The sequence below is a fragment of the Nostoc sp. LEGE 06077 genome, from assembly GCF_015207705.1.
Taxonomy (GTDB): Bacteria; Cyanobacteriota; Cyanobacteriia; order Cyanobacteriales; family Nostocaceae; genus Nostoc_B.
Map to the genome: position 1 here is coordinate 1 of NZ_JADEWI010000044.1, position 57,671 is coordinate 57,671.

50 protein-coding genes, 1 tRNA gene, 1 other RNA gene and 5 pseudogenes (1 of these 57 running past the window's edge) are annotated in these 57,671 nt (G+C 40.7%); 20 read left to right on the forward strand and 37 right to left on the reverse strand.

The window, feature by feature from the left end; all coding sequences use genetic code 11:
• Positions 1-127: 127 nt before the first annotated feature.
• Positions 128-604 (reverse strand): annotated as a pseudogene (locus IQ244_RS22870) (cation:proton antiporter); the annotation flags it as partial.
• Between the two features lie 163 nt (positions 605-767).
• Positions 768-2,558, reverse strand: a complete 1,791-nt coding sequence (locus tag IQ244_RS22875; protein WP_193898277.1) for a hypothetical protein — start codon at positions 2,556-2,558, stop codon at positions 768-770.
• A gap of 908 nt (positions 2,559-3,466) precedes the next feature.
• Here IQ244_RS22875 and IQ244_RS22880 point away from each other — a divergent pair.
• From IQ244_RS22880 to IQ244_RS22900, 5 genes are all read left to right on the forward strand, one after another.
• Positions 3,467-4,693, forward strand: coding sequence for a succinate--CoA ligase subunit beta (locus IQ244_RS22880; protein WP_193898278.1), 1,227 nt, complete (start codon positions 3,467-3,469; stop codon positions 4,691-4,693).
• Positions 4,694-4,835: 142 nt separating this feature from the next.
• A complete protein-coding gene (locus IQ244_RS22885; RefSeq protein ID WP_193898279.1) occupies positions 4,836-5,732 on the forward strand; it encodes a succinate--CoA ligase subunit alpha in 897 nt (298 codons plus the stop codon).
• 424 nt (positions 5,733-6,156) lie between these two features.
• The gene (locus tag IQ244_RS22890; RefSeq protein WP_193898280.1) at positions 6,157-6,897 is read left to right on the forward strand and encodes a cytochrome c biogenesis protein CcdA; all 741 of its coding nucleotides are present in this window, start codon (positions 6,157-6,159) and stop codon (positions 6,895-6,897) included.
• A gap of 3 nt (positions 6,898-6,900) precedes the next feature.
• On the forward strand, positions 6,901-8,280 hold the full coding sequence (locus tag IQ244_RS22895) for a cytochrome c biogenesis protein (protein WP_193898282.1): 1,380 nt from the start codon (positions 6,901-6,903) through the stop codon (positions 8,278-8,280).
• A 1,006-nt stretch (positions 8,281-9,286) separates the two neighbouring features.
• The gene (locus IQ244_RS22900; RefSeq protein WP_228059086.1) at positions 9,287-10,792 is read left to right on the forward strand and encodes a DUF4114 domain-containing protein; all 1,506 of its coding nucleotides are present in this window, start codon (positions 9,287-9,289) and stop codon (positions 10,790-10,792) included.
• Between the two features lie 164 nt (positions 10,793-10,956).
• On the opposite strand, the gene queF is transcribed toward IQ244_RS22900, so the two are convergent.
• The 8 genes from queF to fni form a co-directional block, all read right to left on the reverse strand.
• Positions 10,957-11,355: a preQ(1) synthase gene (gene queF / locus IQ244_RS22905; RefSeq protein ID WP_193898286.1), complete on the reverse strand. Its 399-nt coding sequence runs from the start codon at positions 11,353-11,355 to the stop codon at positions 10,957-10,959.
• A 115-nt stretch (positions 11,356-11,470) separates the two neighbouring features.
• Positions 11,471-11,866 carry a hypothetical protein gene (locus IQ244_RS22910; protein WP_193898288.1) on the reverse strand — a complete coding sequence of 132 codons (396 nt, stop codon included), beginning with the start codon at positions 11,864-11,866 and terminating at the stop codon, positions 11,471-11,473.
• A 158-nt stretch (positions 11,867-12,024) separates the two neighbouring features.
• On the reverse strand, positions 12,025-12,408 hold the full coding sequence (locus tag IQ244_RS22915; protein WP_193898290.1) for a phasin family protein: 384 nt from the start codon (positions 12,406-12,408) through the stop codon (positions 12,025-12,027).
• A gap of 26 nt (positions 12,409-12,434) precedes the next feature.
• Positions 12,435-12,531, reverse strand: an RNA gene (gene ffs, locus IQ244_RS22920) — signal recognition particle sRNA small type.
• Between the two features lie 271 nt (positions 12,532-12,802).
• Positions 12,803-13,069 (reverse strand): YciI family protein, encoded by a 267-nt coding sequence (locus IQ244_RS22925; protein ID WP_193898292.1) that lies wholly within the window; start codon positions 13,067-13,069, stop codon positions 12,803-12,805.
• Positions 13,070-13,158: 89 nt separating this feature from the next.
• Positions 13,159-13,767: a PEP-CTERM sorting domain-containing protein gene (locus IQ244_RS22930; protein ID WP_193898294.1), complete on the reverse strand. Its 609-nt coding sequence runs from the start codon at positions 13,765-13,767 to the stop codon at positions 13,159-13,161.
• Between the two features lie 226 nt (positions 13,768-13,993).
• Positions 13,994-15,823 carry a signal peptide peptidase SppA gene (gene sppA / locus IQ244_RS22935; protein WP_193898296.1) on the reverse strand — a complete coding sequence of 610 codons (1,830 nt, stop codon included), beginning with the start codon at positions 15,821-15,823 and terminating at the stop codon, positions 13,994-13,996.
• A gap of 196 nt (positions 15,824-16,019) precedes the next feature.
• Entirely contained in the window at positions 16,020-17,069 is a 1,050-nt protein-coding gene (gene fni, locus IQ244_RS22940; protein ID WP_193898298.1) for a type 2 isopentenyl-diphosphate Delta-isomerase, read from the reverse strand.
• A gap of 323 nt (positions 17,070-17,392) precedes the next feature.
• Here fni and IQ244_RS22945 point away from each other — a divergent pair, with 323 nt between their 5' ends.
• Positions 17,393-18,451: a HEAT repeat domain-containing protein gene (locus IQ244_RS22945; protein WP_193898300.1), complete on the forward strand. Its 1,059-nt coding sequence runs from the start codon at positions 17,393-17,395 to the stop codon at positions 18,449-18,451.
• Positions 18,452-18,746: 295 nt separating this feature from the next.
• Here the strand turns inward: IQ244_RS22945 and IQ244_RS22950 are convergent, their stop codons facing one another.
• From IQ244_RS22950 to IQ244_RS22985, 8 genes are all read right to left on the reverse strand, one after another.
• On the reverse strand, positions 18,747-19,340 hold the full coding sequence (locus IQ244_RS22950) for an HMA2 domain-containing protein (protein WP_193898302.1): 594 nt from the start codon (positions 19,338-19,340) through the stop codon (positions 18,747-18,749).
• Positions 19,341-19,526: 186 nt separating this feature from the next.
• Positions 19,527-19,832 carry a DUF5132 domain-containing protein gene (locus IQ244_RS22955; RefSeq protein WP_193898304.1) on the reverse strand — a complete coding sequence of 102 codons (306 nt, stop codon included), beginning with the start codon at positions 19,830-19,832 and terminating at the stop codon, positions 19,527-19,529.
• Between the two features lie 71 nt (positions 19,833-19,903).
• Positions 19,904-22,252: a heavy metal translocating P-type ATPase gene (locus tag IQ244_RS22960; RefSeq protein ID WP_193898306.1), complete on the reverse strand. Its 2,349-nt coding sequence runs from the start codon at positions 22,250-22,252 to the stop codon at positions 19,904-19,906.
• An 87-nt stretch (positions 22,253-22,339) separates the two neighbouring features.
• Entirely contained in the window at positions 22,340-22,549 is a 210-nt protein-coding gene (locus IQ244_RS22965) for a hypothetical protein (protein ID WP_193898308.1), read from the reverse strand.
• Between the two features lie 57 nt (positions 22,550-22,606).
• Positions 22,607-22,912 carry a hypothetical protein gene (locus IQ244_RS22970; protein WP_193898310.1) on the reverse strand — a complete coding sequence of 102 codons (306 nt, stop codon included), beginning with the start codon at positions 22,910-22,912 and terminating at the stop codon, positions 22,607-22,609.
• A 32-nt stretch (positions 22,913-22,944) separates the two neighbouring features.
• Entirely contained in the window at positions 22,945-24,063 is a 1,119-nt protein-coding gene (locus IQ244_RS22975) for an HMA2 domain-containing protein (protein WP_193898312.1), read from the reverse strand.
• Between the two features lie 96 nt (positions 24,064-24,159).
• The gene (gene def, locus IQ244_RS22980) at positions 24,160-24,693 is read right to left on the reverse strand and encodes a peptide deformylase (RefSeq protein WP_193898314.1); all 534 of its coding nucleotides are present in this window, start codon (positions 24,691-24,693) and stop codon (positions 24,160-24,162) included.
• Between the two features lie 183 nt (positions 24,694-24,876).
• Complete coding sequence (locus IQ244_RS22985; RefSeq protein ID WP_193898316.1) at positions 24,877-26,121, reverse strand: HhoA/HhoB/HtrA family serine endopeptidase; 1,245 nt, start codon at positions 26,119-26,121, stop codon at positions 24,877-24,879.
• Positions 26,122-26,288: 167 nt separating this feature from the next.
• On the opposite strand from IQ244_RS22985, the gene dnaA reads away from it, so the two are divergent.
• The gene (gene dnaA, locus IQ244_RS22990; protein ID WP_193898318.1) at positions 26,289-27,677 is read left to right on the forward strand and encodes a chromosomal replication initiator protein DnaA; all 1,389 of its coding nucleotides are present in this window, start codon (positions 26,289-26,291) and stop codon (positions 27,675-27,677) included.
• A 279-nt stretch (positions 27,678-27,956) separates the two neighbouring features.
• Positions 27,957-29,111 carry a DNA polymerase III subunit beta gene (gene dnaN / locus IQ244_RS22995; protein WP_193898320.1) on the forward strand — a complete coding sequence of 385 codons (1,155 nt, stop codon included), beginning with the start codon at positions 27,957-27,959 and terminating at the stop codon, positions 29,109-29,111.
• On the opposite strand, the gene IQ244_RS23000 is transcribed toward dnaN, so the two are convergent.
• Positions 29,108-29,848, reverse strand: coding sequence for an amino acid ABC transporter ATP-binding protein (locus tag IQ244_RS23000; protein WP_193898371.1), 741 nt, complete (start codon positions 29,846-29,848; stop codon positions 29,108-29,110). The two genes, dnaN and IQ244_RS23000, sit on opposite strands and share 4 nt — an antisense overlap.
• 137 nt (positions 29,849-29,985) lie before the next feature.
• Between IQ244_RS23000 and IQ244_RS23005 the strand changes: the two are divergent.
• Positions 29,986-30,863, forward strand: a pseudogene (locus IQ244_RS23005) (Rpn family recombination-promoting nuclease/putative transposase).
• On the opposite strand, the pseudogene IQ244_RS23010 reads toward IQ244_RS23005, so the two are convergent.
• Together IQ244_RS23010 and IQ244_RS23015 are read right to left on the reverse strand one after the other, a co-directional pair.
• Positions 30,864-31,622, reverse strand: a pseudogene (locus IQ244_RS23010) (amino acid ABC transporter permease); the annotation flags it as partial.
• Positions 31,623-31,642: 20 nt separating this feature from the next.
• Positions 31,643-31,924 (reverse strand): annotated as a pseudogene (locus IQ244_RS23015) (amino acid ABC transporter substrate-binding protein); the annotation flags it as partial.
• Positions 31,925-32,524: 600 nt separating this feature from the next.
• Here IQ244_RS23015 and IQ244_RS23020 point away from each other — a divergent pair.
• Positions 32,525-33,082 carry a hypothetical protein gene (locus tag IQ244_RS23020; RefSeq protein WP_193898322.1) on the forward strand — a complete coding sequence of 186 codons (558 nt, stop codon included), beginning with the start codon at positions 32,525-32,527 and terminating at the stop codon, positions 33,080-33,082.
• Between the two features lie 77 nt (positions 33,083-33,159).
• The gene (locus tag IQ244_RS23025) at positions 33,160-33,804 is read left to right on the forward strand and encodes a DUF3318 domain-containing protein (protein ID WP_193898324.1); all 645 of its coding nucleotides are present in this window, start codon (positions 33,160-33,162) and stop codon (positions 33,802-33,804) included.
• Between the two features lie 50 nt (positions 33,805-33,854).
• On the opposite strand, the gene IQ244_RS23030 is transcribed toward IQ244_RS23025, so the two are convergent.
• Together IQ244_RS23030 and IQ244_RS23035 are read right to left on the reverse strand one after the other, a co-directional pair.
• The gene (locus IQ244_RS23030) at positions 33,855-35,342 is read right to left on the reverse strand and encodes an esterase-like activity of phytase family protein (RefSeq protein WP_193898327.1); all 1,488 of its coding nucleotides are present in this window, start codon (positions 35,340-35,342) and stop codon (positions 33,855-33,857) included.
• Between the two features lie 140 nt (positions 35,343-35,482).
• Positions 35,483-36,283 carry a 7-carboxy-7-deazaguanine synthase QueE gene (locus tag IQ244_RS23035; RefSeq protein ID WP_193898329.1) on the reverse strand — a complete coding sequence of 267 codons (801 nt, stop codon included), beginning with the start codon at positions 36,281-36,283 and terminating at the stop codon, positions 35,483-35,485.
• Positions 36,284-36,477: 194 nt separating this feature from the next.
• On the opposite strand from IQ244_RS23035, the gene IQ244_RS23040 reads away from it, so the two are divergent.
• A complete protein-coding gene (locus tag IQ244_RS23040; RefSeq protein ID WP_193898331.1) occupies positions 36,478-37,527 on the forward strand; it encodes an anti-sigma factor antagonist in 1,050 nt (349 codons plus the stop codon).
• Positions 37,528-37,628: 101 nt separating this feature from the next.
• On the opposite strand, the gene IQ244_RS23045 is transcribed toward IQ244_RS23040, so the two are convergent.
• From IQ244_RS23045 to IQ244_RS23070, 6 genes are all read right to left on the reverse strand, one after another.
• Entirely contained in the window at positions 37,629-37,880 is a 252-nt protein-coding gene (locus IQ244_RS23045; protein ID WP_193898333.1) for a hypothetical protein, read from the reverse strand.
• Positions 37,881-37,915: 35 nt separating this feature from the next.
• Entirely contained in the window at positions 37,916-38,161 is a 246-nt protein-coding gene (locus IQ244_RS23050) for an HNH endonuclease (RefSeq protein ID WP_193898335.1), read from the reverse strand.
• Entirely contained in the window at positions 38,158-38,547 is a 390-nt protein-coding gene (locus tag IQ244_RS23055) for a KGK domain-containing protein (RefSeq protein WP_193898337.1), read from the reverse strand. Before IQ244_RS23055 ends, IQ244_RS23050 begins: the two co-directional genes overlap by 4 nt.
• A 128-nt stretch (positions 38,548-38,675) precedes the next feature.
• Positions 38,676-39,065 carry a KGK domain-containing protein gene (locus tag IQ244_RS23060; protein ID WP_228059088.1) on the reverse strand — a complete coding sequence of 130 codons (390 nt, stop codon included), beginning with the start codon at positions 39,063-39,065 and terminating at the stop codon, positions 38,676-38,678.
• A 146-nt stretch (positions 39,066-39,211) separates the two neighbouring features.
• Positions 39,212-41,671, reverse strand: coding sequence for a dynamin-like GTPase family protein (locus IQ244_RS23065; RefSeq protein WP_193898339.1), 2,460 nt, complete (start codon positions 41,669-41,671; stop codon positions 39,212-39,214).
• Positions 41,672-42,172: 501 nt separating this feature from the next.
• Positions 42,173-42,245, reverse strand: a tRNA-Arg gene (locus IQ244_RS23070).
• Positions 42,246-42,581: 336 nt separating this feature from the next.
• On the opposite strand from IQ244_RS23070, the gene IQ244_RS23075 reads away from it, so the two are divergent.
• From IQ244_RS23075 to IQ244_RS23085, 3 genes are all read left to right on the forward strand, one after another.
• Positions 42,582-43,241 (forward strand): Npun_F0813 family protein, encoded by a 660-nt coding sequence (locus IQ244_RS23075; protein WP_193898341.1) that lies wholly within the window; start codon positions 42,582-42,584, stop codon positions 43,239-43,241.
• A gap of 122 nt (positions 43,242-43,363) precedes the next feature.
• Positions 43,364-44,218: a hypothetical protein gene (locus tag IQ244_RS23080; RefSeq protein ID WP_193898343.1), complete on the forward strand. Its 855-nt coding sequence runs from the start codon at positions 43,364-43,366 to the stop codon at positions 44,216-44,218.
• Positions 44,219-44,232: 14 nt separating this feature from the next.
• Entirely contained in the window at positions 44,233-45,231 is a 999-nt protein-coding gene (locus IQ244_RS23085; RefSeq protein ID WP_193898345.1) for a transposase, read from the forward strand.
• Positions 45,232-45,308: 77 nt separating this feature from the next.
• Here IQ244_RS23085 and IQ244_RS23090 read toward each other — a convergent pair whose 3' ends face one another.
• Complete coding sequence (locus tag IQ244_RS23090; protein ID WP_193898347.1) at positions 45,309-46,256, reverse strand: ADP-ribosylglycohydrolase family protein; 948 nt, start codon at positions 46,254-46,256, stop codon at positions 45,309-45,311.
• 435 nt (positions 46,257-46,691) lie between these two features.
• Here IQ244_RS23090 and IQ244_RS23095 point away from each other — a divergent pair, with 435 nt between their 5' ends.
• On the forward strand, positions 46,692-47,228 hold the full coding sequence (locus tag IQ244_RS23095; protein ID WP_193898350.1) for a hypothetical protein: 537 nt from the start codon (positions 46,692-46,694) through the stop codon (positions 47,226-47,228).
• A gap of 448 nt (positions 47,229-47,676) precedes the next feature.
• Positions 47,677-49,644 carry a sulfite reductase, ferredoxin dependent gene (gene sir / locus IQ244_RS23100; protein WP_193898352.1) on the forward strand — a complete coding sequence of 656 codons (1,968 nt, stop codon included), beginning with the start codon at positions 47,677-47,679 and terminating at the stop codon, positions 49,642-49,644.
• 156 nt (positions 49,645-49,800) lie between these two features.
• Here the strand turns inward: sir and IQ244_RS23105 are convergent, their stop codons facing one another.
• The gene (locus IQ244_RS23105; protein WP_193898354.1) at positions 49,801-50,598 is read right to left on the reverse strand and encodes a hypothetical protein; all 798 of its coding nucleotides are present in this window, start codon (positions 50,596-50,598) and stop codon (positions 49,801-49,803) included.
• A gap of 507 nt (positions 50,599-51,105) precedes the next feature.
• Here IQ244_RS23105 and IQ244_RS23110 point away from each other — a divergent pair.
• Positions 51,106-51,288, forward strand: a complete 183-nt coding sequence (locus tag IQ244_RS23110; protein WP_193898356.1) for a CsbD family protein — start codon at positions 51,106-51,108, stop codon at positions 51,286-51,288.
• Positions 51,289-51,442: 154 nt separating this feature from the next.
• Here the strand turns inward: IQ244_RS23110 and IQ244_RS23115 are convergent, their stop codons facing one another.
• Positions 51,443-51,715 (reverse strand): GlsB/YeaQ/YmgE family stress response membrane protein, encoded by a 273-nt coding sequence (locus IQ244_RS23115; protein ID WP_193898358.1) that lies wholly within the window; start codon positions 51,713-51,715, stop codon positions 51,443-51,445.
• Between the two features lie 109 nt (positions 51,716-51,824).
• Positions 51,825-52,439 (reverse strand): hypothetical protein, encoded by a 615-nt coding sequence (locus IQ244_RS23120; protein ID WP_193898359.1) that lies wholly within the window; start codon positions 52,437-52,439, stop codon positions 51,825-51,827.
• Positions 52,440-52,794: 355 nt separating this feature from the next.
• Between IQ244_RS23120 and IQ244_RS23125 the strand changes: the two genes are divergently transcribed.
• Complete coding sequence (locus IQ244_RS23125) at positions 52,795-53,649, forward strand: SDR family NAD(P)-dependent oxidoreductase (protein WP_193898361.1); 855 nt, start codon at positions 52,795-52,797, stop codon at positions 53,647-53,649.
• Positions 53,650-53,746: 97 nt separating this feature from the next.
• Here IQ244_RS23125 and arsH read toward each other — a convergent pair whose 3' ends face one another.
• The 4 genes and pseudogenes from arsH to IQ244_RS23145 form a co-directional block, all read right to left on the reverse strand.
• Positions 53,747-54,400: an arsenical resistance protein ArsH gene (gene arsH / locus IQ244_RS23130; protein ID WP_193898363.1), complete on the reverse strand. Its 654-nt coding sequence runs from the start codon at positions 54,398-54,400 to the stop codon at positions 53,747-53,749.
• 18 nt (positions 54,401-54,418) lie between these two features.
• Positions 54,419-54,817, reverse strand: a complete 399-nt coding sequence (gene arsC, locus IQ244_RS23135) for an arsenate reductase, glutathione/glutaredoxin type (protein WP_193898366.1) — start codon at positions 54,815-54,817, stop codon at positions 54,419-54,421.
• Positions 54,818-54,851: 34 nt separating this feature from the next.
• A pseudogene (gene arsB, locus IQ244_RS23140) lies at positions 54,852-56,001 on the reverse strand (ACR3 family arsenite efflux transporter).
• Between the two features lie 29 nt (positions 56,002-56,030).
• Positions 56,031-57,092: a PstS family phosphate ABC transporter substrate-binding protein gene (locus IQ244_RS23145; RefSeq protein ID WP_193898367.1), complete on the reverse strand. Its 1,062-nt coding sequence runs from the start codon at positions 57,090-57,092 to the stop codon at positions 56,031-56,033.
• A gap of 312 nt (positions 57,093-57,404) precedes the next feature.
• Between IQ244_RS23145 and IQ244_RS23150 the strand changes: the two genes are divergently transcribed.
• A protein-coding gene (locus tag IQ244_RS23150) for a biotin carboxylase (protein ID WP_193898368.1) crosses the window boundary here: on the forward strand, positions 57,405-57,671 show its 5' portion. 171 nt of this gene lie beyond the right edge of the window; 267 of the gene's 438 nt are visible here — the first part of the coding sequence; it begins with the start codon at positions 57,405-57,407; its stop codon lies beyond the right edge, outside the window.

Below are 57,671 nucleotides of genomic sequence, written 5' to 3' on the forward strand. Positions count from 1 at the left end.
TTTTTAGGTAAAGATTCTCCAGCAATAGTTAATATTAGAAACTTTGTAAATTGTGGCTATTTTAACTTCTCTAACCTAAAAGAAAATAACCCTTCATTATACCAGAAAATATTTATGCAAGAGTTCTTAAGGCAGCTGCATCATTGAACAGGGTTTCTCCTTCAACAATGGTAGAAAGCCGAGAGGGTACTGGTATTTCTTTAAAGACAGCAATCATTGAAACCGTATCAGTGTTTGCTAAAATCACTGCTACAAATAAAGCAGGTATCCAAGTTAGTCCCAGCACAAATTTTAAGAGAATGGCAATAATCGCACTGGAAAGCACAGCTCCTGGCCCAGCCAACAGGGCAATTGGTTTAAACGTGCTGCGTAGGCGACTAACATCTGTATTGATGCCAGCTTCAAAGATGAGAATTGGCAGGAAAAGATTCAAAACTAGGGATGGGTCTAAACCAATGCGACGAGACAATAACTCAGTGATGGGTAGACCAGCCAACACTAAACCTGTGACATAAGGGACTCGTAACCGACGTGATAGTAGCGCTACACCAGTGGCAACAAGCAGGAGAATAATTGAAATATTGACTAATTCGGTAACATTCACTCAAACACTGAAAATATTAAACGACATTAATCATGATAAGCCGCGATCGCGCCAGGAAGTTGCTCAACATTATTGGCTACTGAAGGCCTAGTTCTAAACGATTAACAGACTTTACCAAATCGTGTTTATTTGCTAATTTTATTCCTTGGCAAAAGTAACTCAATCAACCACCAGAGGTGCGGACATAAATTTCTTGACCTTGGGAATTATAGATCACTATGGGTAAGTTAGCATTCTCACTAATGACGGTGAGAGCTTCTTGCAAAACTTGCCAGTGACTATTTGTATTAGTTGTAGAATCTGGATTTTCCGGATTAGCTGTTGACAACTCACCTTGAATCGCTTGTTCATATTCAGGTGTAGTTTTAACAATAATTCCGGTGTAATTTAAAGTAAAAGTGCAAATGCGAATTTCCGCATTACAAGTTTTATTTAAATCAACGCGGGTTTGTTGCCAAGTATTCATCAATTCGACTTTGGCTTGCGCTTGCTTAAGTCCTTCAGAATAAGGTGTAATTAAACTTTGGGCTTGGGTGTAATACAAGCTATCTTGGGAAACATTTTTAGCTGTTTGTACAGCTTGTTCCCAATATGCGGCGGCGGCTTGCCATTGGTTGAGTTTTTCGTAGTCTTTGGCTTGTTTAGCAATGCTAAGTGCTTGTAAGTAGCTTTTCGCCGCTAATTGTTCTAGGGTAGCGCGATCGCGTGACCTAGCTAATTGTGGTCTATATTCAATTAACAGCTTTTGTGCTTGGGGATAAGCGGGACTAGTCTGAGGAATTATACTCAAAGCGCTGACTGCAACTTGCCAAGTAGACTGTACCTTTTGCAATTCTCTTAAGGATTTAGCAGAAGTTTGCCACTTCATCGCTACACTAGCTACCCCCTTAGCGGCTGTCAGTTTTTTCAGCCATTGTTCTTGAGCAAGTAACTGCTTATTAACAGTTTGCAAATTAATTCGATACTTCAGTAATTTGGGCTGGATGAAATTATAAAGTTCGCTATTGGGATTGACTGTCTCTAATGGAACGATAGCTTGTCGCCATAGGTGTTGTCTCGCTTGTAATTCCTCTAAACTACTTGTGGTTGTTTGGTCTTTTTGTTCAGCCGCCGCACCTGCTTGCAAAGCTGTCACCACTTGGTTAATTTTGTCTGACTGTGTAGCCAAGCTAGTTTTGAGTTCTTCGGCTTGTTGGTGACGAGGAGACCAATGAGGAATAACATTCAATGCAGCGCTAGTCGTCTCTAGTTGTTGTTTGACTCTGACTAATTCATTTTCTGACTTAGCACGATTCATCATTTGTCTCGATTCCGTTTTGAGTTGCTCCGCAGTTTCTATCTCTTTGCACTCAAACATCACACAAGGCCGAGTTAGTAAATAACCACCTACCCCAAAAACAATCATCACTAGCAAACCTGCACCCAGCCACAGCGGCGAGACGACTAACAAACGTTTGCGATGAGTTGTACTTAAATCTGGTGCATCCTCTAGGGGATCATAAGGTGTTTCGGCTTCTGGCTCTTCTAAAATTTCTGCAATAAATGCCGAATTGATATTTGTAGCCCCAGAAAATGAGTCCCTGGCTGGAAATGAAGCAGAATCACCAAAGTCTTCTGTATTCCCAATTTCCCAAATCCCCAAGTCTTCTTCTTTTTGCTTAATAGTGATTAAACGCTTGGCATAGGGAAGTTTTTCACTGGTCAGTCTGAGAAAACATTGTATCCGTTGCTCCCTGTAGGTTGGTAGGGACTGGAGTGTATCCTCAAGCACTGCAAATACTTGTTCGATGTCAACTATCATACCGGCTGGATGTTGAATCAGAATCATCAACTCGTCTTTGTTGACAGCACACCTAATTTGGAAGACTTTACCCGATGGAACTTGTGTCAGAAGTTGTTCTTGCAAAGTTCTGGCTAACAGCTGTAAATCTTCCTGCTGGACTGCTACTTTCATAGAGCGTTCCCGCTGATTATCTATAATTGTTTTTTTATCTTTGAACGAAATAAATGAGTCGCTTGGGTTTTTTGAATCCAGATGCACAATTTAACCAACCACAACCAAAAATAAAATAGACCAACGTTCTAACATAGATTTTGACTGTTCTGGCGAAATCTAATATCAGTGATTATTCGTATTTTTATGAATATCTGTTTTTACCTGCGCGAATTTACGAATTCGGCTTGGAATCAAAATCTAGCAGTCAGAATTTACCAATCAGAATTAATTAGTAGGTAATTTATCCCTGCGACTAATTTTAGACCAATAAATTGGCAATTTAGCAAGGTCTTTCACTTTGTATTCATTCCCTATTAGTACAGAATTTATACTTAATTTTGTATCTTGACTTCTAAATTATCTTGAGAACAGAAGTAATTAAAAATCAAAAAATGGGAATAATAAAATTTTCCCCTTTAAATATAGTTTTTTGTGCCAAATAAATACTGTGTGCTTAATGTTTAACACACTCTTCAATTATTTGTTAACAGCCTCAAGTATCAGGAACCAGCAACAGCGATCGCCCTATTAGTGCCGTCGGTTGATAAGTCAAGTCTGAATGTTGTATTGGTTACAAAAATAGCTCAATTTATGAAAAAATACTCAGCCAGTGTTTTTGACACAACGCCTAATTTTGTTATATGCTGTCAATTTCACTGAGCAGATTGATCACATTATATAAATTTAGTTCTATAGGTTGATGCTAGAGATTCATTTGCGGCATTTGCTGAATTCGATAGAATTGATCCATCAAAAATAAATGTATACAGATGAACTAGACTTAATTCTGCAATTATGCTGCTGTAAAAAATAAACAACGGTACCACAAAAATACTTTTGGTAGTGGCAAAACAAGGTGCATAACAATGGATTTATTAGAATATCAAGTTAAAGAATGGTTTGGGAATATAGGTATTCCTGTCTTGCCTTCTCAAAGGATAGATCATCCGACAGATCTCAAACGCTTAAAAATTCGCTATCCAATTGTCCTCAAATCTCAAGTGTATGCAGGCGAGAGGATTCACGCTGGTGGAGTCAGGATTGTTGAAACAACTATTGATGCGATCGCCGCAGCCCAAACTATTTTTAATTTGCCAATTTGGGGCGAGTTACCAGAAGTTTTATTGGCAGAAACTAGATATGATAGCAAACAAGAATTTTATTTAGCAGTAGTTTTAGATACCGCTGTTTGCCGACCAGTACTTTTAGGTTGTACAGAAGCAAATATTGATTGGGAATCAGCCGGAGAGAAATTACAGTATGTGGTGGTGGAACAAGAATTTTCTCCTTTTTATGCGCGGCGACTAGCTTTAAAAATGGGTCTGCAAGGTGCGCTGATGCAGTCGGTCAGCAATGTTGTGGAAAAGATGTATGAGTTATTTATCCAAAAAGATTTAGATTTAATAGAAATTAATCCCCTCGCAGTCAATGCAGTGGATGAAGTAATGGCACTCAATGGTAAAGTCAGCATTAACGAACGAGCCATTGGTCGTCATCCAGAATTGGCCGAATTAGCCGCAAAAATTAGCACCCGTCACAGCAACAATAAACATAACAACAGGTTGAAAGACGGGAATGCTGGAGAAAGCCAAGGGAAAATCGGAATTTTAGGTAATGGTGCAGGTTCGATTATGGCGACCTTTGATTTAGTCGCCAGTCTTGGTGGTAAACCAAGCCATCCGCTGAATCTGCGACATGGTTTGTTGACGGATACTTTACCTACAAGTTTTGGCGATCGCCTCACTAAAGGTCTGAATCTCCTTGCTGCTGATAAAAGCATTCAAGTTATTCTGATTAACCTCCTCGGTAGTATTCCCCAAGCCGAAGCCGTCGCCCAAGTCATTGCCAAATTTATTCAAGATCATCATAGTGAGCCTGAACGCACTCATAGCAGCCGCAGTCGTCGGGAGTTGTCTGTGCCTCATTTGGTTGTCCGATTGGCTGGTGCGGAATTTAATGTGGCTAAAGATTTATTAGCCACCTTAGAAAACCAAGGTGAACTTGTATTGGTAGAAGATTTAGATGTAGCGGTAGCGCAAGCTGTTCGTCTAGCCAAACCAGCCACTTATCAATCTGTCAAGGTTAAAGGCTAGGACTGAAAATGATGAAGTGTGAATTCTGTTCGCTCTCGGCGTTCCCGTAGGGTAGGCTGAAATTTAATTTTCATACTTCATACTAGTCTGCGGCAAGCCGCTACGCGTCTAGATATTTCAAATTTCATACTTCACACTTTTTATGAACTTAACACCAGAGAGTAAAGTTATTATCCAAGGCTTCAGTGAATTTATCTCAGCAACTAATATTGTGCAAATGAAAGCTTATGGGACAAATTTAGTTGCTGGTGTGAATCCTGGTTGCGGTGGACAAACACAATACGATTTACCAGTCTTCGATTTAGTTGAAGAAGTGGTGGCGCAGTTTGGCACAATTGACACAACAATTATTTGTGTTCACCCTTACCAAGTATTAGATGCGGCTTTAGAAGCGATCGCCTCTAACATCCGCCAAATTATCATTATCTCGGCAGGAATGCCACCATTAGATATGGTGCAACTACTCCGCAAAGCCGAAGCTTGTGAAACCTTGATAGTCGGGCCGAACAGTCCAGGGATTATCGTCCCCGGAAAAATTCTGTTAGGCACTCAGCCCAGCGAATTTTATACCCCTGGTTCAGTAGGAATTGTCAGCCGCAGCAGCACCTTGACCTACGAAGTCGCCAGGGAATTAACCAAAGCTGGTTTGGGACAATCAATTAGTGTCAGTATTGGTAGCGATGCAATTGTCGGTTCATCGTTTTTACAATGGCTGCAAATTCTTGATGAAGATGAAAATACAGAAGCGATTGTGTTAGTTGGTCAACCCGGTGGTGGTAGCGAAGAAGCCGCAGCGCGATATATTACGGAGGCGATCGATAAACCAGTAATTGCTTACATTGCAGGTAGACAAGTCCCACCAGTCAAAAATTGGCAACAAACTGGCACTTTAGCCGCAGTTATTGGCCGTGATCCTAATTTTGGTACAGCCCAAAGTAAATTAGCAGCATTAAAAGAAGCAGAAGTTCCTGTAGCCGACCGTCCTTCCCTAATTCCTGAGTTGGTCAGAAATGAGTTAAAAGTCCTTACTGTTGGATGATATGCCAGGAGGCAGAAGGCAGAAGGCAGGAAAAAAGTCTGATTATTCCTGGCATTCAAGCTTTCAAATTGTCCTCACATATCTGACGACTGCTATAGCGATCGCACCACTCACTCAGTCGGCAAAACTTTAATTGATCTTAAATCTCCAAAACAGTCAGCTTCATTTCAGGAAAAATAGGAAATGATTAAGTATGGAGTTGTAGTGTTATAGATCCCATTTACTTTTAAATACCCGTAATTATGATGATGTAGCCAAAAATTACTTTCTGACTTTGACTACAAAATTTTAATTAAACATAGAGATAGGCAAGGTAAAAATACCACAGTAAGTTTTCTTGCCGCTGCTCCTTTGCCTTTTCTTCTATCTAGGGAAGTAAGCTAAAATTCAAGCATATCAAGCATTTCCCCATTAAAAATATCTTATGTTGGAGACTTTACAAACTCAAATTTACACACTCGAACAATTTGCCAACAACCTAGTTGCTAACCAACTCACACACCTGAGTTTGTTGAGTGTCGGCATTATTTTTCTGGCTGGCTTACTCACTAGCCTGACTCCCTGTATGTTGTCGATGCTACCCATTACTATTGGCTATATCGGCGGCTATGAAGCGAAAAGTCGCCTGCAAGCAGCAGCCCAGTCAACTTGGTTTGCCTTGGGATTAGCAACTACCCTGGCTGGTATGGGCATCATAGCTGGTTTAGTCGGCAAAGTCTACGGACAAATCGGAGTGGGTTTGCCAATTATTGTGAGTATCATCGCCATTATTATGGGGTTGAACCTACTCGAAGCATTGCCCATACAATTTCCTTCTTTGGGCGAGACTAATTGGATTTCTTCAGATTTACCGCCGGGAGTACGTTCTTATTCTATCGGCTTAACTTTTGGCTTAGTGGCTTCTCCTTGTAGCACACCTGTTTTAGCCAGTTTATTAACTTGGGTTGCCAGCACACAAGACTTAATTTTAGGCGCTGTTTTGTTAATTTCTTATACAGCGGGATATGTTGCACCATTAATTTTGGCGGGTACTTTTACCGCTGCGATCAAAAAACTGCTGGAATTGCGTCGTTGGTCTGGTTGGATTAACCCAGTCAGCGGGGCGCTTTTGGTAGGATTTGGTGTCTTTTCATTAATTTCTCGCATTCCTTTTGGCAGTTTGTAACTCATGACTTTAGATAATTCAGCGTCCACAGAATCAAGTTGGTTGTCAGCACCTTGGCGCTTTATGCGTCAGGAGGTTTTACCTGTACTGACAAACTTAAAATTGGCGATCGCCTTATTCTTAATCATTGCTCTGTTCAGTGTTAGTGGTACTGTAATCGAACAAGATCAGCCAGTAAGTTTTTATCGCACTAACTACCCAGAACACCCGGCTTTGTTTGGTTTTCTGACTTGGAAGGTCATCTTAATCATTGGGTTAAACCGTGTATATCATACTTGGTGGTTTAACGCATTACTCATCTTGTTTGGTAGTAGTCTGACTGCTTGTACTTTCACTCGTCAATTACCAGCCTTAAAAGCTGCTCAACGTTGGAAATATTACGAAGAACCCAGACAATTCCAAAAATTAGCTTTAAGTGCAGAATTAGATACAACTTCTTTAAATTCGCTCACGCCATTATTGCAAAACCGTCGTTATAAAATTTTTCAAGACAAAGATAATGTCCTCTATGCCCGGAAAGGAATAGTTGGACGGATTGGCCCAATAATCGTGCATATTGGCATTGTCACGATTCTTTTGGGGGGGATTTGGGGGTCAATGACGGGATTTACCGCCCAAGAAAGGATTGCTAGTGGCGATACATTTCAGGTACAAAATATCCTGAATGCTGGCCCTTGGGCAAATACTAAACACTTAAAAGATTGGTCGGTGCGTGTTAATCGTTTTTGGATTGACTATACGCCCTCTGGTAGTATTGACCAATTTTATTCAGATATGTCTGTTTTAGATAATGACGGGAAAGAAGTTGACCGCAAGACAATTTTTGTTAACCAACCTCTGCGTTATCGTGGCGTAACTTTCTATCAAGCCGATTGGGGAATCTCTGGTGTCCGGTTCCAATTTAATAATAGTCCTGTATTCCAACTGCCAATGGCGACGTTGAATACTAGTCCTCAACAAGGAAGGCTTTGGGGAACTTGGCTCCCGACTAAACCAGATTTGAGTGAGGGTGTGTCTTTAATCGCCAAAGACCTGCAAGGCATGATGTTAATTTATGACTCCAAAGGTCAGCTAATTACTACGGTGCGTTCTGGTATGGCAACCGAAGTCAACGGTACAAACTTAAAAATATTAGAAATTATTGGTGCCACAGGCTTACAAATCAAACGCGACCCAGGCATCCCAATTGTTTATGGCGGGTTCGCCATTTTGATGGCAGGTGTTGTGATGAGTTACTTCTCCCACTCGCAAATTTGGGCATTGCAAAAAGGCGATCGCTTGTATGTAGGTGGTAAAACTAATCGCGCTCAAGTTGCTTTTGAAAAAGAAGTGTTGGAAATTTTGGATGGGCTGAATTCACCGTCAACAGCAACAGTGGGGTAGAGGTTAACTTGTTATTGTCTTAACTAAAGACTTCTCCACTTAATAAACAAGCACATTAAGTTTAAAGGCTGAATAAATATAGTGATTTTCTCTGTATTTTCACTGTAATTATTCAGTTTTTATGTTTTTTTGTCATGAAGAGCCATATTTAAAATCCTTAAAACTCCAGCCAATACTTGTTTCTCAGGCTTTCATCTAGACAAACTTATAGATATTTCTCTTATTTTCTAACCCAATACATATAAACCAGGCCTCAATTAAGTGAAGTACCTAATTTAGTTCTCAAATCTAGGCAGAGAGATGATCTTATATCTTGCACCATTCTCAATAACCATAGGTTGGGCAATATCCACAATGTAGAAATCATGTTTTAAGCGACTTTTCAGCATTGCCTACCTGATTTTAATTGTCATAAATTAGCTGGTTCAGGATAGAACCTAATTCTGAATTCTGAATGCCAGTTGCTCTACTGGGAGAAACCATAAAACCTCACAAACTTTTCCTAACTCCTAAATTTTGATGTATTTACTCTAGTATTTTTTTCACAATTCCTTTTTTCAGGGGCTAGAGTAAGCTTTTATTTGATATCTACTTTATAAAAAATCTTCTGGTATCAGAGGTATAGACTTTTATTTACTGTTGTTTTGATTAATTAATATGATAATTTCATTACTACTGAGATGAAAATTATTTTCTCAAGGCCGCCAGCTAAGATTATATGTATTTCCACTAGATATGGATAAAAAACACCTATTTAAAATTACATTTAGCGTCAATTTATGTTATTTATGAACTCTTATAACATTCGTTTATAAAGAGTTAACAAAAACACATTTTAACTATAGACGTTATAAATATTCTTGGGGTACAAATGACTTACCCGAAAAAAAGTAGCTCCACTACAACCAGTGTTTTCCAATGTTTATCAAGTTAATGATTGAGATTCCATTACTTGATGGACAGAAATCAAAACTTAGTTAATTGCGTATCAATATTTAGGACAGACATGAATAAAATTCACTTTGGGCTGATTGCTGCTGCTACTTTAACTTGCACATTTTCCGGTATGGCTTCAGCAAGTGCAACAACTACCAATACTACATCTACAAAAGTCACTACTATCCAAGAAGCCATTAAAGAAGCGCCATTGGCTGCTAAAAAAGCGAAAGAAAGCGTAGATGCACTCAAAAAAGCAGAAGATACACTGACAAAAACTACGCAATCTGCTACAAAATTAAAACAAGATTCTATCAAAGTATTAAATTCTGCTGAACAGACATTTCAAAAAGCAGATGCAGATTATATAGCATCAAAAGCAGCCTATGATGCGGCTAACAAGACTTTAACTGATACAAAAACAGTCTATGATGCGGCTAACAAGACTTTAACTGATACAAAAACAGTCTATGATGCGGCTAACAAGGCTTTAACTGATGCAAAAGCTACCCTAGCAGCGGCTAAGACTCAGGCGCAAAAAAATTTAGCACAACAAGCTGTTAATAACGCTACTACAAGTTTTAATACTGCGAATACCAAGTGGAGTGAAGCAAAAACTCAGTTTACGACTGCTACTACCAAACTGAATGATGCCACAGGCAAGTGTAACTCTGCAAATAGTAAGCTAAATGACGCTACAACTAAGCGCACTACAGCTGAACAAGCCAGAAATAAAGCCAGTGAACAAGCAAAAACTACCACTGAAAATGCCGATAATTTGGTTAAAGATGCACAAGATTCGAGAAATCAAGCTAAATTAACTGCGGACAATGCAGCCAAGTATTCTGTACAGGCGCAAGAAGCAGCTAACAAAGCGAGTGACTGGAGTACAATGAAGCGACTCACTGTCAAAGATAGATCAGAGGATACAAATTTTCTATCTATACTTCCCCAGTTCCAAGCTTTAGTGCAGAAAGAACGTGTAGCTATCTCCGCAGATAAAGTTCAGGCACAAAAAGTAGACTTTACTCAACTATTTCTGACACAAAAACACAACGTGCGTGTTTGGTTCCTCAATGAAGGCGCTACCTACAAAAACCAATTAGCGTACGAAGCCATTAGAGGTGAGAAATACGATAAAGGTGTGGCTTTTGAAAATATCTCTTGTAACAGCACTAGAAATAAGTGCGAAATAGGAGAGAAAGATGGTGTATTGGATAGCGGTGATTTTGTAGATTTGGGTAGTTTCAAAGCTGGTACACAGCTGAATTTCTTACTCAAAGCTGACGGCTATAGCCAAACACCGAAAAATGGCGATATTTATGGTGCCGATGCGTCTTTAAACCCTGATGGTTTACAACACTTAATGGCATGGAAAATTGGTAATTACTTGATGATGGGTTTTGAAGATTTACGCAACGGTGGCGATAAAGACTATAACGATGCGATGTTTGTTGTTGACTTTGGTAAAGACAATTTCAAAACAGCGGCTGTACCAGAACCTTCCGCTACACTGCCAATTTTAGGTTTAGGTGCATTAGGAATGCTGAAGTTACGCCGCCGTCGTCGTCGTTAATAGCTGATAAATTTCTTGAATCTTCTTGGCAATATCTCAATTATCTGTAAGGGTGCAAGTTATTGCACCCTTACATTCTGTATTTGTCACATTCTGGTTTAAAACAAAACTACTATGATGGCTTGATATAAATACAGAAGCGTTGTTATTTATCTGTCAGGGGTTTAATTTGCTGGTGCTTTTTGGTGCCGTACTTCAATAACTGTATGCACGTTTCCACGGGGAGCAAAATCTGCTTTAACGGTAATTTCTAGCGGATCACAAGCTGCAACCATATCATCTAAAATTTGATTGGCAGATTCTTCGTGGGAGATATAGCGATCGCGGTAACTGTTAATGTAAAGCTTGAGGGCTTTTAATTCTACTACCCGTTCATTTGGTATGTAGGTAATATGAATTGTGGCAAAGTCAGGATAGCCGGAAAACGGACACTTACAGGTAAATTCTGGCAGAGTTATGTTGATATCATATCGTCTGCCCACTCGCGGATTAGGAAAGGTAATTAAATTACCTTCTGCAATATTGCGTTCACCATACTTTACTTCTGATGTATCATGCGTCATTAGTCCTTAGTCCTTTGTCATTAGTCATTTGTTACCTCAACCATAGTACAGCGCCGCTTAAATCTAGTTACCATCTAAAAATAGGCTAAAAGCTGATCAAACTTTGCCTTGTGTACTACTCTTGTTCCCAGTCAGGACAGTTATGATCATCCCAACCGTGGGGATGCATGGCACAGACTAATAAATTACCACTATAAACTTGACCGTGGTAGTTTGTACAACCTATGCAAGCCGAATTTTGGTCGGGTGTAGGTTCTACTGAATAAGGAAAACCAGGATCTGTATCTGCAACTATATCTTCTAGTTCCCAATACATTTCTAAGAAGGGTGCAGATATCTCTTCTAAGTATTGTTCTACTTCAGCGGCGATGTTATTTTGTACTTGTTCCGTCAATTCTTCTGTAAGGTCAAAAAAGCTATCAACCATGTCATTCATTCCTTGAAAGAAGTTTTCTACTTCCTCAGCCACTATTTCCACGATTCCCATTAAATCTTTTTGCCATTCTTCCATAAATTTGACGCTCTTACTGGCTATAAAATTAGGATGCTAAGAACCACCAAAATTGCAGTACATTAATCCATTCTAGGCAATGTATGTGATCAATTTCTTGGGTTTTGCAGTAACTCCTATGTACTATTTACGCTGGGTGGGAAGGTTAAACCTGCTGTTTATGAATCGCGTTGCAGTTTTTTTAACTCTTCTTGCAGTTTTAGTACTTGGTCACGCAAGCCATCCACATTTTCAGTTGCTGTCTCTTTTACAGTTGGCGCTTCATCTTCCTCTAGGATTTCGATGCGACGAGGTTCAGAAGGTGTTGTTTTTTCTGCGGTGTCAGCAGGACTTGGCGGCTGTTGCGCTTGCGTCATCATATCTTCGACGAAGCGGCGGGCTTCTTCTGTGTTCATTTCGCCCCGCGCTACCATTTCATCTGCCAGTTTTTGGACTTGCGATCGCAGTTCGGCTAATTTCCCTCCTGCTTTCTCACCTGCGTAAGAAGCCAAGCCAACACCGAGGTAAAAAGCTTTTTGTACAATATCTCCAAAACCAGGCATCGCTGCTGATCGCTCCTACAAAATAGGGCGACCCGGAGACTACGCCTACTACAAGCATCCCGTGTTGCTGCCACCTTCCGGTTCTGACAAGGTTTAGGCGTTGCAGTCGCATAGATCCAGGTCTAATAAAATAGTAACACGAAAAGTCAGTAAGTGTGATCTATTCAAATACTATTCTCTATTCGCCAGGTTAGTATTTGATAAAGTCGGATATCCAAAACCAGGGGTTGCTAATATTAATGGTTTCTATCTAAAAAATAGGGTGACCCGGAGACTACGCCTACCACAAGCATTCTGTATTGCTGCCACCTTCCGGTTCTGACAAGATTTAGGTGTTGCATCTGCATAGATCCAGGTCTAATTAAATCTTACAGTAAAAACCGGTAAGTTTTTCCTACTCGACAATAATTTTCCATTCGTAAAGCTGGTAGTTGACACAACCGTTTTGTACTAAGGGGTCAAGGGCTATTATGGCTTGGGCTTCCTCCAGAGAAGCGGCTTCAAACAATAACATCCCGCCGCCCATTTTTGCCCAATAGCCTGTTTTAGCTTGATGCCCTTTGGCAATTAAATCTTGCACGAAGGCTTTGTGGGCGGGTACGTATTGATCAAAAATGGTTTTATCGACTTGACCAGACTCTATCTTGACAAACCACGGCATTTTGCTACGAACCTCATAGGAGCAAGAACTAGCTTCCATCAGCATAAAGCTTTTGAGAGACGTGGCATAGCAACGTCTCTATTTCGATATTACGAAGCTTTTGCGTGTTTCTGTTTAGTCAATTGTAGTGATTGCTGGCGTTTAAGTGCTGATACTACGCCGAAAGTGCCGACAGCAAGTAAGCTCAAAATAGATGTAGGTTCGGGAATAGAGATAATTCTGGCTGAAAAAACAACGGCTAATTCACTATCTTCTGTTCCCAAATTTCCAGACCCTGACACAAATGGCGGTGCTGAAAAAACCTCTAAATAACTCGGTGTGGGCAAAAAACTAGCAAAAAACGGACTAGCATAATTTCCTGATGATGTGGAATAACCAAAACCGTCACCTGTTAACTGCTGGCTATTCAAACTAATTAAATTGTCCACGTTAAAAGGTTCGTTGCCAGGAATTGGAGTCCCCGTAGGTTGCAAACCAGTAATTGTTTGATTATTACGTGTGCCACTGATTTTCCAAATCTCGTAAAAACCAGAATTGTCAGGAGTGTCATGAGTAATGAAATTACCGCTTGCTGTTATACCAGAACCAAAATAACTCCATTCCCAATTTAAAGTGGCAGCAGAGACAGCTTGCATGGTTCCGAAAACCAATCCCGAAACAGTCAAGGCTGTAGTAGATAGTAGAGCTAGATTTTTCATAAAAATAGTTGGGGGTAGATGCGTAGCTGTAAAGCCTGGCTGCGAAGGGATGAATCGTTCCCTGGCTAATGCTGAAGCTTTTTGTATAGCTTCGCTGAGAATGACGCAGATATTTCACCCGAAAGGCTTATGGCTAGACATCAAAAACTTTGTAGGTTAATTGATATTGGAATCTTCAACCAATGGCAGTTTAACATCAAAGATACTTGGTTTATCCGTATAGTAATTACTCGATTTTTAAATTAAACGGTAAACGAGCATAAATTCCGTTAGGATCATTCATGCTTTGAAATACTTCCAATTCTTGTTGCAGTTTTTGGAATTCTGCTGTCAGAGGGTTAGCGGCTTTGACTTGTTGTCCCGGAATCTTTAAAGCTGTACTGGCTTCTTCAGCTTTGCCAAACAAAATTTCGTTTAAACTGCTTTCTTTGGGATATTCTTGTAACTGCCAATCGTTACCTAAATTTGCTTGCTTGGCAGCGTATTTGACAGCAGCATTGAGTCCACCGATTTCGTCTACTAAACCAATTTGTTTAGCTGCTACACCAGACCAAACCCGTCCTTGGGCAATTTCTGCGACTTTTTGTTCTGGTAATTTCCGACCTTGGGAAACTTTATTGAGAAACATATTGTAAATACGGTTCACACTGCGCTGATAAAGTGCTAGTTCTTGGGGCGATTTGGCACGAGAGACAGTTTGAGTATCAGCATAGCTGGCTGTTTTGACGACATCCCAAGTGATGCCGTTATCATTGGCTAGTTTTTGACCGTTGAAGAGGATGCCAAATACACCTATGGAACCAGTAATTGTATTCGGTTCGGCAAAAATGCGGCTAGAATCACTGGCAATCCAGTAACCTCCAGAGGCAGCCACATCACCCATAGATACTACTACAGGTTTTACCTGATGGGTTAAGCGGATTTCTCGCTGCATGACTTCGGCGGCTGTCGCACTACCACCAGGACTATTAATTCTTAAGACAACGGCTTTGATATTTTTATCTTGCCGGATTTTGTTGAAGATTTTGGCAAAGCGATCGCCTCCTACTTGTTCATCATCACCGTTACCATCGACAATTTCACCTTCGGCATAAACTACGGCGATTTTTTTGCTGGAGTCCTGTTCAGCACTCAGGGATTTTTTGATGAATTGGGCGTATTCTAGAAGATTAATTTGGCGGAAGGTTTTATCGTTTTGATCGCTATCTGTGAGTTTTTTTAAATCGGCAACTACTTGATCATGGTATGCCACTTGATCTACTAGACCATTAGTTTTGGCTGCGGGTGCTTCTAATATTGCTTGATCATCAGCGATCGCCTGCAATTTTTGCGGGTTGATTTTCCGGCTTGCACCTACTGTCGTCCGCCACTCACTCCACACATCATCTAGCAATTTCTGTGTTTGTTCGCGGTTTTCTGGACTCAGTTTGTTGAGAATAAATGGTTCGACTGCGCCTTTAAATTTACCAACTCTGACAACCTGCACACCAATACCAAATTTCTGCAATGCGCCTGCTAAGAACATCTGTTGGCTGCTTAAACCATTGATTTCTATTGCACCCAAGGGATTGAGCGCAATGGTATCAGCTACGGAACTGAGGTAATATTCTTTCTTCCCCCAGTCTTGACCATAGGCGACTACTTTTTTCCCCGCCGCCCGAAATTCTTCTAAGGCTTTGCGAATTTCTTTGAGGGAAGCAAAGCCCAGGTTACTACCTGCGCCATTTGTTCCATCTAAATATATACCGACAATTTTCGGATCTTGTCGGGCTTTTTCTATCACATCCAGAACTTTGCGGAGTGTGATTCGTTCTTTGTCGTTACCTGATAATGTTTTTTGTAACTCTTCCCCCGCACTAGGTTCTCGATCGGTAATATTCATCGATAAGTCAAAAACTACTACAGACTTATCTTTAACTACTGGTTTCACCTCTTGAGAACCAGCGATCGCAAATAGCAATAATAATAGTCCTGTAGTCCCAATCCCACAGAAAATAAATAGACCTAGTAAGCTGCCGATTAAACTGGCAACGGTTTGTTTGAGAAAATTATTCATTAGTTAAGCAATTTTAGATTTTGGATTTTGGATTGTCCCCCCAGAGAAATCTGGAGACATTCAGTATTAAGAAATTATTTGTTAATAGTGATTGTTGGTGAGCTATTTGCTACAACAGCGCCACTAATTTCTCAAAAAGTGTTGCGTATTGAATACTACCTCTACTTCTTGCCTCCTACCCCCTGCTTTATCCTTCTTATTGTATGCGGTGTAAACTTCCAGAATGTTTTAACTGCTGTAAGTTAGCGTTACCAGTACAAAATAACACTGTGACAATTTCTGCGATTAAAACTTCTACTAACTCAGAGATGGCTGCTTCTGATACTACGGCTGCTTGCAAAAAAGGCATAGCTAAACCGGCGATATCTGCACCTAAAGCGATCGCTTTGGCTACATCCAAGCCATGACGCAAGCCACCAGAGGCAATTAAGGGAATCTGCGGTGCGATCGCCCGCACACCTGTAATACACTCTGCTGTTGGTATCCCCCAATCGGCAAATGTCGCACCTAACCTTTGTTGTAAGGCATTTTCTGCCCGTTCACCTTCCACTTTCGCCCAAGAAGTTCCCCCTGCACCAGCAACATCAATGGCTGACACCCCAGCCGCAATCAGTTTTTCTGCCATTGCACCAGAAATGCCATTGCCTACTTCCTTGGCAATCACCGGTACAGACAATTTACTGCATAATAATGCTATCTTGTCAATTAAACCCCGGAAATTCACATCGCCTCTAGGTTGAATGCACTCTTGCAGAGGGTTAATGTGCAGAATCAACGCATCAGCTTCTAGCATATCGATGATTCGCAGACATTCGTCTAGACCATATTTATAGTTCAGTTGCACAGCACCCACATTAGCCAACAACAGCACATCTGGTGCATATTTGCGGATAGCAAAAGTATCCACCACCTGCGGTTTTTCTACCGCCACCCGTTGAGAACCAACACCCATCGCCAGTTTATAGTGTTGAGCAACTTCGGCTAAACGGCGATTAATTATTCCAGCTTCTTCGGTTCCTCCAGTCATCGAAGAAATTAATAATGGCGCTACTAGATACTTGCCTAAAAAATTTGTACTGATATCAATATCCTGACGATCTATTTCTGGTAAACAATAATGGCTAAAACGATAATTTTCTAATCCATTGGTGATTTCGCGGCATTGAACATCTTCTTCTAAACAGATACGAATATGATCTGCTTTACGCGACTGAGTTTGTCCGGGATTGCTAGTAGAGGCTTTCACTGGTAGGTATGACTCAAAGCTGTTGTCATAACTATTCTAGGGCTTAGACAAAAAGGTTAGAGCAGGTGATAGGTTACAGGTTAGAGGTTACAGGTTATGGGTGAATTCCCATCAATCATTTAGGAATGGAGAAGGGTTTATGGGTGTGCAGAAGCCATACACCTTCACACCGTTCGGCTGACGCTCACACGAAGCCCCTCAACCCAATCACCACAAAAAACTTGGTGTGTAAGTCCTAAATCTATTTGTGCATCAAGATTTTGAATGTTAATATGAAACACTGAGGATACAAAATAGCATTCTTGTATACAGAAGTACAAATTATGGCAAAACACATTTACTTAAACTTCTGGGCTAGAGTTCCTAATAGGTTGTTAGCACATCGTCTGGCAGTAACTGTGTTGACTTTTGTATCACCTTTGGTTGTCAGTAGTATAAGTTATAAAACTTTGGCACAAACGCCCAATGGGCAGAAAGTTGATCAGTTAATCCAAAGTTTTAGCAACGAAGATTTATTAGAACAACTGAATACTGCGACAACTTTAGGCAACCTCAACAATAGAGAGTTTAGTAGTGAAACATTAGAGAAACTCAAGCTTGCTTTAGTAAACCCTGATTGGCGAGTGCGTAGCGGTGCGGCCTTAGTGTTGTCTCAAAAAGGTGGTGTGATAGTTAAAGATGCTTTACCTACCTTAGTTAAAAATCTTAAAGACGAGAATTGGTTTGTCCGCAGTAGTGCAGCTAGAGCTATTGGTAACATCGTTGCTGAAGATATTGGTGATCCCAATGGCGCAAATACAGTAATTGAATCTGCGAAGTTTTCCAGTTACTTGGTTGATGCGCTGCAAGATGCGGATTTTTCGGTGCGTTTTAGTGCGGCGACAGCTTTAGTCAAGTTAAATACTAAATCGTCGTTTATTGTATCTCGCCTGATTTCTAATCTTAGTAATACTGACGATCCCCAGACTCGGCTGACTAATGCAGAAAACCTCAATACAATCAGTAGTGAAGTTGCTCCTATTCTGCCAAATATTGGCAAAGCCCTGCAACATGGTGAACCATCGGTGCGGGGACTCGCTTTAGAAACGATTGGTAGTATTGGCACAGATACTAGTGCAGTTATGCCTTATTTGAGCCAAGGTTTGCAAGACCGAGACTCGACAGTGCGGAGCAAAGCGGCTAGAGCTATTTTGAAAATAGTCACAAATCTGCAAGAAAAAGCTAGGGCAAATTTCGTTACTACATCAGATTTTAATGCAATAGATGACCTCCAAAACATACAGGTAATTTTACAAAACCCAAGCAATCATTTTTATAACAATGAAAAAGAAAGCGTTAGTTTAGCTATTAATGCTCTGCAAGCAGCGCGTAGGAATAGATAATATCTAGTTAAGAATGGGTGTCAGGGTGTCTCCTAAACCCTTTATTTTTCGTTTTTTTGCATAAGTCCTGATATAGCAGGGGACAGGTAGTAGGTGACAGGTGACAGGGTTAAAAGCTTTGTGGTGTCTAAGTTTTATTATTGATCGATGTCCTAAGCAACTTGGCTACTGTTATATCAATTTGTTAACCTTCACGGGGATTTTTTAACTACAAGATATGCGACTTTTTTGCAAAGTCGGATATCTGAGTATCTCAATTTTCACCCAAGAGCGATCGCTCAATAGTCATCTTCTGCTAATATTTCCCAGAGGCACTACTAGGTTGGGGTTTGTTGACTCCGTGGAGTTTGATGAAACTATCAAAGGCGTACCATGCCAAAACATACCAAGGGATGATTTCTAGTTGCAAACCTTTTATTAGCAACTGTCGCACAGATAAACATCCCAGTGCTAAGGGAAATATTAAGCGTAAATCAATTACATTATTTGTGGCTCTTTCCACTCTGTCGTTTAAGTCATAGACAGCATTAGCAACGGTAGCGGCTGCATCGGAGTGGCTTTCGTTAGTAACGTCAGCGAAAATTATGCCGATATCTTTGAGCGTAGCTACGACATTTTGCCAGCTTTCATCATTGCGATCGTGGTGAATGACAATACTGCCATTTTGAATGTTACTGCTTACCTGGCTAATGTTGGGTTGAGCATCCAACATCTTCACAATGCGTGTTATTTCCCCGACTTGACGATGGGATGGCGCTATTCTTAAGCGTAGTCTGCCTGGGGTATCGCTAATAATTTTTGTAGAGATAGGTTGGGATGGCGTGTTCAAGGCTGCTGCCTCCACAACTTTAGGCATCATAGTTACATTACCATGACTATTTGTCAACACATCCATCCTCCTGAATAATCTTTGAATGCTATTGAGTTTTGTTTACCTACATCTTGCACCAGTACCTTGAGTGCAATTAAAGTCAGGTGGGCAATCCTGAAAAGTTGGTCAAAATCAGATTTTGACGTTGTAGACATTGCCCACCCTATAGTTATTGAGAATAATGCAAGATATCAGTCTGGAAGCTTACGCACCATTATCAGATGTGTTGTCAACTGGAGTACCAGCAGCTTCAAATAATGGGGTTTCTCTATCTTCTGCGATTTCGGCTTTGGCTTCAGCTACGATATCTTCCCAGGTTTCGCCTAGTTCCGCAAAGGCTCCTTTGCTTTTTTCGTAAGCCAAAATTCCGCCTTTGATGATGGACTTAGCAATGGGTTTACCAATTCCCGCGACAACAGGAATCAGAACAGGTGCGAGGAGGACTGCACCGATACCAGCGATAATTCCAGGAGCGCCAGCATCTTCAACAAAATCAGTAATTTTCGGCATAATCAAGTATCTCCAGTTGAATTGAAAAATTGTCAGAAAGCTATCTAGCTTAATCTAGCCAAGGTGTGATCTCATCTTGCTGATGGGAGAGCTTTCTTGGGGGAATTTTTAAGAATTGGCCGTAAGCCGTTAACACCTGCAACGATTGTTGAACCATTGTTAACTACCGTTGCGCCGAGGGGGTTCAGCCCAAATAGCACAGCGATCGCCATTGCTGCAATATTAGGAATAGCAACAATACTGGTGTTTTGGCGGATTAACTTTTTGGCGTTGCGTGCTAGGGCGATCGCTTCTAAAATTCCATGTAAGTCATTTTCCATCAGCACGACATCTGCGGTCTCACGAGCAATTTCTGAACCATGAGCAAAGGATATTGAAACATCGGCGTAGGCTAAAGCTGGGGAATCGTTGATTCCATCTCCGACAAAGGCAACTGTTTTGCCTTGTTCGTGCAGTTCGCGGACAACTGCGGCTTTTTGTTCGGGGAATGCTTCTGCATGGGTATTGGCTGGGGCAATTCCTAGTTGTGACGCTACAGCTTTGGCTGTGCGTTGGTTGTCGCCCGTGAGCATATGCACTTCTACACCTTCGACCGTCAACAAATGGTTAATTACTTCCCGTGTTTCTGGACGAAGAATATCACTATATCTTATTCTACCGAGAAGTTGCCCATTGCTGGCTACATAAATTACAGAATTTACTCGGTTGGCATCGTTGAGAACTTCCATATCTACGCCTTGTTGACGTAAGAAGCGCTCACTCCCAACATAAATAGGTTCGCCATAAATCTCTGCTTCCACACCCAAGCCAAGTTTATAGTTCCACTTACTGCGGCTAGGAATCACAGTTTGCTGTGCTTCCGCATAACGGATGACAGCCTCGGCAACTGGGTGGGTGAGGCGTTGTTCAGCGGCGGCGGCGATCGCTAATACTCTATCTGTGGAGACTTCAGCATGGAAACTATCAACGCCAATTACCGCAACTTCACCCTTCGTCAATGTACCAGTCTTGTCAAAAACAATGGTGTCAACTTCTGCCAATTGTTCTAAGGCGCGACCGCTGCGGATGAGAATTCCGTGGCGGGCGGCATAAGTCAAAGCAGCTAAAACAGTTGTCGGGACTGATACCCTGATCCCCGTGGCAAAGTCGAGGGTGAGGACGCTGGCGGCTCTGGCGGCGTTGCGGGTAACAGCAAACACGCCTGCACCTAACAATAAGGTGGGTATAACTGCTTTTTCGGCAATTTTGATGGCGCAGTTTTCCATCCGCGTATCATGGACTGGAGCTTCTTCCATCAGCTTAATGCTCTGTCCGGCGCGGGTGTCGTTACCTATGCGTTCTGCCAAGATATAGATACTGCCTTCCCGTACCAATGTAGAAGCAAACACAGGTTGTCCTTTGGACTTCAAGACGGGGACTGATTCACCAGTGAGTTTTTGTTCATCTAGTAAGGCTTTACCCCGGATAATACTGCCATCTACCGGGACTTGTTCGCCGGGATAGACAATTACTGTATCGCCGCTTTTGACTTCTTTAATCGAGATTTGTACTTTCTCACCATCACGCTCAACCCAAACAAATTGCCCTAGAGAATTGAGCAGATCTAATGTCTGCATTTTAGAAGAACGGGCCGTGCGATCGCGGATATTTTCTCCAATTTCGATTAAACTCAGCATCAATGCGGGTGTGAGGAACTGACCTTGGACTGTGGTAATCACAATTGCCAACAAATCCAACACATCAATAGTCAGTTTACGCTGCATCACGATTCCCTCGATCGCTCTTTGGAAGACGGGTAATGTTGCCAAAGCAATAGTACCAGCCACCATAATTGGTGGAACAGCAAATCCTAACGGCCCACCTAGCACCGCTAACCCAGTGGCGACAGCCGAAAGTTGCAGTCCTGGCCAAGCGCCTTCTGCTGCATCCTCTTGAGGTTTATTATCAATAGGCTTTTTCTGATCTAACAGCACAACATTGGCATCATTAGCCGTCATAATCAAACAGCTAAGACGCGATCGCATTTTGACATCACTGACTGTACTAGATTTATAAGTAACAACTAACGATGCCGCCGCAGGTTTAATTTTGACGCTGGTAACGAGGGGATCAACTTCCAACAAAGTTTGGAGGCGTTGCATATATGCGGCGTTATTACGCAATTGCGGGATACGCAACCGCATTCTGCCGGGAACTGTATGGACAACGCTGTAAACAACTTGAGAGGTTGGCTGATGAGACTGTCTATTACGCTTAACTTGAGACAGTTTGCCATTCTCAGTTTTGTAAGTTGGTTGGGCCAAAACCACTGTACTGACGGTTTCGTAAACTTTCGCACCTAGCGGAACTTCTTCTTTTGCTTCAGTTTCCGAAGCTTTCTGCACTGCGGGCGATACTAGTTGTGCTGTCAATGGTGTCATTCCTGATCTCGCTTAAAGTAGTAGATAAAAAACTTATATTGATGTGGCAGCAAGCTCTCAATTTTTGAGCGTAAATTCTCTCCCCAATCACTCCCTACGGTGTACACACAAATGTTCGTTGAGTGCATCTGTCCCGCCTCGGAATGAATTCCGAGTCTCATAGCGCAAGTCATCTGAAGATGACTCAACTAAAAATATATTCCAGTCCACGTTTTGTGGACTTTGGCTATGAGCCTGGAACTTTAGTTCTAGGCGGGATACGGTTTCAGACTGCAAATTTTCGACTTGTGTGTACACGGTAGCCAATCACTCCAGACTGGTGAGTTACTGCAAACAAGATTTGCTGAAATTTGGTTAAATTCTGCTGGTTGGGTTGGCGAAAATACCTGCCGCTGCTTCGTTGGCAGAGCGAATTAAACTATTTAAATCTGTGATTGCTGCTTCGATAACGCTATGCGATCGCTCTTGAGAGTCTCGCAGTGTTCCAGTTTGATAGGTGATATTGATTGGCTCACTTTTCACCACTGGATCTGCTTTGAGCAAGTTCTCGAAGGATTGCACATATTGGCGATCGCTAGCGATATTATTTACTTTGGCTGCTATTTTCCAGGGGCTTTCCCCAGGAGGTTGCGATGCCGATGAGGATACAGAACCCTCCATTTTCATCCTCCTGTGTTCCTTAACGGAACGATCTACAACGGAAAGTTCGCCATGTAGGCTAAAGAAAAAGACATAGCTGCGGGCTTCATCTCAGCCCATAAGCTGGATATGTTTAGATTGTTACTTTCTGCTGATATTTTTGTTGTATCAGCCGATACAACAGGCTGAGTAATTTGTTCTTCAGGCTGTTGTTTTTCTCCGATTTGAACGCTAGGTGTGGGAGGGTTTATCTGCACAGCCGATTCCATCAGTGTTACCCAATGGTTTACGGTGACATTACCTGGATGAAAGGCGATCGCAATTGAGGCTGCATCACAATTCATCCGCACATTCGTTACATGAGCGTCTGTTTTCAATAACCTTTCCAGCCGTCTAGCATAAGCTTGATCCTGGGCAATCTGGGGTACATGAAACCTAATCCTGCCAGGAATGGTATGAACTACAGTATAGGTAATCTTGGCTGACGGCGTTCTGTCTTGCCTAACTGGTTCAACAACAGGTTTAGTTGCTACTTGTGTCAATTTCGCTTGTTTAGTTGTGTTATTTGGTTTTTCTGATTTAGCCAGCGGTTCTAAATAGTCAATTACCCGACGAGTTGCATCTGCGGTAATCATATAGACTGGGATCGATGCTAACCCACTAATTCCTAAACCTCCTGTTACTGCTAAACCAGTCATCAGGGGAATGAAGGAAATAGTTTGCTCCATCCAAAAATCCGGCGATTTCCACACCGCAAAGGGATCTTTGTTGCTCATTGATTGCGGCGCAGTTAGAGAAGGGTGAATATTTAGACTTTCTAGTATTCCCAATATCTGATGTAATGTCAAATGATTTTCGTCGAAGTTAACAACCAAACTGCCCAATTGCTCGTTGGCTGTAACCTCATTGACTCCTTGGTACTGCTGTAAATATTGGGATACTAATTCTAGTTTTGAATTTAAACTGCCTTCAGTAGTGCGGATGCGGATGCGACCGTGGGTTGTATGCACAATCTCTAGCCCACCAGTTGGCAAATGGGTTTCTAACTTGGCACTTGCTGAACTGGTATATCGATTCACTTGTACTTGATTACTATGACGCTGAACAGAAATTAAGTCAGGAGACAAAGCCTCTTTCGGACTTAATCCGCAACTACTGAGAGTTTTTGTCATTTATTCGATAGTTGCACCAAGGCTCGAAGGTTAACAATAGGTTAAATATAACCCATTATTTCCGTATATGAAATCATCCTCAAGATTTATTTTAGATTAAGTAATGTTACCCACCCGTTTTTGGTACTCTTGCTCGGTGATTATATCGTGAGTACTTTCGACGCGATCTATAAATACAATCCCATCCAGATGATCGTATTCATGCTGAAAAACTCGCGCTACAAAGTCAGTTAATTCCTGCTTTTGCAATTGCCCGTAGCGGTCATAATATTCAACTTCAATTGCCTGATATCTAGGCACGAATCCTCTGATACCAGGGATACATAAACAACCTTCCCAACCTTTAACAACTTGCACAGAATGTGACACTATCCTAGGGTTGATCATCGCCGTAGGTTCCATTGTCGGAGCATTGGGATACCTAGGATTCGGGCGAGAGGCGACAATAAATAAACGCTGTTGTTCAGCAACTTGTGGTGCCGCAATGCCAACACCATTTGCTTGATCAACTGTACTAATTAAATCATCAATTAATTTTTGAATTTTTTCATCATGAATATTATCAACCCAAGTAGCTTTTTGCCGAATTACTGGGTCGCCCAACTGCAAAATTGGTAGTAAGTCAGCCATCTAAAAAACTCCTTTGGCAATTAACAGGTTATGAATAAAAATCAGGTACTTTTAAACAAAAGTTGACAATTGGATATTGTCAACTTTTGCAAACATAATATTTTTTAATGATTTACATACATTTTTTTTAACCTAAAGTATTGAGTCATGGGCTTTACTCTTCATACAAACTTCATACTTTAATTAGCTCTCTCTTTGCACAGGTAGAGGTGCGGGACGAACGATGATTTGCGTAGTTTGTCCATTTCGCTCTACTTGTACTGGTAAAGGATTACCAATTTGGCTATTTTCTAGGAGTCTTTGAACTTCTTCTACTTTAGTAACAGACTGGTTATTAATTTTTTGAATCACATCCCCTGGTCTGAGTCCCGCCGCCGCCGCTGGAGAGCGAGGGACAATACTTACTAATAACACACCTTTATCTGTGGTGAGATTAATGCGATCGCCAAATTTAGTGTTAATCCTGTCTTTAATTTCTGGTGTGAGTGTCACCATCTGCACACCCAAATAAGGGTGATCAACTCGGCCTTTCGTAATTAATTCTTGAGAAATTTTCTGTACGGTGTTGATGGGAATGGCAAATCCCAAACCTTGCGCGTTGCGAAGAATTGCTGTGTTCATCCCAATGACTTGACCGCGTGCATTCAGCAATGGCCCGCCAGAATTGCCAGGGTTAATCGCCGCGTCTGTTTGCAGATAGTCAACCCGCTTGTCACTTGCACCAATGTCACTACTAGATCGACCTGTAGCACTAATAATTCCCGATGTTACAGTATTGTTCAAACCCAAGGGATTGCCAATAGCAATTACCGCCTCTCCTGGTTGTAAAACTTCCGAATTGCCTAGGGAGATAGTTGGCAAGTTATTGGCATCTATTTTAATAACAGCTACATCTGTAACGGGATCTTCCCCTAAAACTTTGCCATCAAACGTTCTCCCATCCTTGAGAGTGACTGTTACAGTGTCAGCGCCATCAACTACATGAGAATTGGTCAAGATTTGTCCAGAGGAACTAATGATAAATCCTGAACCACTACCGCGTTCAACTCGTTGTCTGGGTTGAGTATCCCGAAAATACCGCCGAAAAAAGGGATCGTTAAATTGTTCGGGAATGCGAGATGTGACGGTTCTGGAAGAGTCAATTCGCACCACTGCACCACCAACATTTTTCACCACACCCACAACAAAGTTAGGATCACCAGATGAGGAGATAATAGGTGGAAGTGCGATCGCTGATTCAGGGTTAGATGTTTTGTTATCGGAAGTCGCAGGTTGATTAACAGAATTTTCAAAGGTTTTCGTAGGTAAAAGACCACAACCTCCTAAAGACACCACTGCTACCCCACTTAGCAGCGTTAACTTCACAATGTTAGCTCTTTTACTGAAGAGGCAACTCCAGCTATCAATATTCTGCACTGTTGTCTTCATGTGTCTTTGTTTCTCCGTGTTGGTCAGTGGGTGTTAGGATATGGCCTACTGGGTAGTCCCAAAATGATTAGAACTCAAAGTTTAGCTTAGGTCTAGATCCTGTGAATGCTAAATTGGTGCTTGCTCATATCTTCTATTTTGGCGATTAGCAGCAAAGGTGATATGTGATGGAAATTTCCCTTGACAGTCTGTGGTCTCAGGTGCTAGAGCGCCTACAGCTAGAATTATCCCGTCCAACCTTTGAAACTTGGATTAAAACTGCTAATGCGGAGAGATTAGAGAATAATTGTTTAGTCATTATTACTCCCAACCCCTTTGCACGCAATTGGTTACAGAAGTATTACATTAATACCATTGCTAATGTTGTGCAGAATATTCTGGGGTATCCGGTTGAAATTTATATAACAGTTGCTCAAGGCGATGAAGTTACGCCCATAGACAAGCGAGAAACTGCTGAGAAATTGGCTAATTCCAGTTTTGTGTCTGCCAACCCGACACAGAAAACTCAGACTAATGCAGAATTAAACTCAAAATATGTGTTTTCGCGGTTTGTGGTGGGTGCGAATAACCGCATGGCACACGCCGCATCCTTAGCCGTTGCAGAATCTCCCGGTAGGGAGTTTAATCCTTTATTTTTATGTGGTGGTGTTGGTTTAGGCAAAACTCACCTGATGCAAGCAATTGGTCATTATCGCTGGGAAATTTGCCCAAATTCTAAAATATTTTACGTTTCTACCGAACAATTCACCAATGACTTAATTACAGCCATCCGTAATGATAGTATGCAAAGCTTCCGAGAACATTATCGGGCTGCTGATGTGCTGTTAGTTGATGATATTCAGTTTCTTGAAGGTAAAGAATACACTCAAGAAGAGTTTTTCCATACTTTTAATACATTACATGAAGCTGGTAAGCAAGTTGTCATTGCTTCAGACCGTCCACCCAACCAAATTCCTCAACTGCAAGAGAGGTTGTCTTCCCGGTTTTCTATGGGGTTAATTGCTGATATTCAATCACCTGATTTAGAAACGAGAATGGCAATTTTACAAAAAAAAGCTGAGTATGAAAATATCTGCTTGCCTAGGGATGTGATTGAGTATATAGCAACTAACTACAAATCGAATATTCGGGAATTAGAAGGAGCATTGATCAGGGCTTTAGCCTATATTTCGATTTGGGGTTTGCCCATGACGGTAGAAAATATTACCCCAGTTTTAGAAATACCAAATGAAAAAGTAGCCGCTACTCCAGATGCCATTTTAGCGGCTGTTGCTCATAATTTTGATGTCTCAATTGAAGACCTCAAAGGTAACTCACGGCGGCGGGAAATTAGCTGGGCGCGGCAAATAGCGATGTATTTAATGCGTCAACACACTGATTTGAGTCTGCCAAGAATTGGGGAAGAGTTTGGTGGCAAAGACCATACAACGGTGCTGTATAGTTGTGAGAAAATCACTCAACTTAAAGAAAGCGATCGCAATTTAGTAAATACTCTCCGTCAACTGAGCGATCGCATTAATATGACTAGTCGTTCGCAAAAGTCATCAAGGAATTAATCTGGAGTTTTCCACAGCCTGCAAAATACTCGCTGATATCAATAGTTAAGGAATCAATTTTAAATATTAAGTTAAGTATAAAAAATGATTAAAATTAAATGTTTCTGTGGAAAAACAATTATTTTTTGGGGAAAAATACCAACGATGCTGTGGAAAACTTCATCAAGTATAATTACCTTGTGGAAAAAACCCTAAAGTTTTCCACAAGTTTTCCACAGGGATTGACAGACTCAATATTTAACCTCTAATCCCTAATCTCTAACTCTTAATCTCTCACCCATGAAATTACTTTGCTCCCAAAGCGACCTGAGTACGAACCTCTCCCTGATTAGCCGTGCTGTACCTTCACGACCGACTCATCCAGTGCTGGCGAATATACTTTTACAGGCGGATGCAGAAACTAACCAAGTCAGTTTAACCGCCTTTGATTTGAGTTTGGGTATCCGTACTAGCTTTAGTGCGGAAGTTTGGCAAGGAGGAGCGATCGCCCTACCTGCTAAACTTTTGCTAGATATTACCTCTCGTTTACCAGAAGGGGAAATTACCTTAGATGACGAAGCTTCAGTTGCAGCCACAGGAGAAGGGTTAATTGTCACTCTCACACCCAAAAGTGGATGTTACCAATTACGCGCCATGAGTGCCGAAGACTTCCCCGAACTCCCAATAATTGAAGATGCAGAACCAATTCATTTAACCACAGCCGCCTTAATTGAAGGACTGCGGGGGTCATTATTTGCCACAAGTGCTGATGAAACTAAGCAAGTTCTCACCGGCGTGCATTTAAGTGTGAAACAAGACACCCTAGAATTTGGGGCGACGGATGGACATCGCCTCGCAGTGGTTGAAACGACAAACGAGCGTCCCTTGGGTGGAAGTGGTGAATTAGAGGTGACAGTACCCAGCAAAGCCTTACGAGAACTGGAACGGATGTTAGTTCATAATGCTGCGGCTGATGATGCGATCGCCTTATATTTAGACCAAGGTCAAGTTGTTTTTGCTTGGCAAAATCAACGCTTAACTAGCCGCACTTTAGAAGGGCAATATCCCGCATATCGCCAACTCATTCCCCGCCAATTTGAGCGACAAGTCACAGTTGATCGCAAACAATTTTTAAGTACTTTAGAAAGAATTGCTGTATTAGCCGATCAAAAGAATAATATAGTTAAACTCACCATTGATCATGCCTCCCAAGAATTGACATTATCTTGTGAAGCGCAAGAAATGGGTAGTGGGAGAGAATCAATGCCGGCGGAAATATCTGGAGAAGATATCGAAATTGCCTTTAATGTGAAGTATCTCATGGAAGGACTAAAAGCCTTGCCATCTTCCGAAATTCAAATGCACATTAATCAAAACCTCACGCCAGTAATTTTTACCCCCCTTGGTGGCTTGAAGATGACTTATTTAGCTATGCCTGTGCAGCTACGTAGTTAAAGAATTTGAGATAAAAATTGGCGAGTTCTGTCCTCTTGTGGGTTGTTAAAAAAGATATCGGGTGTTGCTGACTCTACAAGAGAACCGCTATCCATTAAAATTACTCGGTCAGCAACTTCACGGGCAAATCCGACTTCGTGGGTAACAACAACCATCGTCATACCATCACGCACCAGACCACGCATGGCATCTAATACTTCGCGTACCATTTCTGGATCTAAAGCGGAGGTGGGTTCGTCGAATAGCATAATTTTAGGCTGCATAGCTAACGCACGGGCGATCGCTACTCGCTGTTGTTGTCCACCCGATAACTGTCCGGGATATTTTTGTGCTTGTTCTAATATCCCCACTCTTTCTAACAGTTGCATTGCTAATTCTTCAGCTTTGGCTTTTGACCAGCGACGCACCCAAATTGGCGCTAATGTAATATTTTGCAGTACGGTGAGGTGGGGAAACAAATTAAACTGTTGAAAAACCATACCCACTTCTTGCCGAATTGTTTCTATATTCCGCAAGTCATTACTCAGGTTAATACCGTCAATAATAATTGTTCCTTTTTGATACTCTTCTAAAGCATTAAATGTGCGAATAAAAGTTGATTTTCCTGAACCAGAAGGCCCCATTAATACTACTACTTCTCCTCGGTTAACAGTTAAACTCACACCTTGGAGGACATGAAATTTTCCATACCACTTATGAACATTCTCAGCAACAATAATTGATTCTTTCTCTATCATCATTGATTTTTCTACCTAAATTGTATTTTCAATAACATCTAGCAAATCAAAACATTGCCTGAATTTTATCAAATTGACGACTCTGAAGATTGGTGATTGATGTATTATTAAATCTTAGTACTGTTACAAAAAATACGGTGTCTAAACCAGCAGATACAGGTGGCAAGCGACTAATTAGTCTTGATCCCGATGCTTGGGTAAAATGGGTGACTCAGCGATCGGAAGTTGTCGCCAAAGAAATTTTAGGTTCTGAATTTCAGTGGATTAGCCGCGAAACAGATGTGCTTGTGAAAGCATACAGTGAGGCCTGTGGCGATTTTTTGGTACTCACCGAATTACAATTGCGCTACACAACCAAAATGCCTTTAAGGATGAGGGCTTATGCTGCTTTGGCGAACGTTACCAGCTGCCAACTTATCCAGTCTTAATCAACATCTTGCCACCGCCAACGACAGTAACAGTTGTCAGTAGTTACGAGCAAGAATTTTTGGGATTACGCGCTATCCAAGACTATCGCGTGATTAATTTGTGGGAAGTAGATGCTGAAATAGTCTTTCAGCAACCAATACCATCTTTATTACCATTTGTTCCCATATTGCGAGGTGGAGGAGAGGCATCTGTAGTGCAACGCGCACTACAGACACTACGAGCAGATGCCCAGTTCAACCAATTAGAATCATTGCTGGCTTTTTTTGCTAGTTTTGTATTAGAAACACCTTTAGTACAGCAAATAATGAGGTGGGATATGACAGTATTACGAGAATCACCTTGGTATGAAGAAATTTTAACTGAAGGTAAAGAACTGGGTCTTCAGCAAGGCTTAGAGCAAGGTGCGCGACGGCAATTAATCCGGGTGTTGCAACAACGCTTTGGCGAAGTTCCACCTTCTGTAGTTGCAAGTTTGGAAAGTGCGAGTGTAGAACAGTTAGAAAATTTCATGGATGCGGCTATTAGTGTCAGTTCTTTGACAGAATTCCTGACTTTCTTATCGGATGAAAAAGCTCCAGAGCAATAATTACTTAAATTGTCTTTCTAAACGCTGAGAAGTCAGCGACATTGAATAGCAAAATATCCAATAAATTAATCCAATAAATAAATATACTTCTGCATAGCGACCGAGAAATTGTGGCTGTGCCAATACGGAACGGGCAATACCAGTTAATTCAAATAAACCTACCAAAGATAAGAGTGAAGTATCTTTAAATAAGCCGATAAACTGTCCAACAATTGCGGGAATAACTGCACGTAGAGCTTGAGGAAGCACAATTAATAAAATTACCAATGGTGTTTTTAATCCTAATGCTTTGGCAGCTTCAATCTGTCCACGGGGAATTGATTGAAGTCCACCACGGACGTTTTCTGCCATATAGGCGGCGCTAAATAGAACTAATCCAGCAATTGCCCTTATTACCCTATCTAAACGCCAGTCTGTTGGGAAAAATAAAGGCAGCATTACCTGAGCTAGAAACAAAACTCCGATCAGCGGTAATCCTCGCACAATTTCGATATATAAAATAGAAACCCAACGTAATACAGGCAGTTTACTAGTACGTCCTAAAGCTAATAAAACTCCGATGGGGAAAGAAAGCACAATACTGACTAAAGCCATCAGTATAGTGAGGAGTAAACCATTCCATAAATTTGTAGATACAGATTGTAAGCCAAATCCCCCACCAATTAGCCACAGAATTATAGGAAATGAGATTAACCAAATAACAGATAACCAAGGAGATATTACTTGATTAAATGCTTTGCCAATCCAAAAGCCTGCTAATAGTACAAATGATATCGCAGGTTGTCAAACAAAGCTGCTGCTACACCCCGGCAAATATCTACATCGATTCCACTGTATTTACCGTCAGTTCCCACAAAACTAAACCCTGGGACTTCACCACTAACACCGCAAATTAACTGACCACGACTTTTGATTGTATCCCAACGATTTCGAGTTGCTGGTGTTGCAGAACTACCACCAGGAGTAGCAGCTGTATTTGCTGTTTGACCTGATTCTCCACTACAGGCAGCGACGGTAAAGATTAAAGGTGCGATCGCTAGGATGAAAGCTGATTTCCGCATAAACTTCGTGAATATTAAATGCCGAAAAATGTGTTGACGACTACAATATTTTTGTAAAAAAACAGTCGATGTTTGTAATATAAAGCTTTTTGCAGATTTTTCATCACTTATGTCTTAGATTGCCGAAAAAAGAGGTTGTTACAGGTTTTAAACTAATACTTAAAATAGTCGATAAGCGCATTTTTGCTATATATTTAAAAAAACGATAATTAATGAATTGTTGTATCGGTAAACGTAGGTATTTTGTAATCAAAAACAAACATTTAATTGATAAATTATTACTAAAACTAAATGTAAAAAACTAGTTAGCAAAACATTTACACTTGTTATCAGACCTATTGACAACTATGCTATGTATCAGCAAACTGATTCTTGAGATACAAAGATTACTAGATATTTTGTCCTTATGGGTACTTCCTAGAACATAATTTTCTTATTTCATAGAATTTAGATAAATCAGTCAAAAAATTCCCCAATTATGCAAAAAGTCATTGCATAATTCTCAACAAACAGAAGTAGCCACACCAACCTAAACATAGACCCTTAGCAGGTTACACTAGTTTTGGTGATAGCCGCTCCACCATTTCTTATGAGGCTTTTATGGGAGCAAATCTCGGACAGATTGCCGATTACTTAGACAAACTAGGTTGGGACTACCGCTTTGATGATGAAGAAGACCGAATTATCACAGGGGTGGAAGCTGATAACCTAGAAGACTTTCTCATAGTTGTTCAACTGGATGAGGAGGGAAAGTTTTTCCGCATTTTTGCGCCTCAAGTTTTGGCAGGAGTGCAAGACCATCCACACAAAGGGGCGATTCTCCAGACGATGTTAGCCATTTCCTGGGAAACTAAAATGCTGCAATGGGAATATGACCCAGCCGATGGTGAAATCCGTGCCATTATTGAATTCCCTCTGGAAGACTCAATTCTCACAGAAAAGCAATTTCAACGCTGTTTGAGTGGGTTAATTCAGATTGTCGATGGTATCGCTATCCCTAGACTGAAAGAAGTCATGGCCACAGGAGAAGATCCAGGGAATATAGAAATTGGCGAAAGAATGTTACTCAGTATTCAGGAAGAAGCACCAGGTTTGCTAGAAATTCTCGAAAGAGCGATGGAAGCTAGAAAAAAGCGGGGAACTTTTCCGAGTGAATGAGGCGAATCACCACTTAAATAGCTATACTCCAAAGTGATACCCTCACTATATACTGAAATTTTCTAGGGCTGGATTTTATGACATCCTATGCAACCTCCTCTGCCAAAGCAGAAATGAGTGAACTCCGGCGATTAAAAGGCTTACTACCACCAGAATTGCAAAGCTGGGTCACAGTTGAAGGCACAACTGAGGTCAATCCACCCCTGATCCGCAGCGAAGAAATTGGTAAAGACCAAGTAGAAGTTCAAATTGACTTGGTGAAATGGGATGCTCTCGCAATGGATCAGCGTAATCTGCTGTTCTGGCATGAAGTTGCCCGCATTCAAAATGACACAATTCCCAAAGATGGTTGGGAAATGGCAGCATTAGCTATTGGTTTAGGTGGTGCTGTCGGTGAGTTGTGGGTACAAGATGGATTGTTGCTGGTGTTAGCTTTGGCGCTGTGTGGCGTTTCTGGTTGGCGACTTTATCAAAAGAATAATGGCGAAAAGCAAATGCGAGAATTGCTGAATGCTGATGAAAAAGCGATCGCATTAGCAACACGTTTTGGTTACAGTCTCCCCAATGCCTACAAAAGTCTTGGTAGTGCTTTGAAAACTTTAATTGATACTACTCCCAGCAAACGCCAACGGTCTCGTTATGAAGCACGACTTTCTGCCCTCAAACGCAGTGCCAACAAGGCAAAAGCTAAATCTCGTTCTCCAGAAGACAACGAACTGTAGCCGCAGAAAATTATCTTGGGTGGGCAATACCCACCCAAACAAGAATTTCCTTACTTTTGCATAGATTTAAACTGTCGCTTCACAAAAAAACTACTAGTAGCCAGCAAAATCAACCCAGCAGTTGTGGTTGGTTCTGGAACTCTTCTTGGCGGTACAAATCCGGCCAATTCTGCTTCGCTGGCTTTTAAAGCATAAATATGTGTGGGAATTAAAGACTGTCCTGTAGGACAACCACTATCAATGGGGACTTGAGAGAAGTTAGTCCCATCTGTACAAACATCAAATTGTACATTACTACCATTTTGAGTCACGCTGAAGTCGTTATCTGTACCTACTATTAAGGCATAAGAACCATCAGCAAGTTGCGGCCCGATCGCTAAACCTTCAAATTTCTCAGGAATAGATAGCCCAGCATTTCTCAGAAACTCGGCAATATCAGCAAACAAAGTCTTACTAACAGGTGTAATTCCAGCAGGTAGATTATTTATACCTGCCAAGCTAATATCAGCTACATTGCTTGCACCAGTCAGGTCAATTTTGTAGATGCGTTTGCTGGCGACTGGAGTTGCACCTGTGGGATCATCTACACCAATACCGCGATTATCCCGTTCCAGAACTAAAAATTCCTGATCGTTCAAGGCGATGATAGAGCTAATCCCAATATTTCGCCCTTGGGAATTAGCACCAAAAGTATTATCAGGGACGCGGGTATTAATATCTGCCAAGCTTTCTAGCTGATAGAGGTATTGAGCAGTACTATTACCAGTGGTTGTGTCAAATTCGACTATCCGGACATTACCACTACGCCGCCCATCTGGGGAACCTTCGTTAACTAAAGGGTCTTGCAGCATCGCAAAGAGTTTACTGCCATCTGGGCTGAGAGTTACGCCTTCAAAGCCGCGATTATCTTGGCGACCAGTGGAAATGGTGGGACGACCATCAACGTAGTTAATTGTGCCATCACTCTGTCGGGAAATTAGATTACTGGGTGTGTTAAATGCCCGAATAAAGGAACCCGTCGGGCTAAATTCATATACAGACGGGCCGTATTCATCAGAAACGTAGAAATTACCATTCGGCGCGATCGCAAATCCTTCGGGGTCAAAGCTGCGACCAAGAACGCTGGCATTACCATTGAGGATTCCCGGATTCAAACCATTAAAGTTTTGACCATTTTGGGTGAAGAGAATTGTGTCTAATAACTGTAAATTGCTAATTGCACCTGTATTTTGGTCAACATCTAAAGATAATTTCTGTACCCGTGTGTTGTAGCTGATCACGCCACCGCCAGGGCCGCGATCTGCCAAACTGTAATACACATTGTTGTAGCGATCGTAGTAGAGGTCTGAGAAAAAGCCTAGGCGATTAGTATTGGCACTATTAGTACTAGATGAAGATAGATCTGTACTATCCGCAGGAATCGTGATGCCATTAACCAAAGAAAGAGCGTGAGCCGTGGTAGCCAATCCCGTAATACTAACTACGGCAGTTACCAGTGAAAGACTCAATCCAGAAATCCAAGGCTTGAGTGAAATCATGTACACTTCCCAAAAAGACACAGTTTTTTCAGCTTTGGACTTCTAGATTAAAGAAAGATTAACGAAAAATTAAGGTAGTTAATATCACATGATTTTTTAATAGAATGTGGTTTTTACGTGGAAACATCTTCATCAAACTTTTACAGTTGATTGAGCATTTTATGGGTTTGCGGCACGACTCGAACATGAGACACGAATTTTTTCATTAAAGCTTGCCAGATCAACACTTGATCGGGGTTTGGGGCAAGCATAGGTGTTGGGGTGAATTGTTCAGAGAGAGGCAAAGGTGTGACTGGTTGTAAAAAGACAGGGATATCTGGGCTGATATCTGCTATCAACAAAGCTGTTTGTTTTAATTCATCAGGATTTGTATTTTGCGAAATTATTATCTTGACAAAAACGTCCAAAGATGGGTTGTTGTGGCATAATTGGAGAAATTTTGTATGAGCTTGCCAATAAGTCTCGCCGCTGACGCTGGGCAGTTTCCAATCCATACCAACAGAGTCTAGGTAAGGCAGAATCATCGCCAGTTGTTCTGGGCGATGTCCACCAGTCTCTAAGTATATAGGTAGACCAGTAAGCGATCGCACTTTAGGCAGAAATTCATGCAAAAAAGGGGCATGTAGAAGGGGTTCGCCGCCAGTTACGCTAATGCTATCGTGTAGCAACGGTAGATTTTGACGTTTAATCCATTCGAGTAATATGGTTAAGGGGACGGGATTAGAGTGAATTTCAAAGTCTCTTAATCCAGGTGATCGTTCTACCTTACAGGTAGTGGGTGCATTCCATGTGTGGGAGCTATCGCAAAAATGACAGCGCAAGTCACACAAAGCAAAGCGAATAAAAATTTGACGTGTCCCGACATTCAATCCTTCCCCTTGAATAGCAGAAAAGACCTCAATCAGGCGTGCGGTAGGTTCAACTGTAGTGTTAGCAGTCATGGGCTAGTGGCAAAGCGATCGCACTGTGGCGATCCACAAACAAGTACATTTTTTAGTTCTTGTTCTATTGTGAATCTTCCTTGGCAATCTCGGCTCTCAACCCAGATAACTAACCATCAGTCGCTAATCTTTCCTAGTCAAGATGAGGTTGTTAATTTTCTAGGACACAATAATGTTTGGCAGATTATATTTACATGGCAACGAAAGTGCAGAGCTTCATGACTAGCCAACCCACAGAGGTAAATTTCCCAGTTACTACCCTAAATGAAACGGCGATAGTGCAGGTACCGGCGCGGTTAAGCGTGTTGGAAGCAGTCGGCTTTAAGCAAACCTACCAAAACTTAACCCAAGCAAACCCACATCCCAAGAAAATCATTATTGATTTTCAGCAAACTACTTTTATGGATAGTAGTGGTTTAGGCGCTCTGGTCAGTAATTACAAAACTGCTCAAGAAAAAGGAATTACTTTAACTCTGCGCGATGTTACACCTCAAGTAATGGCGGTGCTAACCCTGACAGGATTAGATAAAGTTTTTCTGATGGAGTTTAGTAGTGACCCAGCATTTATTGAGGCTGAGAATGTCATAGAAGCGCCTAAAAATAGTTTTCGTAAACCAGAGCCACTTCCCACCACTCATCCCTCTATAGCCTCTTGGATGAAACGCTTTATAGATATAGTTGGCTCACTAGTGGGTTTAGTAATTACAGGAATTTTATTAATTCCTATTGTGGTTGCTATTACAATTGATGATCCCGGCCCGATTTTATTTAGTCAAACCCGCTGTGGTTGGATGGGGAAGCGGTTTAAAATTTGGAAATTTCGCTCTATGTGTGTAGATGCGGAAGCCAAAAAAGCTTTAGTTGAAAATCAAGTGCAGGGTGCATTTTTTAAGAATGATAACGACCCCAGGATTACCAAAGTAGGGCGATTTTTACGCCGCACTAGTTTAGATGAATTGCCACAATTTTGGAATGTTTTAAAAGGTGATATGAGTTTAGTAGGCACTAGACCACCGACACCTGATGAGGTTGAACGTTATGAAGTACCAGAGTGGCAAAGGTTAGATGTGAAACCAGGTATGACTGGAGAATGGCAAGTTAACGGACGGTCTACAGTCCGCAGCTTTGAAGATGTCATTCGGCTAGATTTGCAATATCAAAAAAATTGGAGTTTGCTGTACGATTTAAAGTTAATTTTTAAAACTGTTGCTATTTTATTTAATAGAAAAAGTGGCGCTGTTTAGAAGAAAAATCATTTTAAATTTGTCAGTAACTTGCTTTGACTCAGAGACCCGGCTTCTTCAAGAAGTCGGGTCTCTTGTTTGTCACGAATGATTGCTGAATGTTAAACTTTGCCGTTGTGGCGATCGCAGTGATATGGATAAAGCCATTCACACCGGAATATCCCAAGAGTGTGCTTTTCTAAGAAAGAGCCAGCGTGATACCTGCTTGATATGTTAATTCCAGCTTTTGTTTTAAATTCATATAATTTAGGAAAGGCTGCGGCTAAAATTGCGATCGCCACTAAAAAATAAACTACTGTGGTTCGCAGTTGAGCAAATCTGTAAGAATTACTGTTGACTTTTCGACGAAACATAGGAATTAAAAATTAACAGCCTATTCTAGGTTAGCCTAACTTTGAAAACGTCGTCGAAAACGCTGATCTGTTTTGTCTGATTTTTCTAAGTTGCAGGTCAAGCAAAGTGTATGCAAATTGCTGATATCGTTTTGACCACCTTGCGCTAAGGGAATAATATGATCAATACTTAGATTCGTTTCTAAACCTGTCTTACCGCAGCTTTGACATTGATATTTATCACGTTGAAATACATACTGTCTAACTTCTGGTGGAATGCGAATACGTGGCGTTTTATTCATAAGTTATCTTCGTGAATCAGGCGACGTAAGTCATCAAGAGGCGATTCTGGTTCAGTAATTTCTGGTTTATCAGGAATAAATTCTAGAGTAACTTTAATTCTTAATTTTCCTGCTTGCCAAGCCTTTGCATTAAGTTTAAGTATTTCACAGTCTATACCTTCAGTAAACCATTTTTGGTACTGTTTGTAATATCTATTACCGACTAAATATCCATCTGGCTCGATTTGTATACCGTAAGAATTTAATGAGTTGTAAATTGTAGTAGCTAAGTCTCCACAAAATACCTTTGTAATACCTTCTTTGATTTGAACAATTTTAAATACCTTATCTTTTACCGATAAAGCATCATCTGGATTACAATTTTCTAGATTAAAGTTATCTTCCATATTATTATCTATTTTTTTAATCAATAATAGACATTACTTATTACTAGCCCAAATTTTTAGATACTTAGAGGAGATAGTGAAAGCGAAACCCAATAAATACAAAGTTTTGCGGTATTGGATTTCATTACTCAACTTCCCTCATTAATCATCCGACGTAAATCTTCAAGTGGTGATTCAGATTCAGTAATATCTAAATCCTGGGTATGAGTTATTTCTATATCATCTTCAATATAAAATTCAATGCTGAGGTTAAACTTAACTTTTCCCTTCTTCCAACGTTGAGAACCTAGAGTTAATATTTGGCAGTCTATACCTTGTTGTGAGAAAAGATCATCTGATGGGAGTTGAATTCTTTGATTATTTAATTCTTGTTGCAATCTATATGATAAAGAAGATTTAGATGATTGGCTTAATCCAAATTTAATTTTGCTGACTTTATAAGTGTTATCTCCAAATTCTACAACGTCATCTTCATTACATTTTATAGGCTTAAATGTATCTTCCATTTCAACATCCATTCTGAAAACTAATAGTCACTTCTTTAGATTAAGATACCCAAATTCTCAAAGAATCCGGGTATCTTAATATTCACAAATAAATTAGAAATACCATATCTAATGGTTCCCGCTATTCTTTATCTGCATCCATCGGCAGTTAATCAAGCCTACATTTGTGCCACACCATCTAACAAACCATCAGAAACAACCACACCATTACTAGCCGCAATCTGTTCCACAACATCTAATTCACCAAGATTAATCACTGGCAGTAAATAATCATATAATTGCATTGCCTGCAAACAACTATTAATACCAGATACCGCTGCATTATAACTTTCAATTTTTTGTTCTACAGCACTTAGCAAGCGGCGATTATGCAAAATTTTTTCTTCAGCTTCGTGTTGCAAAGTTTGCTCTAAATAAACACGCGCCTGGGGATATTGTTGTAAAATTTCATCAGCTTGTTGTTCCGCCATTGGTAACAACTGCACTTTCAGGATTTGATTGATAGTTTGACGGAAAGATTTACGAATTGTGTGGGAAACTTTTGGTTCAAAATCTAACTTTAATAATTGCCTAATTGCTGGTTCGGCTTCTATCATACTTTCACTGTCATAACTTTGGGAAGTTTGCTGCAAAGTTTGACGAAACTGATAAATTGAAAAAGTACCTTCATCATAAAATCTGGGACTTTCTCGAACGAAGCGATCGCATTCTACACTCGCTGCACTTACTAAAGCTAATGATACCTGTTTCTCAATAGCTTTTATCTGTTGTTCAATCCCACCATCATTACCCAACAGGCGATATAACTGGCGATAATATTCTGTTTTGCGGATTTTTTCCATCAACTGTTGGAATAAATTCGCTACCAATTGTTCAGAGGAATTTACTAAAATATCTTCCAATTGATTAGATAAATAATAAAATGCCTCTACTAAAATTGCAATTAACGGTGCAGTCGCATTCCGCAGATGGCTGAGAGTCGCACGGCGATAAGCATCAGCTACAGAAAAAGTATCTAGCAGTTCATCTAACCGCCTAATCATGCGTGATTGCAATTGTCTAAAGTCTGTTTCAAAAGCATCACAAGTTTGATTATTTATTTGGTTGACTTCTTCTATCAAATGCTGATTAAAATCCTTACCAATTTGCTGGAGTTGTTGATTAAGTCGCTGTAACTCCTGCAACTTCATTGCTTCAATTTCTCGTGGCTGGCTGTCTAAATCTCGATAAGTTAATTGATAAGTTTTTTTCAACTTAATACAAATATCTTCTAAATCATCAGCAAGATTTTGAAAAAGCATCGGACGCTTTTCTTCAGTGAGATAACGAGTAATTGCAGCCCGAAATTCATCAATCCCGCTATCGAGAATTAACTGATTAATTAAAGGCGTTCCTTGCTCAGATAAAATGCGTAGATAGTTTTGATTTGGAGTTTCAAAACCATTGAGAGAAATCCGAAAGTTGGTATGAGAAAGTTTACCCGAAGTGACACAGTAGTTATTAAATGCGTAGACAAACTGTGGTGTTTCTTCCTTTCCATTCAAGCCTTGAACACTTGACGCAAATATAGAATCTAAACCAAATCTATTTTGTAAATTAGTTTGCTTTATTTGACTACCGTAAAAACCGAGTAAGCCACTGGTTTTGTAAACTCTAGTCGTATCACGAAACTGGCCGCTAATTAAATCATCCAATCGTTGCCTTAATTGGGTATTGTACCAAGTTTCATCAATGCGGTTGAAGACATAAAAAACGCGATCGCGGATTCCGCCATTTCCCCGCATTGTCTCTAACAGTATCGTTTCTTCTCTTGTCATATCACCAGCGGACGCAGGTTTCAGCACACACACCACTGCGGAGGTATCTGGATGTTGAATTTTAGCGTAAGTTAACTGTGCATCCTTCTCTACTGGTGCATCAATACCCGGTGTATCAATAATGACGTTACCATCTTCTAAAAGAGGATGGTTACAATAATATTCAATTCGTTTTAAAACTGCACTATTACTTCCACGACGTGCATATCCCGCCGCTTCTTTCAGATTGGAAAAGTTAAAATTTTCCATTGAATATGTGGCATTATTAACTGTGTGAATATGTTCGCAGTTTGCTTCATATCCTGCTAGTAATAAAATTAATGCTTTGGCTTGTTTTGCCCGTTCAGATCTACTTTCACCACCTTCTTGCTGAAGAATTGCCTCACAGCCTTGATTGAGCAAATTCCTGACTTCAGTTTGATTTATATTTGCTGCTGTGACAAATCCTAGTTGTTGACACAAAAAACTGGCTTGTTCCCTAATTTCAGCTTCACTTAAAAATGTTAATATGACTCTTTCTTGATCAATTTCTGCATACTCAATTTTGCATTCTGTTCCTGTAGCATGTCCCTCGGCGCTGTAAAGTAATTCCCTCTCCAGTAGGGCATTAATTAGCATCGATTTACCTGCGCTAAATGCACCTGCAAACACAATTTCAAACTTAGGAGAGATTGCCTTGCCTAAAGAGGTTTGTACAGATGTAATATCTTGAGAACGTAGAGTAGGTTCTTGATGTAAAAGTTGCAATATTAATTCAACTTGCTCTTTTAAATTTGCACACTGAATAGGCAGATTTGTCATTTTTAACACCTGAATATTATATATATATTAATAACGATTAAATCGGCAAAACCTCAGTAAATTTACGTTTAAGTAAACTATTGGATGAACAAAATACCCGACTTGCTTAAATAAATCAGTCAAAAGTGAGTACGACTCAAATGTATTAATACTTAATTAATTCAATTATTTGGCAAAAATAATTGAATTTGATATTTTCAATCAAAATATGAAGTAGTGTAATAAATTATTTTTTTGATAAATATGCGCTATTAATAAAACCTAGCTAAAAATGACAAAAGCACACGGATTTTTATCAAAAAATGTCTATAATTTGCTGTAAAAATAAATTTAATTATCGACATTAAAGATAAATAGCTAAGTAATTTTAAATCCTAAAAATAGATTTTATCCTCTTAAAAAATATGTTGGAGTTCTAGCGATCGCCAACACCAGTTAACTGTCTGGTTAAATTCTCGTATTATTACTTTACTTAGCTTGAGATTTTGTTTTTAATTAAAACGAGCGCGGCAGGGCTCGAACCTGCGACCGATTGCTTAGAAGGCAATTGCTCTATCCACTGAGCTACGCGCCCAAGCTAAAATTATGGCTCTAAGAAAGAGTCATCCATACAATTATATCGTTATCACCCCTAAGAAGCAATCAAAAATTGCAGATTTGCGATGGCAAGGCTAAGATCCTAGTCGAACAAAGTAAATCAGTCATTGATTAGCTATATTGGGTGGCTGAGGCAGGTTATTTGTATGTTAGTGGAGATATCCTTTGGGTAGCTTACACTAAGGTGACTAAAGAGCGATCGCACAGCTTACCCCAATTACATACTCAGTAATCGCACTCTTGGCGATGTTACCGAATCAGATTATAGATCGCATATCCACAAAGCCCCTGTGAGGAGTTATTTGCTAGTGCCATGTTTATTCTCAAACGGCAGGATGTTGAAATATCAAGTATTCAGCACCCAAAAAGGGATCAGCAAGTGCCGATCCTCCATTATCAGGGGCAAACCTTTCGGTTGATTAGTTTATTTAAAGCTAATCAAGAAGAAGAAGCCCGCGCGTTGTGGAGAGATTTGACAGATAATCGCGGCAAAGCTTGTGTCTTACTAGAAGAACCAGATCGTTTTAGCGTCTGGGGTAAAATCCGTTTAGAGCAGCTAGATAGTGATACTGGTGGTCATGGTAAGACAGACATACTTATTCAAGCCAGTATATTGCTACTGCAAGCTGTTCATCTGGATATTGAAGAGTTTTTAGGCGCTAGACAAGCAACATTATTTGAAAAAGATCTGGGGGAAGTTTTCCGACAGCAGAAGTTTCCGGAAACTTCTTCCCCTGAATCAGTTAAACACTTAGTGACGATAGATCCCTTAGAAGGAACTAAACTTCCGGCTTGGCAAGAAAGTCATGTAACGACATTTTTACAAGAACTACACAAGCTAGGAAAAACCTATTTTGGTAATGCCAACTTTGCCAATAAAGTAGCGGATAGGTTACAGGATATGGCAGATGGCGAGCGATCGCTATTTATCTCTTGGCTCAATCAATCTTCACTGAGTAAATTGTGGCAATAGCTTGAAAAGTATGAATTATGAAGGATGAAGTCTGAAAAGCCCGATCAAACTATATCCTTCACATTTCAGACTTCAGACTTCATCCTTCAAACTTCCAGCGTGCATATACATAGTCAATTCTTATGAGTAGCTCATACAACAATAATTCTCTACGTTCTAAATCCATCTTCAGCAATCGCAATATTCTCTTAGCCGGAATTGCCTGGGCTGTAGCTGCACTATTATATTTTTTGCTATTTAGTGCTAAAATTCCAGGAGCCAACGGCGTAGAAACTCGTGCCGAATGGTATGTGATTGGCACAAATATTTTTGAAGCATTAGCTTACTTGGGTGCTGGTATTTTATGCTTAAGGAATTGGCGTAGCCCCCAAATCGTCAGTAGTCGAAATGTGTGGTTGGCAATTGCCATTGGTATGCTTTCTTATTTCCTGGGAGGGATATTTTTTGGCTATACAGAAATAATTTTAAAAGAAGAACCAGATGTATCGATTGGCGATGTGTTTTTTGTATTGACTTATATTTCCCTGGGCGTAGGCATGATTTTAGCTGTGGCATCAAGACGCATTAATCTCGAAAAATGGCAATGGCTGATAGTATCAGCAATAGGAGTGTTCGGCAGTTTGGTGGCATGGTGGATTTCAATGCAACAAACAACGCCAACAGAATTACTCGCTGCGATTTTGAATTGGTTTTATGTAGTTAGCGATGTAGTGCTGCTAATTATCGCTACAACCTTACTCTTAGCTTTTTGGGGCGGACGGGTGGCTCAATCTTGGCGAATGATTGCAGCGGCCGCGTTTTCGCTTTACATTGCAGATATGTGGTTTAAATTCGCTCAAGGGCCTAGTTACCAAAGTGGAGACATATTAGAAGTGTTTTGGGTATTTAGTGGAGTGCTATTCGGTATGGGCGCAGTCCTAGAACATGACGCATCATTGAGCCGGACTCGCCGGGAGCGTGGACGTAAACGAGCTTAGATTTGGTGTCTACAGTGAGAAAACTAACAGATTCAGATAAACAAGAAATTCTTAAGTTATATCGAGAGACTGCTGAAACGACATCGACTTTAGCAGAACGCTATGACGTGAGTAACTCAACAATTAGTCGCTTGCTCAAAAGTACCTTACCAGAAGATGAGTACGAATACCTAGTTTCTTTGAAACGGGCGGCTCGGACTCCTGAAGGGAGGGCGCAGGTAAACTATGAACAGTTGCCTTTATTGATTAACAAAGAGCCGGAAATAGAACCGCCTCAGAGCGAAAGTAAACCTTTAGAGTTGCCCAAGCTCAAATCACAGGAGACAATCATTGAGGCAGAACCTGAACCAGACGAAGATTCGGAGGACTCCAATTCCGCTATTAGACGGGTGCGGAAGCGTTCTTCGGCAGCTACAGAAAAACCAAAGCCCCGATTAATTAAAAAATTAGACATTTCGCCAGAACAACCACCGGAAATTCCTAGTCTTCCTAGTCCAATATTGGATGAGGAACGTCCAAAGGTGGCTGCTTTTGCCGAAATGCTGGGCGAAGAATTGCTGGATGAATCGGAAGATTTAGAGGATTTAGATGACGATTTAGATGATGACGATTTAGATGATGAAGATTATGAGGAGGATGAAGATGACTTTGAAGAGTCAAGACCTTTAGTTACCAGACGCAGGTTAGGTGAAGCACCAGTTCAAGTTTTACCATTGTCGGCAGCCAATTTGCCAAGAACTTGTTATTTGGTAATTGACCGTTCAGCAGAGCTAATTACCCGACCACTCAAGGACTTTGGTGATTTGGGGCAAATTCCGACTCTAGAAACTCAGCAAAGAACTTTACCAATCTTTGATAACCACCGCGTGGCCAAGCGTTTTTCAACAAAGCGCGATCGCGTGATTAAAGTTCCTGATAGTAGAATGCTACACAAGGCACGGACTCACCTCCAAGCCAAAGGCATCACCAGACTGTTAATTGATGGTCAAGTCTACTCTTTGTCTGCCCTTTAACTAAAAGGCAGGAGGCAGGAGGCAGGAGGAATGAACATTATTTACTTACCTGTTCCCTGTCACCTGTTCCCTGTTCCCTAATTATGAGTGTACACAGCTAAATTAACGCGCTTCGCTAAATTCACAATGTCTTGTTTGCGAGCAACTTGATTCACCCATAGTTGAGGTATACCCTCGATACCGTAATAAATTCCCGCTAAACCACCAGTGACAGCAGCAGTTGTATCTGTGTGTCCACCCAAATTTACAGCTTTTAACACCGCTTCTGCATAAGACGAGCTATTTAACAAACACCACAAGGATGCTTCTAGTGTTTCAATGACATAACCGCCAGATTTAATCTCTTCAATTGGTAAGCTGGCAATGTCACCACTAAATACTCTAGCGAAATGGGACATTTCCCCAAGAAATTGTGGCTGAGAATAAATTGTGTGAATTTTCTCTAAGCCTTGGGCATAAGCTGTGGGCAAGTCAGCGCCTTGGAGTAGTTCAATAGCAATACTAGTATAAATACCACAGGCCATTTGCGATCGCAGATGAGCGTGGGTAATGCAAGACACCTGATGCACCCGCAAAATTAATTCGGAAAAATCTAAGGTTTTATGACAATAAGCCATTGGTAAAATTCTCATCAAAGAACCATTACCATTACTCATTTCACTGGTTCCCCCAGCTTCTAAAGGTGGAACGCCTTGATTAATCTGCATCATAGCTGCATGAGTACTCTGGCCAATGCCAAATATTTCCCCCCTAGGAGTCCAGTAAGCTTGCTTGTACCACCGCCAGAAAGATAAAGCTATGTCATCCAAAGAATATCCTCGACAAAGGTTTTCTGCCAAGCAAAACGTTAAGGAACTATCATCTGACCAAGTTCCTGGCGGTTGATGCCATGTGCCGTAACCTAGCATCTTCGTGACGGGAAATTTCATTCGTTCAGCGCGGCTAGTAAACTCCACCGGCACACCCAAGGCATCACCGACACATAAACCCATCAAACCAGACAACGTTTGTGTAGCGGTTAGCATTATGCCATCTCCACGAAAAGCGCCAAAATTTTACAGCCAGAATACAGTTAACCCAATAGGTACTGAATTCTGATGAATTAACTTTATATATTTCTGCTATAGCTTATTGCTATTACTGCTACAGGCAATTGTCACGCCTGAGTTGAAATTGCCAAATAATCCAATTTAATTGCAAAATTCATGTTAGAAAAAATTAACTTCTCTGCCTATAATGTGACAGTTTTTTAATCGCCCACTCTAGACAAATGTCCGGTTTTGCTAAATCTATCTGCGTATATCTCAAAAAATATGCAAAATAAAACAGCAAATATACTATTAACTCTTTAGCATCAATCGCAACAACAAATCCAGATATTTTAAAAATCAACTGGAACATTTATATACAATTTGCGACCTAGTATATAACAGCAAAAATTCAAAAGATTGGTCAAAATTATGAAAGGTTTACTTCAGTCTTTCGTGGTATTTTCTACATTATCTTCCTTAGTTATTGCGCCTCTGGTAATGAACGCTGGTCAAGCATCTGCTGAACAGAAAAAAGGTACTGATGCTAGTTATGTTGGTGCGGGTGTTGCAGCTGGTGTGACCAACGGCGGACTCAACAATGATGCTGCTAACTTTGGCGGTAATCTCACCGGTAGAGTGAAATTAGGTAGTCTGCCAATTTCCGCACGCGGTAATGTTCTCTGGAATGATAAGACGAGTACTATCATCCCAGAAGTTTCTTTAGATGTGCCAATTGCTAATAGAACTAATGCCTATGTTACTGGGGGCTATTCTTTTCTAGATAAAGACGGTTCACCCAGTCCTTTAGGGAATAGAGATGCTGTCGTAGTAGGTGCTGGTGTGGAATCAGAAGTTGCTAATAATTTCCTGATCTACACAAATGCCAAAGTTGGACTACGTGCTTATCAAAATAGTCCGGCTTCTGCTGTTAGCATCAATGGTGGTATTGGTTATCGCTTTAAATAACTTACTCTGCTACAAGGAAGAAGTTAATTTTTACCTAGGCACAATTTTTCTGATTAATTTTCACACTTTTAGATGTTAGGCAATCGAAAGACATCAGCAGATAAACATAATTATCTGTAATTCTCTTGCCTTTTGTTGATTAGCTATGAAGTAAATTTCTGGAATTCCAGCCCAACATGATGAATGGTGTTGTGGAACTTTGAATACTGCTGGAAGATGAGACTTTATCGGTAAAAGTCACCGAAAATCAACAAACTTTAAGTTGATTTATACCACCTACTTATATATGCTGGTTTTGTTAAGTGTAAAACTATCGACAAAGCCGGCTTTTTGCCGTGTTACAATTGTCGTATTCCTCATATTTCCGACCGGATTACCGGGAATAACTGAGCCAACAACTTAGCTTTGGCTTTCATCCTTGCTTTATTGAGAATACTATACAACTCTCATGGTTAAATCTGCTCCTCCCTCACCTACCAGCCGTAAGCCCTCGAAAGTAGAAGGCATCAAAGAACATAGTAATTTTTTGCGTGAACCTGTAGCAACGCAGATCCTTGAGGATACGACTCATTTTACCGAAGACGCGATTCAAATCCTCAAGTTTCATGGCTCCTACCAGCAGGATAACCGCGACAATCGAGTGAAGGGACAGGAGAAAGATTACCAATTTATGCTGCGGACAAAGAATCCTGGTGGGTTCGTACCGCCACAATTATATTTGGCTTTAGATCAGCTGGCTGATGAATATGGCAACCATACATTAAGGGCGACCACTCGTCAGGGTTTCCAAGTGCATGGGATTTTAAAGAAGAATCTCAAAGCCGCCATTGCGACTATTGTCAAAAATTTAGGTTCGACTTTGGGTGCTTGTGGCGACATTAATCGTAACGTTATGGCTCCACCAGTTCCCTTCAAACATCGCCCTGAGTATAAGTATGCTTGGGAATATGCCCAAAACATTGCTGATTTGCTCTCACCTCAAACTGGTGCTTATTACGAAATTTGGCTAGATGGGGAAAAAGCCATCAGTGCGGAAGAAGATCCAGCGGTGAAGGCAGCGCGACAAAGTAATGGTAATGGCACAATAGTTCATGACAGCGAAGAACCGCTGTATGGTACTTACTATATGCCTCGGAAATTCAAAGTTTCCGTGACAGTACCAGGCGATAATTCCATTGATTTATATTCCCAAGACTTGACTTTGGTAGTGATTACCAATTCTCTAGGGGAACTGGAAGGATTTGATGTTTTTGCTGGTGGTGGTTTAGGCAGAACCCACAATAAAGAAGAAACCTTTGCCAGATTAGCCGACCCAATTTGCTATGTAGACAAGGCCGATGTTTACGACATAGTTAAAGCTATTGTGGCGACTCAAAGAGATTATGGCGATCGCACTGACCGCCGTCACGCTCGTTTAAAATACTTAATCAATGATTGGGGTGTAGATCAATTCCGCGCCAAGGTTGAAGAATATTTTGGTAAACCAGTCACCCCCTTTAAAGCACTGCCAGAATTTAAATATGAGGATTTCCTTGGTTGGCAAGAACAAGGTGATGGCAAGTTATTTTTAGGCCTTTCCATTGACAACGGTCGAGTTAAAAATGAAGGTTCGTTGCAACTTAAAACCGCCTTGCGGGAAATTGTCGAAAAATTTCGCCTGCCTATCCGCCTGACACCCCATCAAAACCTAATTTTCTGCGATATTGACCCAAAAAACAAATCAGCTATTCAAAAGATTCTCAACCGTTGCGGTGTTGTCTCTGACCCTAGTCAAATCGAACCTTTAGTTCGTTATGCAATGGCTTGTCCAGCTTTGCCTACCTGCGGTTTGGCAATCACCGAATCAGAACGGGCAATACCAGGGATTTTACAACGAATTCGGGCGCTGTTAGATCAAGTTGGTTTACAAGATGAACATTTTGTGGTAAGGATGACTGGCTGCCCCAACGGCTGCGCTCGTCCTTACATGGCAGAATTGGCTTTTGTGGGTAGTGGCCCAGAATCTTATCAAGTATGGTTGGGAGGTTCACCAGATCAAACAAGATTGGCCCAACCAATTGTAGAAAAGTTGCACGACAATGACATAGAAAGCTTTTTAGAGCCGATTTTTGTTTACTTTAAGAAGTCACGGGAAGCAGAGGAAAGCTTTGGTGATTTTTGCTCACGCATTGGTTTTGATGCTATTCGAGAATTTGCGGCTCAGTATCAGCCGGAAACTGTTGCAGTCCCCACCGCAGAAACTTCACCCCAAGTAGTAGCAACTAAGAAGAAAGCTGCACCAAGTAGATCACGTCCCCGGATTAGTCTTTATGACGAGGTTTACAGCAAATTGAAGGAAACTGCTACGAGTCAAGGCAAATCTATGACGGAAGTAGTCAATGAAGCTTTGAAAATTTACTTGCAGATAGATAGCTAATAGCTGAATTTAAAAGTAGAGATGCGCTATTGTGTGTCTCTACTTTTAAGGTTTTTTGTGAAGCTGACCATAGTTTTTTCAACGCAAAGGTACATGGAGGTTAGCGCAGAGGTACGCGGAGGTTTTTGGTGTGAAGTAATTAATCTGAGTTCAGGATTATTCTATTTCTTCACAGCGAATCAACAAAGTTTCCATTGCTTCGGCGAGAGAAATTAAATCTATCCAAGAAGAACCAGTGACTAAATTTTGCGCGTGAGCTAATCGGTTGCGTAATTGTTCAGCAGATTTTAAGAAGCGTTCGCCAAACCGTTTGGACTTTAACTCTAGTTGCTGAAGTAGTTGTGGTTGGTTTAAAACTAATTCTCGTTTGTCGCAAAACTGGAGATAATCTAATAGATCGGTAGCTTCGTTTCTTTCTTGACTTTCTCGCCATAGATGTTTGGCAATTTCTACCCGTTCGGGTTTGAGGCATTTCTGCCAAGAATCTTGGGGATAATACAGTCTCACTAGTCGCAGCAGATTCATTTCTAGCAGTGTCACCAACCCAAATAGGAGCATTCGCACTGGTGCTTTTTGTAAGTCGCCACAAGTCACAATTCCACTAACTTGATTGCAATCTAAAACAAATAAGCGGGGAGTTTGCCGCAAAATGGGCAATAGCTTCATGAGTGGGGTGGAAATGGCTATCAGTTCTTGGGAATGAAACACTCGTTGATAATCACCGCATCGGCCGGATTTTACCTGGATTAAACTAGAGCGTTCAACATAACCAGTGATATTGTCTTCCATTTCAATCCCAACAACATCAAAATCTTTTGCTTGCATCCACTGTAATACCTCTGCTACTTCAGCTTGGGATGACACAGCTTTGAGAGGTTCTGCCACATATTCGATTGTAATGTTGTTTTCAAACAAACTCCGCAGGTCTTGCGATCGCGATTTTAGGTGTTTCATCTGCTTTTAGCCATAAGACATCAGCAGGATAAGTATTTCACTTTCCGCTACTTTCTGTCAGTGCAAGCTGAGAACTAATCCTCTGATATTCATCTGTGCAAAAGTTTAGCGGAAAATTCACCACAATGCGATCGCATCAGTCAGCCTAAATATCTGATGGTTGTCTCACAAGTGATCGCACTTGCAAAATCCAGTTTTGTGATGTTGTACTAATTGTTCCTAAATTATTGACATTTTATATTTATACTTGTGTGTATATAAAAATCTGATGTGGTTTTTAAAGTATAGGTAGGGTGAGTATTTTCCGTATAATTCTCAATCGACCAAGAATACAGTAATTAACGCCCACTTACAGATATCTAAGCTTTTTCAAAAATAAAATATTATTATTCAATATCTATCTAAAGATATGGAATATAATTATTTTTTATATCTCTTGATAGATAAATAAACCTAAGTAATCCTGGTATGTTCTTTCTTAGTTTAGAAATAGCCAAGGTAAACAATATGAGTATTGAAAATAGAGTAGAAGCTACTGCCAAAAATATTGAAGGCAAAGTGCAAGAAGTAATTGGTGAAGTTACAGGGAATCCATCAGATAAAGCTGAAGGTAAAGCCAAACAAGCTGAAGCTCACGTAATTCACACCACAGAAAATATCAAAGATGAACTTAAAAAAGCTATAGACTAATTGCACATTTCTTTCTAGCATCCTAGACTGAAATTATTTGTAGCCTTGAAGTTTTATCTTTATATAGAAGACTCCACCTTACCCAAAAGTGGAGTCTTTATATTTATGGGCGATAGTAACAATAACATCAGCCTAACCATAATTTTAAAATCAACTAATAACTGGCGCGATTAGTTACTAAACCCCAGATAAAAATAGCAATAATTGCTCCAATAATGGCAACAATTATCCCAGGAATACTCAAGGTTGCCGCTGTGAATTGTAACCTACCTGTTTCCAAAAGTGTAACGATAGTTCCCCCAATTAAAGCACCCACGATTCCTAAAACCATAGTTGCCAGAATGCCACCACCTTGACTACCAGGATAAATAGCTTTAGCTATGGCTCCAGCAATTAGACCGAGGATGATCCAAGCAATAATATTCATAATTTATTTTGCAAAGATTATCCCAGTATCTTATGCAGAACTAGTCGGTTTTCCGTCTACCTCAAGAAATACGTATCATGGCAAAAAACCAGATGGGAGAATTTTTCTATTATTGATATTTTTGGCTGGGAGGCCAGCGCCAATTGTAGCGGTTCCAATCGTAGATACCTTGAATTTCAAATTCAGAACCATTATTGAAGCGAATAATGCAATTTTGAGGGGGGTTGTTCGCATCACTGTTTTCATCTACCTGAATCACAATGCAGGGAATCCATTCCCGTTTACAAGGGCCATCTTCTTGCACCCATTCCCATAGGGCATTGGAAATCTCAATGCGATCGCCTACTCTTAACTTGAGTGCATCTTCAAAATCAGCATATTTGTCAAAATGATATGACTCAACTCGATTCAACCATTGCAAACCATAGCGTTCTCGGATGAATTGGACTGCGCCTGAGTCTTGGTTGTGCAGCCAATCATTTAACAATTGCACTTTCCAAGTGCGGTTTTGTTGTTCTTCCGTTTTGACAAACTTTAAAAATGCTAATAGTTCCTCTGAGTCTAATTCGTCTAAAGGGTTAGCAACATCGGATGTAGAATCTTGGGGAATTTGCTTGACTACTTGCAGTAATATCTGTTTCTGCATCTCAGAGAGAGGACAGCTGGCTACATCACAACGCTTAAAGGCTGTTTGCAATGCTGTTTTAATCTCATCTGGGTTCATAGGTCGTCAATAGCAATTTAGAGGTGATGTCTACCAACTTTAACTAAGCCAGTTGATTATTCAAATTCTAGCTCCCAATTATTTTTGTTTGCAGAAGAAAATATTTAGCAAAACCTCTGTTCATTACGTCTAAATGTATTGCATAGCGTTCATGATCGCCTGCATATCAACTAATACGGTTCAGATTAGCGCGATGGGCGCGTTCAATCTGCTGAGTTTCAACCAAGCACTATTGATTGGTTAATGGTAATTCATTCTGACTTCTGAATCCTAAATTCTGCTAGATAAGTAGCAAATATATCATTTGTTGCCAGCAACTAAATTTATAGTGAAGCTCAGAAAGTGGAGAACATAAATGCTTGTAAAAAATCAAGGTGTAGTAGTTATTACAGGGGCATCAACCGGAATCGGTGAAGCCTGCGCTTTGCTTTTAGACAAATTAGGATTTTGTGTCTTTGCTGGTGTACGTAAAGATGTAGATGCTCAAAAGCTTCAACAGAAAGCTTCTCCAAGACTTATCCCTATTTTTTTAGATATTACAGATGCTGATTCAATTGCATTTGCAGTTGAGACAATAAAAAATACTGTTGGTGATGAAATTTTGGGTTTAGTAAATAATGCCGGAATTGCAGTTCCAGGCCCATTAGAATTATTACCAATTGCTGAATTTCAACAACAAATACAAGTTAATCTGATTGGACAACTAGCAGTCACACAAGCATTTCTTGGTTTATTGCGGCAAGGTCGAGGACGAATTGTCAATATGGGTTCTGTTAGCGGCAGAAGTGCGGCTCCGTTTCTTGGTGCTTACAATGCCTCAAAATTTGCACTTGAAGCGCTCACCGATGTGATGCGTATGGAATTACGACCTTGGGGAATTTCAGTTTCCATTATTGAACCAGGCGCAATTTCTACCCCGATTTGGGAAAAGTCTTTTACTCAAGCAGATAAAGCAAAGGACAATTTGTCGCCATCTGCCCAAGATCTCTACGGTGCTGCGATGACGGCTGTACGTAAAAAAGTGGGAGTCATAGCATCTAAGAGCATTTCATCAGATGTTGTAGCTGAGGCTGTTGTTCATGCACTCACAGCGAAAAAACCAAAGACGCGCTATCTCGTCGGTCAAGACGCAAAATTGGCAGTAGTACTCAAGTATCTTTTACCTGACAGATTGTATGACCGAGTGATTTTATATTCAATGGGTTTATAGATAATGAACACTGTTCAATCTTTACTCAACAGAAAACTTCTACCTCCACCCGGTCATTTTCAGCCCCACCCCGATATGCGATCGCCAAAATTAGATTTTAGTTAACTTTCAAGGCTTTGTTCGCCACCTCAATTACTTCTTTTGCTGCCTTCTCCTTGCGTTCACTGTAGCGATCTGTGAGGTAATCTACCTTGTCTCGTAACAACAAAGTAAACTTATAAAGTTCTTCCATCACATCCACAACGCGATCGCGGTAGGGCGAATCTTTCATTGTCCCATCTTCGTTAAACTCTTGATATGCTTTCGCCACTGAAGATTGATTGGGAATCGTGAATATCCGCATCCATCGCCCCAGAATTCTTAATGTATTCACGGCGTTAAAAGATTGGGAACCACCGCTTACCTGCATTACAGCCAAAGTTCTACCTTGAGTTGGGCGAACGGCTCCAATACTCAGCGGAATCCAATCAATTTGGTTTTTCATAATCCCAGAAATTTGACCGTGTAACTCCGGGCTAGACCAAACTTGGCCTTCCGACCACAAACTTAATTCCCGCAATTCCTGAACTTTGGGATGAGTGTCAGGAACACTACCATAAATGGGGAGTTCTCTGGGGTCGAAAAACTTCACCTCTGCACCAAACTCTGCAATGATGCGGGCGGCTTCTTCTGCCAAGAGACGACTATAGGAGCGATCGCGCAAAGAGCCATATAAAAATAAAATTCTGGGGGGATGGTCGAATGTTGTCATAGATGGAAATAAATAAGTTTATGCTTGATTCACCGATTCAATTAATTGCGCCACCCGTTCTTTAATTTCATCGCGCACTCTGGGGAAAATTTCTGGTTGTTCAGCCGGATCATCTAACTGCCAATCTTCAAATACTTCGCGTACTACCCATTCCGGCGGCAAATTCACACCACAACCACACAGAGAAATCACCACATCAAAGTCTGCGGCTTGAAAATCACTTAGGGGTTTGGAATTTTGATCGGTAATATCAATACCAATTTCTTGCATAACTGCGATCGCTTCTGGTCTAACCTGACTCGCCTCTAACCCCGAACTAGTTACGGCTATTTTTCCTTTACCTAGGGTTTTAGCAAAACCTTCCGCCATTTGCGAACGAGCAGAGTTCTTTTTACAGACAAACATGACACGTTTCATAAATCAATTCCTTTGTTTGTGACGATAGTTGTAATTATTTGCAGTTACCAAAACAACGCGGATCTAGCAAGGTTGCTTTCTCCGGTTCTCTCGGAAACCAACTTGCTGTGCGTTTACAAAATTCAACCAGCATTAACATAACTGGCACTTCAATTAAAACTCCCACCACTGTAGCTAGTGCTGCACCAGAACTTAAGCCAAATAAAATCACAGCCGTGGCGATCGCCACTTCAAAATGATTACTCGCGCCAATTAATGCTGCTGGTGCGGCATCTTCGTAAGATAAGTTCAGTTTCAATGCTGCTACATAACTAATCAAGAAAATGAAATTAGTTTGAATAAACAGTGGTACAGCAATTAACAAAATATGCAAGGGATTATTCACAATTAGTTCACCCTTGAAGGCAAACAGCAGTACCAAAGTTAGCAACAAAGCAGTAATCGCCACGGGAGTCAAATAGTTGAGAAATCTTCTTTCAAACCACTCTTTACCTTTATATTTAAAAATCCAGTAACGGCTATACATTCCCGCTATTAGCGGTAAACCAACATAAATCAATACTGACAAAACAATAGTTTGCCAAGGTAAAGTTAAATTATTCGCAGCTAGTAACCATCTACCCAAAGGTGCATATAAAAATAGCATAGCCAAAGAGTTTACAGCCACCATGATTAAGGTGTGTCCTTGGTTCCCGTAAGAAAGATAGCCCCACATCAGCACCATCGCTGTACAAGGCGCAATTCCTAATAAAATTGTGCCAGCAATGTAAGAATTTGCCAGTGTGACTTCACCACCGCGAATTATTTCACTTCCTACAATCAAAGGACGAAATAACCATCCTAAGAAAAATTGAGCAAATACTACCATCGTGAATGGTTTAATCAACCAATTCACCACCAAGGAGAATTACTGGTTTTGGAGCGCGGATAGCATTTGTAGCTTGCGTGAAGTCAATCTTCACCATGATGGGATACATCATGAAAAACAAACATACAGCAATGGGAATAGAAACCTGATATACACTCATTGCATCCAGTAATACCGCCACTCCTGGAAATAATCGACCCAGAACAATTCCCCCAAAGATACATAAAAATACCCAAACAGTGAGATACTTTTCAAAAAAGCTGAGATTGCTTCCTGCTTGTATGCGGGTTGTACTAGCTTGTGAATTATGAGCCATTAATATACACCTAAAATCAAACTCAACGCCTAACATTTGGATTCTTTCCGCAACAATTCACCAATTGTTAGGTTCATTTCTGCTTTCCCATCAAATACTGTTCCTACCTTGCTTCGATAAAAGTGAACAGAATTAATCTGGTAGCCTTCATCGGGTAAAGGTATATAACCCACAGATGCTACGGTTTTTGGTGCATTTTTGAGGTAAAAATCTATAAATTCGGATAGTATTCCCCTATTTGATAAAGACTGCGGATTAACGTAAATAAATAAAGGTCGAGAAAGTGTTTGATATTTGGCTTTCTCTACTGCTTGAGGTGAGGGTAATACTGAGCCACGTCCATTATCAATGGAGAGCGCTTTCAATTTATCTTGATGTTTTTCATAATACGCATAGCCAAAATAACCCAACGCATTTGGGTCTTTACTGATGCCATCTACTAATATTTCATCATTTTCACTGGCTGTGTAATCGTTGCGAGAAGCTCTAGCTTTACCAACAATTGCCTCTGTAAAGTAGTCAAAAGTACCAGATTTTCCCCCAGCACCATACAAAGTCAAAGGACGATCTGGCCAAGATGCTCGTACTTGGTTCCAGCGAGTAATTTTCCCTTGAGCCGCAGGTTGCCAAATCTTTTTTAATTCTGCTACTGTGATGTCTTTTGCCCAAGTGTTTTGAGGATTGACAGCTACAGTTAAAGCATCAAAAGCTATGGGAAGTTCTATGTATCCCACTCCGTTATTCTTACAAGCTGTCATCTCTGCTAACAAAATCGGTCGGGACGCATTGCTGACTGCTGTTTCTCCTGCACAGAATTTTTCAAACCCGCCTGTAGTACCAGAAAATTTGACTTCAACTTGCGCCTTGTTATTAGAGCTTGCTTGAAACTCTTGAGCGATCGCTTGAGTAATTGGATATACCGTACTCGAACCATCAATCTTAATTGTTGTCCCAGTCTTGGTACTATTACTCACTTCAATAGCGCTGGGAGACTGTTGACTTTGAGTATTAGAAGTTGATCCATCTGCACAACTGCTTACTAGCGCCAGTGTTGTCAATACGAGAGCCAATTTCTTAACTTTTGTTTTCATCGACCTCTCCAACGCGTGTTGTCACTAAGTTTATCTATCCCTCATATCAAGAAAACTTGATATGTTAGGGTGTTGTCAACTAGAAAATACAAAAATTCATCAAAAAAAGTTGATGGGTTCTCGAACGATAAATTAAAGTCTGCAATCTCTTGGTTATGAAATTCAGGTAAGCTGAGGTTAAAAATAGTGCTGAGTGTTTAGTGATGACAGTAACTTTTCAGCGCTAAGTTCACCGAGAGTAATTGTTTACCTTTGTGAAATATGAAAAAACAACACAGCAGAGCATTTTTATTGAATTTCCCAACTTTGGTTATGCAGCACTACTCAAAACTGATTCAGATAATTTTTACTTTCTGTCTAATCACGTTTCTCTCATGGGTGATAACTCCCACAGCCGAAGCCCTAACACAGATTAGACTATTTGACATTTCTTATAAAGATTGTCCCCCAGAACTGGCTCAGGGGGCGGTTATTAGTAGTGGTAGTGCAGCGGCGAATTGCTTTATTGTCACAGGTAAAGCAGAAAATGGCACTTACAAAACTGTCTACGATGCAGATATATATGGCCGGATCTATGAT

Excerpts from the sequence above, each read along its gene's own strand:
- IQ244_RS22970 (WP_193898310.1), bottom strand. The coding sequence starts at position 22,912 with ATGGAGGGTTCTGTATCCTCATCGGCATCGCAACCTCCTGGGGAAAGC.
- IQ244_RS22890 (WP_193898280.1), top strand. The coding sequence starts at position 6,157 with ATGTTGGAGACTTTACAAACTCAAATTTACACACTCGAACAATTTGCC.
- IQ244_RS23120 (WP_193898359.1), bottom strand. The coding sequence starts at position 52,439 with ATGAACCCAGATGAGATTAAAACAGCATTGCAAACAGCCTTTAAGCGT.
- arsH (WP_193898363.1), bottom strand. The coding sequence starts at position 54,400 with ATGACAACATTCGACCATCCCCCCAGAATTTTATTTTTATATGGCTCT.
- IQ244_RS22955 (WP_193898304.1), bottom strand. The coding sequence starts at position 19,832 with ATGCCGAAAATTACTGATTTTGTTGAAGATGCTGGCGCTCCTGGAATT.
- sir (WP_193898352.1), top strand. The coding sequence starts at position 47,677 with ATGGTTAAATCTGCTCCTCCCTCACCTACCAGCCGTAAGCCCTCGAAA.
- IQ244_RS23060 (WP_228059088.1), bottom strand. The coding sequence starts at position 39,065 with ATGGATGTTGAAATGGAAGATACATTTAAGCCTATAAAATGTAATGAA.
- IQ244_RS22930 (WP_193898294.1), bottom strand. The coding sequence starts at position 13,767 with ATGAAAAATCTAGCTCTACTATCTACTACAGCCTTGACTGTTTCGGGA.
- IQ244_RS23115 (WP_193898358.1), bottom strand. The coding sequence starts at position 51,715 with ATGAATATTATTGCTTGGATCATCCTCGGTCTAATTGCTGGAGCCATA.
- IQ244_RS22945 (WP_193898300.1), top strand. The coding sequence starts at position 17,393 with ATGGCAAAACACATTTACTTAAACTTCTGGGCTAGAGTTCCTAATAGG.
- IQ244_RS23065 (WP_193898339.1), bottom strand. The coding sequence starts at position 41,671 with ATGACAAATCTGCCTATTCAGTGTGCAAATTTAAAAGAGCAAGTTGAA.
- def (WP_193898314.1), bottom strand. The coding sequence starts at position 24,693 with ATGGCTGACTTACTACCAATTTTGCAGTTGGGCGACCCAGTAATTCGG.
- IQ244_RS23040 (WP_193898331.1), top strand. The coding sequence starts at position 36,478 with ATGGCAACGAAAGTGCAGAGCTTCATGACTAGCCAACCCACAGAGGTA.
- IQ244_RS23020 (WP_193898322.1), top strand. The coding sequence starts at position 32,525 with ATGGGAGCAAATCTCGGACAGATTGCCGATTACTTAGACAAACTAGGT.
- IQ244_RS23025 (WP_193898324.1), top strand. The coding sequence starts at position 33,160 with ATGACATCCTATGCAACCTCCTCTGCCAAAGCAGAAATGAGTGAACTC.
- dnaA (WP_193898318.1), top strand. The coding sequence starts at position 26,289 with ATGGAAATTTCCCTTGACAGTCTGTGGTCTCAGGTGCTAGAGCGCCTA.
- arsC (WP_193898366.1), bottom strand. The coding sequence starts at position 54,817 with ATGAAACGTGTCATGTTTGTCTGTAAAAAGAACTCTGCTCGTTCGCAA.
- IQ244_RS22875 (WP_193898277.1), bottom strand. The coding sequence starts at position 2,558 with ATGAAAGTAGCAGTCCAGCAGGAAGATTTACAGCTGTTAGCCAGAACT.
- IQ244_RS23090 (WP_193898347.1), bottom strand. The coding sequence starts at position 46,256 with ATGCTAACCGCTACACAAACGTTGTCTGGTTTGATGGGTTTATGTGTC.
- IQ244_RS23080 (WP_193898343.1), top strand. The coding sequence starts at position 43,364 with ATGAGTAGCTCATACAACAATAATTCTCTACGTTCTAAATCCATCTTC.
- IQ244_RS23110 (WP_193898356.1), top strand. The coding sequence starts at position 51,106 with ATGAGTATTGAAAATAGAGTAGAAGCTACTGCCAAAAATATTGAAGGC.
- IQ244_RS23075 (WP_193898341.1), top strand. The coding sequence starts at position 42,582 with ATGTTTATTCTCAAACGGCAGGATGTTGAAATATCAAGTATTCAGCAC.
- IQ244_RS22900 (WP_228059086.1), top strand. The coding sequence starts at position 9,287 with ATGAATAAAATTCACTTTGGGCTGATTGCTGCTGCTACTTTAACTTGC.
- IQ244_RS23145 (WP_193898367.1), bottom strand. The coding sequence starts at position 57,092 with ATGAAAACAAAAGTTAAGAAATTGGCTCTCGTATTGACAACACTGGCG.
- IQ244_RS23045 (WP_193898333.1), bottom strand. The coding sequence starts at position 37,880 with ATGTTTCGTCGAAAAGTCAACAGTAATTCTTACAGATTTGCTCAACTG.
- IQ244_RS22910 (WP_193898288.1), bottom strand. The coding sequence starts at position 11,866 with ATGGAAGAATGGCAAAAAGATTTAATGGGAATCGTGGAAATAGTGGCT.
- IQ244_RS23000 (WP_193898371.1), bottom strand. The coding sequence starts at position 29,848 with ATGATAGAGAAAGAATCAATTATTGTTGCTGAGAATGTTCATAAGTGG.
- IQ244_RS22895 (WP_193898282.1), top strand. The coding sequence starts at position 6,901 with ATGACTTTAGATAATTCAGCGTCCACAGAATCAAGTTGGTTGTCAGCA.
- IQ244_RS23050 (WP_193898335.1), bottom strand. The coding sequence starts at position 38,161 with ATGAATAAAACGCCACGTATTCGCATTCCACCAGAAGTTAGACAGTAT.
- IQ244_RS23095 (WP_193898350.1), top strand. The coding sequence starts at position 46,692 with ATGAAAGGTTTACTTCAGTCTTTCGTGGTATTTTCTACATTATCTTCC.
- IQ244_RS23125 (WP_193898361.1), top strand. The coding sequence starts at position 52,795 with ATGCTTGTAAAAAATCAAGGTGTAGTAGTTATTACAGGGGCATCAACC.
- IQ244_RS23105 (WP_193898354.1), bottom strand. The coding sequence starts at position 50,598 with ATGAAACACCTAAAATCGCGATCGCAAGACCTGCGGAGTTTGTTTGAA.
- IQ244_RS22925 (WP_193898292.1), bottom strand. The coding sequence starts at position 13,069 with ATGCCGTGGTTTGTCAAGATAGAGTCTGGTCAAGTCGATAAAACCATT.
- IQ244_RS22885 (WP_193898279.1), top strand. The coding sequence starts at position 4,836 with ATGAACTTAACACCAGAGAGTAAAGTTATTATCCAAGGCTTCAGTGAA.
- IQ244_RS22960 (WP_193898306.1), bottom strand. The coding sequence starts at position 22,252 with ATGACACCATTGACAGCACAACTAGTATCGCCCGCAGTGCAGAAAGCT.
- queF (WP_193898286.1), bottom strand. The coding sequence starts at position 11,355 with ATGACGCATGATACATCAGAAGTAAAGTATGGTGAACGCAATATTGCA.
- IQ244_RS23035 (WP_193898329.1), bottom strand. The coding sequence starts at position 36,283 with ATGACTGCTAACACTACAGTTGAACCTACCGCACGCCTGATTGAGGTC.
- IQ244_RS23055 (WP_193898337.1), bottom strand. The coding sequence starts at position 38,547 with ATGGAAGATAACTTTAATCTAGAAAATTGTAATCCAGATGATGCTTTA.
- sppA (WP_193898296.1), bottom strand. The coding sequence starts at position 15,823 with ATGAATAATTTTCTCAAACAAACCGTTGCCAGTTTAATCGGCAGCTTA.
- IQ244_RS22975 (WP_193898312.1), bottom strand. The coding sequence starts at position 24,063 with ATGACAAAAACTCTCAGTAGTTGCGGATTAAGTCCGAAAGAGGCTTTG.
- IQ244_RS22985 (WP_193898316.1), bottom strand. The coding sequence starts at position 26,121 with ATGAAGACAACAGTGCAGAATATTGATAGCTGGAGTTGCCTCTTCAGT.
- IQ244_RS22915 (WP_193898290.1), bottom strand. The coding sequence starts at position 12,408 with ATGCCTGGTTTTGGAGATATTGTACAAAAAGCTTTTTACCTCGGTGTT.
- IQ244_RS23030 (WP_193898327.1), bottom strand. The coding sequence starts at position 35,342 with ATGATTTCACTCAAGCCTTGGATTTCTGGATTGAGTCTTTCACTGGTA.
- dnaN (WP_193898320.1), top strand. The coding sequence starts at position 27,957 with ATGAAATTACTTTGCTCCCAAAGCGACCTGAGTACGAACCTCTCCCTG.
- IQ244_RS22880 (WP_193898278.1), top strand. The coding sequence starts at position 3,467 with ATGGATTTATTAGAATATCAAGTTAAAGAATGGTTTGGGAATATAGGT.